Source organism: Pseudomonas sp. SJZ131, assembly GCF_007828705.1.
In the GTDB taxonomy this organism is placed as follows: domain Bacteria; phylum Pseudomonadota; class Gammaproteobacteria; order Pseudomonadales; family Pseudomonadaceae; genus Aquipseudomonas; species Aquipseudomonas prosekii.
Map to the genome: position 1 here is coordinate 636,885 of NZ_VIVC01000004.1, position 57,237 is coordinate 694,121.

At 61.8% G+C, this 57,237-nt stretch carries 50 protein-coding genes and 1 pseudogene (2 of these 51 running past the window's edge); 24 read left to right on the forward strand and 27 right to left on the reverse strand.

The window, feature by feature from the left end:
• From FBY12_RS20700 to gcbA, 3 genes are all read right to left on the reverse strand, one after another.
• Nucleotides 1-1,026, reverse strand: partial view of a protein-disulfide reductase DsbD gene (locus FBY12_RS20700; RefSeq protein WP_145255439.1) — the 5' portion only. 738 nt of this gene lie to the left of the window's left edge; 1,026 of the gene's 1,764 nt are visible here — the first part of the coding sequence; its start codon is at nt 1,024-1,026; the stop codon falls past the left edge of the window.
• A 163-nt stretch (nt 1,027-1,189) separates the two neighbouring features.
• Nucleotides 1,190-3,136, reverse strand: coding sequence for a methyl-accepting chemotaxis protein (locus FBY12_RS20705; protein ID WP_145255442.1), 1,947 nt, complete (start codon nt 3,134-3,136; stop codon nt 1,190-1,192).
• Nucleotides 3,137-3,188: 52 nt separating this feature from the next.
• Nucleotides 3,189-4,859 (reverse strand): diguanylate cyclase GcbA, encoded by a 1,671-nt coding sequence (gene gcbA / locus FBY12_RS20710; protein ID WP_109521921.1) that lies wholly within the window; start codon nt 4,857-4,859, stop codon nt 3,189-3,191.
• A 429-nt stretch (nt 4,860-5,288) separates the two neighbouring features.
• Here gcbA and FBY12_RS20715 point away from each other — a divergent pair, with 429 nt between their 5' ends.
• From FBY12_RS20715 to FBY12_RS20745, 7 genes are all read left to right on the forward strand, one after another.
• A complete protein-coding gene (locus tag FBY12_RS20715; RefSeq protein WP_092273852.1) occupies nt 5,289-6,356 on the forward strand; it encodes a DUF2333 family protein in 1,068 nt (355 codons plus the stop codon).
• Nucleotides 6,357-6,359: 3 nt separating this feature from the next.
• The gene (locus tag FBY12_RS20720; RefSeq protein ID WP_101208427.1) at nt 6,360-6,917 is read left to right on the forward strand and encodes an NUDIX hydrolase; all 558 of its coding nucleotides are present in this window, start codon (nt 6,360-6,362) and stop codon (nt 6,915-6,917) included.
• 297 nt (nt 6,918-7,214) lie between these two features.
• A complete protein-coding gene (locus FBY12_RS20725; protein WP_145255445.1) occupies nt 7,215-7,586 on the forward strand; it encodes a translation initiation factor Sui1 in 372 nt (123 codons plus the stop codon).
• A 223-nt stretch (nt 7,587-7,809) separates the two neighbouring features.
• On the forward strand, nt 7,810-9,723 hold the full coding sequence (speA, locus tag FBY12_RS20730; protein WP_109503697.1) for an arginine decarboxylase: 1,914 nt from the start codon (nt 7,810-7,812) through the stop codon (nt 9,721-9,723).
• A 233-nt stretch (nt 9,724-9,956) separates the two neighbouring features.
• Nucleotides 9,957-11,270 (forward strand): contractile injection system protein, VgrG/Pvc8 family, encoded by a 1,314-nt coding sequence (locus FBY12_RS20735; protein WP_145255448.1) that lies wholly within the window; start codon nt 9,957-9,959, stop codon nt 11,268-11,270.
• Nucleotides 11,267-12,067 (forward strand): DUF4123 domain-containing protein, encoded by an 801-nt coding sequence (locus tag FBY12_RS20740; RefSeq protein WP_145255451.1) that lies wholly within the window; start codon nt 11,267-11,269, stop codon nt 12,065-12,067. Before FBY12_RS20735 ends, FBY12_RS20740 begins: the two co-directional genes overlap by 4 nt.
• A gap of 18 nt (nt 12,068-12,085) precedes the next feature.
• Nucleotides 12,086-12,961, forward strand: coding sequence for an alpha/beta hydrolase (locus FBY12_RS20745; protein ID WP_145255454.1), 876 nt, complete (start codon nt 12,086-12,088; stop codon nt 12,959-12,961).
• Here the strand turns inward: FBY12_RS20745 and FBY12_RS20750 are convergent.
• Nucleotides 12,955-14,304: an MATE family efflux transporter gene (locus FBY12_RS20750; RefSeq protein WP_145255457.1), complete on the reverse strand. Its 1,350-nt coding sequence runs from the start codon at nt 14,302-14,304 to the stop codon at nt 12,955-12,957. The genes FBY12_RS20745 and FBY12_RS20750 overlap by 7 nt on opposite strands.
• A 122-nt stretch (nt 14,305-14,426) precedes the next feature.
• Entirely contained in the window at nt 14,427-14,720 is a 294-nt protein-coding gene (locus tag FBY12_RS20755; RefSeq protein ID WP_121733738.1) for a hypothetical protein, read from the reverse strand.
• 214 nt (nt 14,721-14,934) lie between these two features.
• Here FBY12_RS20755 and FBY12_RS20760 point away from each other — a divergent pair, with 214 nt between their 5' ends.
• The 5 genes from FBY12_RS20760 (at nt 14,935) to FBY12_RS20780 (ending at nt 20,171) form a co-directional block, all read left to right on the forward strand.
• A complete protein-coding gene (locus FBY12_RS20760; RefSeq protein WP_145255460.1) occupies nt 14,935-15,237 on the forward strand; it encodes a nucleotide pyrophosphohydrolase in 303 nt (100 codons plus the stop codon).
• Nucleotides 15,237-15,986 carry a methyltransferase gene (locus tag FBY12_RS20765; protein ID WP_101207739.1) on the forward strand — a complete coding sequence of 250 codons (750 nt, stop codon included), beginning with the start codon at nt 15,237-15,239 and terminating at the stop codon, nt 15,984-15,986. The genes FBY12_RS20760 and FBY12_RS20765 overlap by 1 nt, the downstream gene beginning before the upstream one ends.
• 12 nt (nt 15,987-15,998) lie before the next feature.
• A complete protein-coding gene (locus FBY12_RS20770) occupies nt 15,999-16,625 on the forward strand; it encodes a DUF4136 domain-containing protein (protein ID WP_101207740.1) in 627 nt (208 codons plus the stop codon).
• A 42-nt stretch (nt 16,626-16,667) separates the two neighbouring features.
• The gene (locus tag FBY12_RS20775; RefSeq protein WP_121733736.1) at nt 16,668-17,225 is read left to right on the forward strand and encodes a DUF4136 domain-containing protein; all 558 of its coding nucleotides are present in this window, start codon (nt 16,668-16,670) and stop codon (nt 17,223-17,225) included.
• Between the two features lie 957 nt (nt 17,226-18,182).
• Nucleotides 18,183-20,171: a pilus assembly protein TadG-related protein gene (locus FBY12_RS20780; RefSeq protein WP_145255463.1), complete on the forward strand. Its 1,989-nt coding sequence runs from the start codon at nt 18,183-18,185 to the stop codon at nt 20,169-20,171.
• Nucleotides 20,172-20,181: 10 nt separating this feature from the next.
• Here the strand turns inward: FBY12_RS20780 and FBY12_RS20785 are convergent, their stop codons facing one another.
• Both FBY12_RS20785 and FBY12_RS20790 read right to left on the reverse strand, forming a co-directional pair.
• The gene (locus FBY12_RS20785; protein WP_145255466.1) at nt 20,182-23,007 is read right to left on the reverse strand and encodes an ATP-binding protein; all 2,826 of its coding nucleotides are present in this window, start codon (nt 23,005-23,007) and stop codon (nt 20,182-20,184) included.
• Nucleotides 23,004-23,450 carry a TadE/TadG family type IV pilus assembly protein gene (locus FBY12_RS20790; protein ID WP_145255469.1) on the reverse strand — a complete coding sequence of 149 codons (447 nt, stop codon included), beginning with the start codon at nt 23,448-23,450 and terminating at the stop codon, nt 23,004-23,006. The genes FBY12_RS20785 and FBY12_RS20790 overlap by 4 nt, the downstream gene beginning before the upstream one ends.
• Before the next feature lie 75 nt (nt 23,451-23,525).
• On the opposite strand from FBY12_RS20790, the gene FBY12_RS20795 reads away from it, so the two are divergent.
• Both FBY12_RS20795 and FBY12_RS20800 read left to right on the forward strand, forming a co-directional pair.
• Nucleotides 23,526-23,996: a prepilin peptidase gene (locus FBY12_RS20795; protein WP_145255472.1), complete on the forward strand. Its 471-nt coding sequence runs from the start codon at nt 23,526-23,528 to the stop codon at nt 23,994-23,996.
• Nucleotides 23,997-24,123: 127 nt separating this feature from the next.
• Complete coding sequence (locus tag FBY12_RS20800; RefSeq protein WP_145255475.1) at nt 24,124-24,897, forward strand: response regulator transcription factor; 774 nt, start codon at nt 24,124-24,126, stop codon at nt 24,895-24,897.
• A gap of 173 nt (nt 24,898-25,070) precedes the next feature.
• On the opposite strand, the gene FBY12_RS20805 is transcribed toward FBY12_RS20800, so the two are convergent.
• The 8 genes from FBY12_RS20805 to cpaB are packed head-to-tail and all read right to left on the reverse strand — an operon-like array spanning nt 25,071 to nt 32,515.
• Nucleotides 25,071-25,331, reverse strand: a complete 261-nt coding sequence (locus FBY12_RS20805; RefSeq protein WP_121733731.1) for a DUF3613 domain-containing protein — start codon at nt 25,329-25,331, stop codon at nt 25,071-25,073.
• 9 nt (nt 25,332-25,340) lie between these two features.
• On the reverse strand, nt 25,341-26,057 hold the full coding sequence (locus FBY12_RS20810; RefSeq protein ID WP_145255480.1) for a tetratricopeptide repeat protein: 717 nt from the start codon (nt 26,055-26,057) through the stop codon (nt 25,341-25,343).
• A 25-nt stretch (nt 26,058-26,082) separates the two neighbouring features.
• Nucleotides 26,083-26,967: a type II secretion system F family protein gene (locus FBY12_RS20815; protein WP_145255483.1), complete on the reverse strand. Its 885-nt coding sequence runs from the start codon at nt 26,965-26,967 to the stop codon at nt 26,083-26,085.
• A gap of 1 nt (nt 26,968) precedes the next feature.
• Complete coding sequence (locus tag FBY12_RS20820) at nt 26,969-27,853, reverse strand: type II secretion system F family protein (RefSeq protein WP_121733728.1); 885 nt, start codon at nt 27,851-27,853, stop codon at nt 26,969-26,971.
• 18 nt (nt 27,854-27,871) lie between these two features.
• Entirely contained in the window at nt 27,872-29,140 is a 1,269-nt protein-coding gene (locus FBY12_RS20825) for a CpaF family protein (protein ID WP_145255486.1), read from the reverse strand.
• A complete protein-coding gene (locus FBY12_RS20830) occupies nt 29,137-30,327 on the reverse strand; it encodes a pilus assembly protein (protein WP_145255489.1) in 1,191 nt (396 codons plus the stop codon). Before FBY12_RS20830 ends, FBY12_RS20825 begins: the two co-directional genes overlap by 4 nt.
• Complete coding sequence (locus FBY12_RS20835; RefSeq protein ID WP_145255491.1) at nt 30,324-31,547, reverse strand: type II and III secretion system protein family protein; 1,224 nt, start codon at nt 31,545-31,547, stop codon at nt 30,324-30,326. Before FBY12_RS20835 ends, FBY12_RS20830 begins: the two co-directional genes overlap by 4 nt.
• 20 nt (nt 31,548-31,567) lie before the next feature.
• On the reverse strand, nt 31,568-32,515 hold the full coding sequence (cpaB, locus tag FBY12_RS20840; RefSeq protein WP_145255493.1) for a Flp pilus assembly protein CpaB: 948 nt from the start codon (nt 32,513-32,515) through the stop codon (nt 31,568-31,570).
• A 330-nt stretch (nt 32,516-32,845) separates the two neighbouring features.
• Between cpaB and FBY12_RS20845 the strand changes: the two genes are divergently transcribed.
• Entirely contained in the window at nt 32,846-33,052 is a 207-nt protein-coding gene (locus FBY12_RS20845) for a Flp family type IVb pilin (protein ID WP_121733725.1), read from the forward strand.
• Nucleotides 33,053-33,123: 71 nt separating this feature from the next.
• A complete protein-coding gene (locus FBY12_RS20850) occupies nt 33,124-33,522 on the forward strand; it encodes a response regulator (RefSeq protein ID WP_121733724.1) in 399 nt (132 codons plus the stop codon).
• A 565-nt stretch (nt 33,523-34,087) separates the two neighbouring features.
• Here FBY12_RS20850 and FBY12_RS20855 read toward each other — a convergent pair.
• The 4 genes from FBY12_RS20855 to FBY12_RS20870 form a co-directional block, all read right to left on the reverse strand.
• Complete coding sequence (locus FBY12_RS20855) at nt 34,088-35,755, reverse strand: ShlB/FhaC/HecB family hemolysin secretion/activation protein (RefSeq protein WP_145255496.1); 1,668 nt, start codon at nt 35,753-35,755, stop codon at nt 34,088-34,090.
• Nucleotides 35,756-35,923: 168 nt separating this feature from the next.
• Nucleotides 35,924-37,687: a collagen-like triple helix repeat-containing protein gene (locus FBY12_RS20860; RefSeq protein WP_145255499.1), complete on the reverse strand. Its 1,764-nt coding sequence runs from the start codon at nt 37,685-37,687 to the stop codon at nt 35,924-35,926.
• A 355-nt stretch (nt 37,688-38,042) separates the two neighbouring features.
• Complete coding sequence (locus FBY12_RS20865; protein ID WP_145255502.1) at nt 38,043-38,897, reverse strand: MaoC/PaaZ C-terminal domain-containing protein; 855 nt, start codon at nt 38,895-38,897, stop codon at nt 38,043-38,045.
• 2 nt (nt 38,898-38,899) lie between these two features.
• Nucleotides 38,900-40,252, reverse strand: a complete 1,353-nt coding sequence (locus FBY12_RS20870; RefSeq protein ID WP_145255505.1) for a 3-oxoacyl-ACP reductase — start codon at nt 40,250-40,252, stop codon at nt 38,900-38,902.
• Nucleotides 40,253-40,432: 180 nt separating this feature from the next.
• Between FBY12_RS20870 and FBY12_RS20875 the strand changes: the two genes are divergently transcribed.
• Nucleotides 40,433-41,710: an acetyl-CoA C-acetyltransferase gene (locus FBY12_RS20875; protein WP_145255508.1), complete on the forward strand. Its 1,278-nt coding sequence runs from the start codon at nt 40,433-40,435 to the stop codon at nt 41,708-41,710.
• A 183-nt stretch (nt 41,711-41,893) separates the two neighbouring features.
• Complete coding sequence (locus FBY12_RS20880; protein WP_145255511.1) at nt 41,894-42,685, forward strand: helix-turn-helix transcriptional regulator; 792 nt, start codon at nt 41,894-41,896, stop codon at nt 42,683-42,685.
• An 88-nt stretch (nt 42,686-42,773) separates the two neighbouring features.
• On the opposite strand, the gene FBY12_RS28200 is transcribed toward FBY12_RS20880, so the two are convergent.
• Nucleotides 42,774-43,541 (reverse strand): methyl-accepting chemotaxis protein, encoded by a 768-nt coding sequence (locus FBY12_RS28200; protein WP_371927504.1) that lies wholly within the window; start codon nt 43,539-43,541, stop codon nt 42,774-42,776.
• Between the two features lie 90 nt (nt 43,542-43,631).
• Nucleotides 43,632-44,720: pseudogene (locus FBY12_RS28205) on the reverse strand (cache domain-containing protein); the annotation flags it as partial.
• Nucleotides 44,721-45,201: 481 nt separating this feature from the next.
• Here FBY12_RS28205 and FBY12_RS20890 point away from each other — a divergent pair.
• Nucleotides 45,202-46,095, forward strand: coding sequence for a PA4780 family RIO1-like protein kinase (locus FBY12_RS20890; RefSeq protein ID WP_092273789.1), 894 nt, complete (start codon nt 45,202-45,204; stop codon nt 46,093-46,095).
• Between the two features lie 773 nt (nt 46,096-46,868).
• On the forward strand, nt 46,869-48,083 hold the full coding sequence (locus tag FBY12_RS20895) for an MFS transporter (protein ID WP_145255519.1): 1,215 nt from the start codon (nt 46,869-46,871) through the stop codon (nt 48,081-48,083).
• Here FBY12_RS20895 and cueR read toward each other — a convergent pair.
• From cueR to FBY12_RS20910, 3 genes are all read right to left on the reverse strand, one after another.
• Nucleotides 48,037-48,450 carry a Cu(I)-responsive transcriptional regulator gene (gene cueR / locus FBY12_RS20900; protein WP_090175934.1) on the reverse strand — a complete coding sequence of 138 codons (414 nt, stop codon included), beginning with the start codon at nt 48,448-48,450 and terminating at the stop codon, nt 48,037-48,039. The genes FBY12_RS20895 and cueR overlap by 47 nt on opposite strands.
• Nucleotides 48,450-50,840, reverse strand: coding sequence for a heavy metal translocating P-type ATPase (locus FBY12_RS20905; RefSeq protein ID WP_145255522.1), 2,391 nt, complete (start codon nt 50,838-50,840; stop codon nt 48,450-48,452). Before FBY12_RS20905 ends, cueR begins: the two co-directional genes overlap by 1 nt.
• 120 nt (nt 50,841-50,960) lie before the next feature.
• On the reverse strand, nt 50,961-51,344 hold the full coding sequence (locus FBY12_RS20910) for a hypothetical protein (RefSeq protein ID WP_121733714.1): 384 nt from the start codon (nt 51,342-51,344) through the stop codon (nt 50,961-50,963).
• A gap of 160 nt (nt 51,345-51,504) precedes the next feature.
• Here FBY12_RS20910 and FBY12_RS20915 point away from each other — a divergent pair, with 160 nt between their 5' ends.
• Both FBY12_RS20915 and FBY12_RS20920 read left to right on the forward strand, forming a co-directional pair.
• On the forward strand, nt 51,505-51,702 hold the full coding sequence (locus tag FBY12_RS20915; protein WP_121733713.1) for a heavy-metal-associated domain-containing protein: 198 nt from the start codon (nt 51,505-51,507) through the stop codon (nt 51,700-51,702).
• 307 nt (nt 51,703-52,009) lie between these two features.
• Nucleotides 52,010-53,206 carry a multidrug effflux MFS transporter gene (locus FBY12_RS20920; RefSeq protein WP_145255526.1) on the forward strand — a complete coding sequence of 399 codons (1,197 nt, stop codon included), beginning with the start codon at nt 52,010-52,012 and terminating at the stop codon, nt 53,204-53,206.
• Between the two features lie 8 nt (nt 53,207-53,214).
• Here FBY12_RS20920 and FBY12_RS27690 read toward each other — a convergent pair whose 3' ends face one another.
• The 3 genes from FBY12_RS27690 to FBY12_RS20930 form a co-directional block, all read right to left on the reverse strand.
• Nucleotides 53,215-53,385, reverse strand: a complete 171-nt coding sequence (locus FBY12_RS27690) for a hypothetical protein (protein WP_178111781.1) — start codon at nt 53,383-53,385, stop codon at nt 53,215-53,217.
• A 590-nt stretch (nt 53,386-53,975) separates the two neighbouring features.
• Entirely contained in the window at nt 53,976-54,989 is a 1,014-nt protein-coding gene (locus tag FBY12_RS20925) for a zinc-binding alcohol dehydrogenase family protein (RefSeq protein WP_145255529.1), read from the reverse strand.
• 33 nt (nt 54,990-55,022) lie between these two features.
• Nucleotides 55,023-55,316, reverse strand: a complete 294-nt coding sequence (locus FBY12_RS20930) for a putative quinol monooxygenase (protein WP_092273763.1) — start codon at nt 55,314-55,316, stop codon at nt 55,023-55,025.
• A 119-nt stretch (nt 55,317-55,435) separates the two neighbouring features.
• On the opposite strand from FBY12_RS20930, the gene FBY12_RS20935 reads away from it, so the two are divergent.
• Entirely contained in the window at nt 55,436-56,365 is a 930-nt protein-coding gene (locus FBY12_RS20935) for a LysR family transcriptional regulator (RefSeq protein WP_121733709.1), read from the forward strand.
• 303 nt (nt 56,366-56,668) lie between these two features.
• Nucleotides 56,669-57,237, forward strand: partial view of a helix-turn-helix transcriptional regulator gene (locus tag FBY12_RS20940; RefSeq protein WP_145255533.1) — the 5' portion only. The gene runs 166 nt beyond the window's last position; only the first 569 of its 735 coding nucleotides appear in the window; it begins with the start codon at nt 56,669-56,671; the stop codon falls past the right edge of the window.

Here is a 57,237-nt window from a genome sequence, read left to right on the forward strand (position 1 = left end):
GCCCATGCCCAAGCCGAGTACAAACAACTTCAACCCGCCGCCGAGCGCATCGCCGCTGGCGCTGATGTACAGCAAGGCGCCGGCCAGTGGCGCGGAAACACACGGCGACACCAGCAGGCTCGAGACCACGCCGAGCACTGCCGCGCCCCATAACGAGCCGCCTTCGGTGCGCCCGGCAATCCGGTCGAGGCGGCTGCTGATGAAGTGCGGCAGTTTCAGCTCGAAGACGCCGAACATCGCCAGCGCAAACACCGCAAAAAACGTCGCGAACGGCACCAGAACCCAGGCCGATTGCAGCCGCGCCTGCAGATTGAGCTGCGCGCCGAACATCCCCATCAATGCGCCGAGCAGGGCAAAACACGCGGCCATCGGCAGCACGTAAGCCAGCGACAGATTGAAGCCGCGCAGCCCGCCGATCTGCCCGCGCAACACCACGCTGGAGAGGATCGGCAGCATTGGCAGCACGCAAGGCGTGAAAGTCAGGCCCAGACCGGCGAGGAAAAACAGCGCCAGTTCACGCCAGCTCCAATTGGCTGTCGTAGCAGCACTTGGGTCAGCGGCAGCGGCGCCAGCGCCGTCGATGCGCAAGCGCTCGGTTTCCGGCGGATAACACAGGCCTTTGTCGGCGCAGCCCTGATAGGTCACAACCAGCGTGAAGGCGCGCGGATCGCTGCGCGGCAGTTCGACATCGAGAATCGCGTGGTACACCTCGACGTCGCCGAAGTATTCGTCGTGCTTCTTTTCACCGTTGGGCAATTGCGCGGCGCCGAGCGCGACGTCGGCCGGGTCGGCGCGAAACTGGAAGCGGTGGCGGTAGAGGTAATAACCGTCGGCGGCGACGAAACGCAGCTTGATGGTCTGCGCGGTGCTTTCCACCAGGCTCAACTGAAAGGCTTCGCGCACCGGCAGGAAGTCGGCGCTGTTGTTGATCGAGCCCAACGTCGAACTGGGCCGAGTGTCGAGCAACCCGGCGGCGGAGGCCGGCAGGGCGAGCACTAAAAGCAGCAGGCAAAGCAAACGGCGCATGACAATCTCGCGTGTCGGAAGTGCGGGCATGATAGCGGACAGTCGGCGGGTGTGCAGGGCCGGGAGTGTTGTGGTGATTGTTCTGACGCCATCGCGAGCAAGCTCGCTCCCACAGGGGGGCGCATTCCATTGTGGGAGCAAGCTTGCTCGCGATAGCGATCGATCAGACGCGGAAAGCCTGGACGGCGGTGTGAAGCCGCCCGCCCAGCACCAGCAGATTCTCCCCTTGCTCGCGCCCCTCGCCAATCCGCAGCAGGTTATCCCCGCCCAATTGGTGGATCCGCTCGCTGTGGTCGCGAATCTCGCTGACCGCGCCGCTCTGCTGCGCGGTGACATCGGCGATGCGCACGGCGGTGTCGGCAATGGTCTGGATCGCGCCGACGATTTTATCCAGCGCGCCGTCCGCCGCTTGCGCCTGATTGGCGGTGGCTTCGGCGTGTTCGACCTGAGCGCGCATGCCTTCCACCGATTGCCGCGCGGCGGTTTGCAGGCCGGCGATCAAGGTCTGGATTTCCGCTGTGGCGCCGGCGGTGCGCTGCGCCAACGAGCGCACTTCCTCGGCCACCACCGCAAACCCCCGGCCCATTTCCCCGGCGCGGGCGGCTTCGATCGCAGCGTTGAGCGCGAGCAGATTGGTCTGATCGGCAATCGAGCGAATCACCGTCAGCACACCGCCGATGGTCGCCGACTCCTCGGCCAGGTGTTCGATCATCTGCGCATTGCCCTGCACTTCGCCGACCAGCGCATGCAACCCGGTGAGGCTCAGGCCGATGACCTTCTGCCCTTGTTCGACCGCCAGTCCGGCATTGCGACTGGCGTCGGCGGCCTGGCTCGCATCGCCGGCGACCTGCTGGATGGTCGCTTCCAGTTCACCCAGCGAATCGCGGATCAGCGCAGTATCACCTGCCTGATGTTCGGCGCCGCTGTGCAGGTCGTTGCTCAACTCGGCGAGGGTGCGGCTGCTGCCGGCGACCTGTTCGGCATTCAAGCGAATGGTCCCGACCAGATCCACCAGATAAGCGCGCAAGCGATTGAGCGAGGCTTGGATGTCATGCAATTCGCGATTGGTTTTGCCCAGTTGAATGTCCTGGCTGAAATCGCCCTCGGCCCAGGTCGAGAGCGCGGGCGCGAGATTGGTCAGCGTGCGCGCCAGGCGTCGCTGCAAAGTGTCGATGAGCAGCGCGATCAGCAGGATCAGGCCGATCATCAATCCCTGAATCAAGCGCACTTCGCCCTGAATTTGCCCGTGCTGGGCGCGCACCGCCGGTTCCAGGCCGGCGATGGCTTGCTGCACTGCGGCGATTTTCACATGCGTCGCGGCGCTGAGTTCGGCACGTTTCTGGATTTGCTCACGAGTGCGCGCCAGTTCGGCGGGGTAGCGCGTGAGCAAGCTGTTGAGTTCGCGTTTGAGGCCGACGCCCGCATCTTCGGCGACGGTTTTTTCATTGCTCTCCAGGCCCATCATGTTCGCGAAATCGTCAGTGTTCGATTCGCTGCTGCTGGCTACGCCGAGCAGCGGCAATGCCTCCAGCAACTGCGCTTGTGCGCGAATGTTGGCGACTTCGCGCTCGACGTCGGCGGCCAATTCGCTGCGGCCGCTGCTGACCAGTTTGTCCCGCGCCAGCGACAGTTTGCCCAAATGCTGGGAAGCGTTAAGCAACGGCGCCAGGTACGTCGCGTTAGCGCTGGCGTACTGGCTGAGTTGCTCGAGGTTGGCGCTGAGTTCGCGTTCGGCTTGCAGCAGCAACGCCTGCGGATTACCGGCGAGTTTGCCGGCGGCCAGCAGGTCGGTTTTGCTGAAGGCTTCGAGGCTGGACAGGCTCGGGCGCAAGGTGTCGGCGAGCGCTGGCGGCAGTTGCGCGAGTTCGCCGTTCAATCCTTCGATGGCCTGACTGGCGCTGCTCAGGCGCAGGGCATCGCCGCTCGACAGGTAGTCCTCGACGTTGCGTGCCACTTCATTCTGGAATTGCTGCGACAGCCCGAGGTAACGCTCCATCAACAGATAAGGGCGCTCCAGAGCTTTTTGCGACCACCACAAAGTGGCGCCGAGGGCGACGCACACGGCGACGAGCAGGAGGGTATTGAGGTTGGTCAGGAGCTTCAGGCGCATATCGGATCTACCAACGGCAGAATGGTAAGCGCCTGAATTTATTGCGTTTGTATTACAGGGTTATGACCGAACCAGTGAATTCCGATGAAAAAGTGGCACTTTGCTTTGACGCGTGCGCAGCTTGTACGCGGTTGCGTCCGGCGTGCTTGGCGCGGTACAGCGCTTCGTCCGCCTGGCTGGCCATCATCAGGCTGTCGGAATCTTCGCGCAGCTCAACCACCCCGGCGCTGAACGTGCACCAGAGGTCCTGCGGTTTGGCCGGGTAATGGATTTCGGCGAAGCGCTGACGGATTTCGTCGAGCACCTTGTGCGCCGATTCGACATCGGTATCGGGCATGACGATGGCGAATTCTTCGCCGCCGTAACGGCCGATGAAGTCGGTCTTGCGCAGTCGCTGTTTGAGAAACAGCGCCAGGCTTTTGATCACGCGGTCGCCCATCGGGTGGCCGTGGCTGTCGTTGACTCGTTTGAAGTGGTCGATGTCGAGCATCGCAAAACTCAGCGGCTTGTTTTCGCGGCGGGCGCGGAACGAGCAGTCTTCGAGCAATTGCAGGATGTGCGTGTGGTTGTACAAACCGGTCAGGCTGTCGCGCACCATCCGCGCCTTGAGATTGCGCGCGCGCGCCGCGCGGTTGCGCACGGTGGTAATGAGGTGACGTGGCTTGATCGGTTTGGTGAGGAAGTCGTCGCCGCCCTCGCTCATCGCGTCGAGCTGCTTGTCGAGGTCGTCTTCGGCCGACAGATAGATGATCGGCACGCTGACGTAGCGGTCGTTGTGGCGAATCACCTTGGCCAACTCGGTGCCGGTGCAGGCCGGCATGTACATGTCGAGGATGATCAGGTCGGGCTGGAAATCCGCCAGTTCAGCCATTGCCTGAATCGGCTCGATCAAGGTCCGCGTGACTATTCCTGCGCTGTTGAGCAGGCGCTCGGTGTGCAGGGCCTGGGCGCGGGAGTCGTCGATGATCAGCACTTTATAAGGTTCGTACTGCGCGACGCAGGTCAGAACTTCGATTTTCTCCAGCAGGCTCGACGCTTCGAGGGTGCCGGTGAGAAATTCCTGGCCACCGGCGCGCACTGCGGCGAGGCGGGTCGGGGTGTCGGTTTCGAGCAGGCTGAAGAACAGCAGTGGCAGCGGCTCGTCGAGCCCGACCTGGGCCTCGGCGGCCAATTGCAGGCCGACGCCGGGACCGCTGAAGTCGACATCCATGACGATCGCCGCCGGCAAGCGTTCGACCATCGAGGAGCGAAACGCCGCGACGCTGTCCAGCGATTGCGCGCTGAGCCCGAAGAATTCCAATTGTTTGGCCAGGCGCTCGGCGCGATCGTGATCTTGCAGCAGCACGTAGATCGGCTTGCGCAGTGGCGGCAGAAAAGTCTGGTCGAGTTGATCGCCGTGACGCAGGCCGGTGCGCGACAGGCGCTGCATCAAACGGTTGAGGTCGGTGATCAGGCCGCTGCTCAGGCGCCCGCGATTGGCGTCCACGGCTTCCAGCGACTGGCCGATCAGGCGCGCCAGTTGCGAGTGCTCGGGTTGTTCGAAGCGCTCGGCGAAGCGCAGCAGGCGCAGATTGGCTTCGCTCAGCTCGGACAAATCGGTGGTGGACCACTCGCTGCGTTGCAGGCGCTGCCATATCTCAAGAATCTGACGTGCCTGATGAATTACCCGCTGGGCAAAATGGTGCTTGAGGCGCTCACGGCTGGGGTCTTCTGGCTCGGTCATATCCTGACTACTAGTTAGGGTGCATGCTGAGATCGACTGGTGGCTCTATGCTAGCATCTCTTTTGGATCACATGAGTGTCGCACGTCAATAATCTCGAAAGCGACCTCATTCAGTTCGTGACCGACTGGTCGCCAAGATTCCTTGTAGCAGCTGCCGAAGGCTGCGTCCGGCGGCGAAGCCGTCGTGAAATCAGGCAGCTCGGTGCTCCAGGAAGACCTCGTGCACAGGTTTCACGACTGCTGCGCAGCCGAACGCAGCCTCGCAGGCTCGGCAGCTGCTACAAGACTGTGCTTCATTTATAGTTGGGCGGCCACGGCGCGATTGTATGGCTCGCTGTTTCGCGCGAGATTTAGGCGCGGTAATCAGCGGCACGATGGCGTAGGGTTGTGGTCGAACCGATGAACTCAAGTGATTGAAAGGATATCGCCATGCTGGACTGGAAGAACCGCGCGGGCAGTGCGCCTGAACGTGCCGCTGAACCGAAATCGGCCACCCGCAGCTATGTCAGCGGCCTGTTGTTCAGCCGAGCGCTGCTGACGCTGATTGCCATTTATCTGTTGGTGACGATTGGTTTGGGCTGGTATTGGAGCGAAGAGCCCGACCTGTTCCCGGTGCAGCAAAATGCCCAGGTCGCCGCTGAACGCGACGGTCGGCAGATGGTGGTGGGTTACACCACGGTGGAAACCCTCAAATCGGTGGCCGGCACGTTGCTGAGCAAACCGGGCGGCTACATTTCCAACGATCGTTTCCCGCCGGGCCTGTGGATGGACAACATGCCGAGCTGGGAATATGGCGTGCTGGTCCAGGTCCGCGACTTGACGCGGGCACTGCGCAAAGACTTCGCCCGTTCGCAGTCGCAGTCGGCGGAAGACGCTGATCTGGCGCGCGCTGAGCCGCGTTTCAACTTCGACAACAAGAGCTGGATCCTGCCTTCCAGCGAGTCGGAATATCAGGAAGGGATCAATTCCCTGAGCCGTTATCAGGCTCGCCTGTCGGATCCTGCACAGAAAAACGCACTGTTCTACGCCCGCGCCGACAACCTCAACAACTGGCTCGGCGATGTGGGCACACGTCTGGGTTCGTTGTCGCAACGCCTGTCCGCCAGTGTCGGTCGGGTCAAGCTCAACACTTCGCTGAAAACCGAAGTGATCGTGCCGGGACAGGTGCCGCAGGTTGACGAAGAAATCGTCGAAACCCCATGGATGCAGATCGATAACGTGTTCTACGAAGCGCGCGGTCAGGCCTGGGCCTTGTCGCATTTGCTGCGTGCCATCGAAGTCGACTTCGCCGACGTGTTGGCGAAGAAGAACGCCACGGTCAGCGTGCGCCAGATCATCCGTGAGCTGGAAGCGTCGCAAGAACCGGTGTGGAGCCCGATGATCCTCAATGGCAGCGGCTTCGGCGTGTTGGCCAACCACTCGCTGGTCATGGCCAACTACATTTCGCGGGCCAACGCGGCCGTGATCGATTTGCGTCAACTGCTCAACCAGGGCTGATAGATGGTTGATAACGCCAGAGAGGCCGCCCATCGCGCGGCCTCGGATGCTGAACAGATCGCTTGGGTCGACGAGCACGACAACCTGCTCGGCGGCCTGGTGCGCAGCGACTTGCGCGAGCGCGGGCTGATCGGGCGCGGCACCTACATCATGCTGTTCAACTCGGCCGGTGAACTGTGCGTGCACCGGCGCACGCTGAGCAAAGCCATCTATCCGGGGTTCTGGGATGTGGCGGCGGGCGGCATGGTCCAGGCCGACGAGACTTACGCCGAGTCGGCGGCCCGTGAACTCGAAGAAGAATTGGGCGTGAGCGGCGTTGAACTGACCGCTCATGACCATTTTTACTTCGAGGACAGCGAGAGTCGGCTCTGGTGTTCGGCGTTTTCGGCGGTGTGGGATGGCCCATTGATCCTGCAACCGGAAGAGGTGCTCGAAGCGCGCTTTATTCCCGTCGATCAGGTGCTTGAGGAAATCCAGCAAAAGCCTTATTGCCCGGACTCTCTGGCCGCGCTCAAGCGTTATCTCAAGGCGCAGGAAAATCACGTCGCAAAAGAGGCATGAAATGGCGCCGATTGGCTCTTAGCAAGTCGGCTTTTTGCCGTTACACTGCGCGACCTTTTCAAACTGAACCGGTATTGCTCTTTAACCGGTATTGCTCTTTGTAGGAGCGAAGCTTGCTCGCGAAGGCGGCGGCACATCCACAATGGTTGGGCCTGACACACCGCTTTCGCGAGCAAGCTTCGCTCCTGCCGGGTTTACCGGTTCAGTAGCGCTGCCCCTGCCTGAGTGGGGCTTCGCGGTCGATGGCGCCCTCCCGGGTTGCCGCGGCCAGTCTTTGTCCTCCGAAGAGGATTGCCGGTGGCCAAAAAAGCCGCATCCTTCGCCGCCCTTGGTGGCCTGGTATTTTCCACCGACGCAGGTCGTCATTGCCCCGATTGCAGCAAACCGGTGGACGCCTGTATCTGCAAACAAACCGTGATCCCGGCCGGCGACGGCATTGCCCGCGTGCGTCGCGAAAGCAAGGGCCGTGGCGGCAAAACGGTGACCACCATCACCGGCGTGCCGTTGGCCGAAGAGGCGCTCAAGGAGCTCGCCACCACGCTGAAAAAGCGTTGCGGCACCGGCGGGGCGCTGAAAGACGGAATCATTGAGATCCAGGGCGATCATGTCGAGCTACTCTTGGCCGAGCTGATCAAACACGGTTTCAAAGCGAAGAAGTCCGGCGGCTAGCAGCCTCTGTGAAAACCACCCTCGGCTTGATCCAGCCTCGAATGCACGCGGGACTGGCGTCGCCCACATGGTTTTCACAGAGCCTGTTATGACCGGTTACTAAACTCAGCGCTGAATGTGAGGTCTATGGCCCTTACATGCAGGCTAATCGTCATTTTCACTCTTTAGACTGCGCCGGCCTGAACCCAGGCGACGCTCTATGACTTCTTTATAGGGGACTTCAATGTCCGTACGACGCACACGCAAAGACGATGGCAGCCAATGGACAGTTGCGGACAGCCGCAGTGTTTACGGGATCCGCCATTGGGGGGCCGGATATTTCGCGATCAATGAAGCCGGTCGCGTAGAAGTCCGTCCGAACGGTCCGACCAGTTCGCCTATCGACCTCTTCGAACAAGTCGACCTGCTGCGCAAAAGCGGCTTGTCCTTGCCGTTGCTGGTGCGTTTCCCGGACATCCTGCAAGACCGCGTGCGTCAGCTGACGGGCGCCTTCGATTCGAACATCGAGCGTCTTGAGTACCAGAGCAAATACACCGCGCTGTACCCGATCAAGGTCAACCAGCAGGAAGCGGTGATCGAGAACATCATCGCCACCCAGAACGTTTCCATCGGTCTGGAAGCCGGCTCCAAGCCTGAACTGCTGGCCGTGCTGGCATTGGCGCCGAAGGGCGGCACCATCGTCTGCAACGGTTACAAGGACCGCGAGTTCATCCGTCTGGCGCTGATCGGGCAGAAACTCGGCCATAACGTGTTCATCGTCATCGAGAAAGAATCCGAAGTTGAGCTGGTGATTGAAGAAGCCGCCTCGCTGAAGGTCAAGCCGCAGGTTGGCTTGCGCGTACGCCTGTCGTCGCTGGCATCGTCGAAGTGGGCGGACACCGGCGGCGAGAAATCCAAATTCGGTCTGTCGGCGGCGCAGTTGCTGTCGGTGGTCGAGCGTTTCCGCGCTGCCGGCCTCGACCAGGGCATTCGCCTGCTGCACTTCCACATGGGTTCGCAGATTGCCAACCTGGCTGATTACCAGCATGGCTTCAAGGAAGCGATCCGTTATTACGGCGAATTGCGCAACCTTGGCCTGCCGGTCGATCACATCGACGTCGGTGGCGGTTTGGGCGTCGACTACGACGGTACGCACTCGCGTAATGCCAGTTCGATCAACTACGACATGGACGATTACGCCGGTGTAGTGGTTGGCATGCTCAAGGAATTCTGCGACGCGCAGAGCCTGCCGCACCCGAACATCTTCTCCGAAAGCGGCCGTTCCCTGACCGCGCACCACGCCATGCTGGTGGTGCAAGTCACCGACGTCGAGAAACACAACGACGACGTGCCGAAGATCGAAAACAAGGAAGAACTGCCGGAAACCGTGCAGTGGCTGGTGGACCTGCTGGGCCCGACCGACATTGAAATGGTCACCGAAACCTACTGGCGCGCCACGCACTACATGAGTGACATCGCCGCCCAGTACGCCGATGGCAAGCTGACCCTGGCACAGAAGGCCTTGGCCGAGCAGTGCTATTTCGCCGTGTGCCGTCGTTTGCACAATTCGTTGAAAGCGCGTCAGCGTTCGCACCGCCAAGTGCTCGACGAACTCAACGACAAGCTCGCCGACAAGTACATCTGCAACTTCTCGGTCTTCCAGAGCCTGCCGGACACCTGGGCCATCGGCCAGGTACTGCCGATCCTGCCGCTGCACCGTCTCGACGAAGAGCCGCTGCGCCGCGCGGTATTGCAGGACCTGACCTGCGACTCCGACGGCAAGATCAAGCAATACGTCGACGAGCAAAGCATCGAGACCAGCCTGCCGGTCCACGGTTTGAATGAGGGCGAAGACTACCTGCTAGGTATTTTCCTGGTCGGCGCTTATCAGGAAATCCTCGGCGACATGCACAACCTGTTCGGTGACACCGATTCGGTGAACATCTACCAGAACGACGATGGCAGCGTTTACCACGCCGGTATCGAGACCCACGACACCATCGAAGACATGCTGCGTTACGTGCATTTGTCGCCGGAAGAGTTGATGACTCACTACCGCGACAAGTGCGCCAGCGCGCGCATCACTGCCGGCGAGCGCACGCAGTTCCTCGACGCTCTGCGTCTGGGCCTGACCCGTTCTTCCTACCTCTCTTCCTGAGGTAAGGCAGCGTTTCACCGGGTTGTCTGAATGTGTCCCGCGCTTAGTGGGAAATTTCAGATGACCTGGTGCGACGATTCGTTGTTTTGACGCGAAATAACTGACTTCAACGGCTATTAAAGCGATGTGGTCTTCTTTTCACGTAGGTCATTTCCTAAGTTGTATTTCGGCACTCTACGCGGCCATGTCTCTCAGCGAGAATCCCCAGCCGCCCCTCCAGTAGAGAATCGCCGATGTTCGATCCAGTCAACGAACCGTTATTTCGTCTGGATGTCGCGGGCCTGCCCGACGCCTTTGAGGTCCTGGCCTTTACCGGCAATGAAGCCATCAGCGAACCGTTTGTGTTCGAGGTGGAGTTACTCATCAATGACCCCTCCCTTGACCTCGCCAGCCTGCTGTACCGCGCAGCGTTTTTGCACTTCGACGCTTCGGGAAACGGTATCCACGGCCAATTTCATCAAATCGAACAACGCGAGCATGGCCACGCTTCGCGGCTGTGTCGGGTGCGCATGGGGCCGAAACTGGCGTGCCTGGGCCAGCGCTTCAGCCAACGGATTTTCAGTGCGCGCTCGGTGCCGCAGATACTTGGCCAAGTGCTCAAGGAGCACGGGATTGTCGGCAAGGATTGGCGTCTGCAATTGAGCGCGGAGTATCCGGTGCGGGACTTGTGCACGCAGTATCGCGAGTCGGATCTGCAGTTTTTCCAGCGTCTGTGCGCCGAAGAAGGTCTGCACTACCACTTCGAACATTCCCGGCGCGGGCATTGCCTGATAGTCAGTGACGCTCAGGCGCCTTCGGAAACTGCTGAAGAACTGGTCTTCCACGAACACGGAGACCCGGTGTTGCTCAGCCGATTTGAAGTGCAAATGGGCGTGCAAAAGGTCCCGGTAACTGAGGGCTCTACCGAGTTGGCGACGTTGCGCAGCGGTCAATTGATGCCGCTGTCCACTGAGCCATTCAACCAGCGCAATCGCCTGTGGCGGCTGATCGAAGTTGAACATCGCGGCACCCAGGAACCCGAGTTTTCCTACGCCAATACGATCCGAGCGATTCCCTGCGAGGCGCCGTTGATCACGCCGCAGCGGTTGGCGAAGCCGCGCATGCTCAGCCTGCAAAGGGCTTGGGTGGTGGAGGTCGAAGAACTGCGTCCCGATCCGTCTCGACCGATTGCCGTGCAGTTCGACTGGCTCTATCAGGGCGAGGGCGCCAAATCCGATCACTGTTGGCTGGCGTTGGCGCCCGAATTGCAAAGTGCGGCGTTTGCGTCATGGCCGGCGGGGACTGAAGTGGTGGTCAGCTTCATCGGCGGCGATCCGGATCAACCGCTGATCACCGGCCTGCTCAACAGCCCGTTAGCCATCGACGCAATTGAACCGCCGATGCCGCTGCCCAGCGAGGCGCCCGACGGTTTGCTGGCCTTGCTGCAATCGAGCGAACCCTTGGTGTTGCTGTGTTTGCTGCCCGGCGGCGGCAGTTTTCGGCATTGTCCGGAAACTGTCTGCACCTGCCGGGCCGCTACGCTGTTTGGCCAGAGCGGTGCGGCATGATCGGCGTGCAGACGCCGGCGGCGGCCACGCATTGGTTGCTGCTGGATGTGCCGGGTGCGCCGCGAATGGCGGCGCTGTTGCAGGATCAATTCGTCGGTTTGCGCTGCTTCTGGCTGTTCGAAGGCACCGAGCTGCATCCGCTGCGCGAACAAGGTCCGGCGCTGGTCGAATTGCGCGATCAGGCGCAATTGCTCGAGCGCTGCTACGCCGAGCCGCGTGCGTGGCAAGGTCTGCTGCTGGAAAGTGACGCCTCGGTGGCGCAATTGCTCGCGCACCTGCGGCGCATGCTGATGGTCAGCGTCGGCCTGCACCATCGGGCGTTGCTCAATTATTACAATCCGCACTGCGCGAGCTATTTCTTCGATGCCTGCGATGCCGAGGAATTGACCCGCTGGCTTGGGCCGATCAGCCAGTTACGCTGGTTTGGCGGCACTTGGGCTGATCTCGCGATTGGCAGTCAGGGCTGGCAGCAACTGGTCAATCCGCAATTACCGGTGAGCCCTCTGGCCATCGAGGAAAACCTCAGCGTTCGCCAGCAGGAAAGACTGCAGTGTTGTTTGCTCGAGCAACACACTTGGCATTGGAGTCGATCCACTGGCACTGATTACAACCGCCTGTGGTCCCATGTTCAGGAAGGCCTGGCGCTGGGCTTCAGCGAGCGGCCGGTGCTGGATGACTGGTTGTGGTTGCGCCTGCAATGCCCCGATGCGCTGCCCGAGCAGGCCTTTCTGCCGGGGCTGGGCCAGCGCGAACGACTTGAGCACCTGCGCCGGTTCTGGCAGGGCGATTTTCCCTGATAACGAGGATTCACCCACATGGCGAGCGCAATCCGGCAACTGTTCACGGCTTTGATCGGCGCGACATTATTAACCGCGCTGGCCGCGTGCTCGCCGCTGAAAACCTTGAATGCACTGACCCCCGACGACACGTTCGACAAGACCGAAGGCATCGCTTACGGCAGCGATCCACGGCAAAAACTCGATGTGTATACGCCCAAACAGCACGTAGCGAATGCGCCGGTGGTGGTGTTTTTTTATGGCGGCAGTTGGAACAGCGGCTCGCGCAGCGACTACAGCTTTGTCGGCGAGGCGCTCGCGTCTCGTGGCATCGTCGTGGTGCTGGCGGATTATCGTTTGTATCCGCAGGTGCGTTATCCGCTGTTTCTGGACGACAGCGCCAGCGCGGTGGCCTGGGCTCACGCGCACATTGGCGAGTTTTCCGGCGACCCGAAACGGCTGTTCGTGATGGGCCACAGTTCCGGCGCTTACAACGCGGCGATGCTGGCGCTGGAGCCGAAATTGCTCGGCGCGCAGGGCATGTCGCCGAAGGATTTGAGTGGCTGGATCGGCCTGGCCGGGCCGTATGATTTTCTGCCGATCGAGAATCCACAGGTGCGCCCAGTGTTTTTCTGGCCGAACTCGCCGCCGCAGTCGCAGCCGATCAATCTGGTGCGGCATGGCGCGCCGCCGGCGTTACTGATGGCGGCCACCGAGGACAAATTGGTCGACCCGACGCGCAATACCGCAGGCCTGGCGAGCAAGCTGCGGGCGGCGGGCGTGCCGGTGCAGGATCGTTATTACTCGCGCACCGGCCACGCCACGCTGGTCGCGACGCTGTCGCGGCCGATGCGTGGTTTGGCGCCGGTGCTGGAGGAAATCAGCGTGTTCGTCAAAACCGCGCCGGCTCAGTGAGCGCGGCCGCTGAACCAGCCATCGTTGCGCTGCAGATACCAGGCAATCATGCCGAGCGTCACGCTGCGCAGCACCATGAACAGCAGGAAAGTTATCCACAAGCCGTGGTTGCCCAGACCTTGCAGCGCCCAGGCGAATGGCAGCAGCAACAGCACCGTGAGCAGCATGCCGTTGCGCATTTCCCGGGCGCGGGTGGCGCCGATGAACAAGCCGTCGAGCAGGTAACTCGAGACTGCGATCAGCGGCAGGGCGGCGAGGTACGGCAGGTAAATGAACGCAGTGTCGCGCACGCTCTGAATGTCGGTTTGCATCTCGATAAACAAGTGCCCGGCCAACAGGAACAGCACGGCGAAACCGACGCTGGCGATCAGTGACCAGCCTGCGGCAACTACCAGTGACCGGCGCAACGCTTGCCGATCACGCGCACCGATGGCGTGCCCGCACAGGGCTTCGACCGCATGGGCGAGGCCGTCGAGGGCGTGCGCGGTCAGCAGCAAACCGTTGAGCAGCAGCGCATTCGCCGCCACCGTCGCATCGCCGAGCCGCGCGCCTTGCACGGTGATCAGGAAAAACACCGATTGCAGCGCGAGGCTGCGAATGAAGATGTCGCGGTTCACCGCCAGCAACGGGCGCCAGCTCTGCCACAGCTTCAGCGCTGCCCAGGCAATGTGGCCGGGGTAGGCGCGCAGGGCTTTGCGGGTCATCAGCAGGCCGATCAGTGCGCCAGTCCATTCGGCGATCACCGAGGCGCGAGCCGAACCGACCACGCCCCAATCCAGCCCGAGAACGAACCACAAATTGAGCGCGATGTTGACCAGGTTGGTGCTTAGCAGAATCGCCAGCGGCGCCCGCGCGTTCTGGGTGCCGAGGAACCAGCCGACCAGCGCATAACTGGCCAGCGCGGCGGGGAGGCCGAAAAGTCGGGTGTGGAAAAACTCGCGGGTCAGTTGGTCGAGTTCCGCCGACGGTTGCATGAAGTGCAGCGCGATACCGCTCAACGGCACGCCGAGCGCGCCGAGCACAATCGCCAGACCCAGCGCCAGCAGCAGACCTTGCAGCAGCACTTGGCGCAACGCCGCGCCATCCCCGCGCCCGGCGGCCTGGGCGGCGAAACCGGTGGAGCCCATGCGCAGAAAACCCATGGCCCACGCCAGAAAGGTGTACAGGTTGGCGCCGACCGCGACGGCGCCCAGTTGATGGGCATGCGGCAAGTGGCCGATCACGGTGCTGTCGACCAGCGCCACCAGCGGTACGGAAATATTCGAGAGAATCATCGGCGCCGCGAGTGCCCAGACCTTGCGGTGGGTTTTGCGGTCGCGCCAGTCGGCGATCAGGTTGGACATGCAGGCTCCTTGGTGGAGCGGCATTGTAACGGCAGATATCGATCAGAGAATGCAGATCGTTCCGGCGCAGTGCGCTGGAACGATCAGGTGCAGGGGGAGGGGAAAGGGAAAGGGTGAGAGCGCTAGTGAATGATCCAGCTCAGCAACCACAACCCCAGCAGCAACCAGATGATCCCCATGATGATCGACGCATTCATGAACGCGCGGATGGCTGACCACAGCAGCATCAGCCCGACGATCAACGCGATGATGCTGATGATCGACGTGTCCATCCCCAGCGTGCGCGACAGCCCTTCAACGAAGTTGCCGCCGGCGTTGCTCAGCAGATTGAACAGGCCACTGAGGCCGTCGACGATAAAACGGATGACCGAACCGATTGCCTGGCCGAGCCATTCAAAAAAACTTTCTACCTGCATGTGGGCGTCCTGATGAGAGTGGTGGCACGGTTGCCGCGCCTAGGCTTGGGCCATGGATCGCGGTGCCGAGTTCCCTGAGCCCGGCATCGGCTGAGTATGGCGCAAAGATCCACGCCTTCGCGAGCAAGCTTCGCTCCCACCAGTGCGCCAGCGACTTGCGACACTTGCCTTCACCCGTCATCCCCCCGAAGCTATACGCCTTCAGGAGAGCCCGATGAACCTTGTTGAACTGACCGAACGCCTGCACGCCATCCGTGATCGCAATGACTGGCGGCAATTTCACAGCCCGAAAAACCTCGCCATGGCCGCGAGTGTGGAAATGTCCGAGCTGGTGGAAATCTTCCAGTGGCTCAGCGAAGACCAGTCGCGCCAGTTGCCTGCCGATAAACTCGCCCACGCCGGGCAGGAAGTCGGCGACATCGTGCTTTATCTACTATTGCTGTGCAGCGAGTTGGGGGTGGACATGAACGAAGTGGTGCGCAGCAAACTCGCGGACAGCGAACGGCGGTTCAGCTGATGAGCGACCGTCATTTCGATCAATTGGCGACGCGTTTCGCCGAAAAAATCTACGGCGGGGCCAAAGGCGCGATTCGCCTGGCGGTGCTGCAAGCCGACCTCGCCGAAACCTTGCCCGAGCGCCCGCTGCGTGTCCTCGATATTGGCGCCGGTCTGGGCCACATGTCGCTATGGCTGGCCGAGCGCGGGCATGACGTGACCCTCGCCGAACCCGCCGAGCCGATGCTCGAAGGCGCGCGCCAGCGTTTCGCCGACGCCGGGCAGAGCGCGACGTTTATTCAGGCGCCGTGGCAGGATCTGCTCGGGCAGCTCACCGAACCCTATGACTTGGTGCTGTGTCACGCCGTGCTCGAATGGCTGGCCGAGCCGCATGCGATCCTCCCGGTATTGCACCAGTTGACCAAGCACGACGGCTGGTTATCTCTGGCGTTCTACAACCGCGACGCGCTGATCTACCGCAATCTGCTCAAAGGGCATTTTCGCAAGATGCGCAAAAATGACATGGCCGGCGAGAAGCAGAGCCTGACCCCGCAGCAGCCTCTTGATCCGCGCGAACTTGCGGCGCAACTTGAGGGTTTGTGGCGGGTCGAAACTCAGAGCGGGGTCCGGGTTTTCCACGACTACATGCCGGTGGAGTTCCAGGCCCGCGCCGAATTGGTGGACTTGCTGGAAATGGAGCTGGCCCACCGTCGTCACCCAGGTTTTGCCGGGCTTGGGCGCTATTTGCACTGGATCTGTCGGCCGATCTGATCGGAGAACGAAATGAACGCGCGTTCCGGGTTATTGCTGATGTGTCTGGGGTTAGCCGCCTGTCAGGGCAGTAACCCTTACGTGGCCACGTCGAAACCCTTGCCGCCGGCGCCGCCACAAGCGGCGACCACGTTTGACCGCAGCGCTTATCCCGCGCCACCACGCGATTACGGGCGCTACCGCAGTTGGGCGTGGCTCAACGGGCGCCTGCCGCCGGGCACCGCGTGGGCGGATTCGGCGCAAGTCGCGGAAGCGGTGAGCAATGCGCTGGACCAGCGCGGGTTGCGCCCGCTGCACGATAACCGGCCGGCGGACCTGTTCGTCAGCGCCGCGCTGCACCTGGAAACCCGTTTGCGTCAGGTGCAGGACGACTATGGTTATTACGGTGGCGGTTATGGTGGCGGCTATGGCGGCTACAACCGGTACGGCAGTGGTTACGGCATGTACAACACGGTACCGATCGTGCGCACGTATGAAGAACAGGTCGTCGTGGTGCGGGTTGATCTGTTTGACGCCGGCACCGGCCAACCGGTGTGGAGCGCCAGCGCCGAGACCAGCAATCGCAGCAGTCAGAGCCAGCGCGCGGAGGCGATTCGCGAGGCTGTGGAAAAAGCCATGGCGGCGTATCCTCCCAGTTGAGAATAATTCCCACAGGTTGATGTCTGCCACCGGAGAACCATCATGTTCCGTCCTCTCGCTGTAATGGCTGTCGCCCTGCTGCTCAGTGCCTGCGCTGGCCGCCAGGTCAATCATGACTTCGACGCCAGCCGCGATTTTGCTGCGTATCGCAGTTGGAGCTGGAAGGACCCGGCGCTGCAATACCGTCCCGATGATCCTCGGATCAAAAGTGATCTGACCGAACAGCGGATCCGTCAGGCGGTGTCCGATCAGCTCGATCAACGCGGTTTGCGCCCGGCCGGCGCGGGGCAGAAGGGTGATGTAAATGTGCAGGCCTACTTGATCGTCGAAGATCGTCAGCAGCAGGTGACGACCAATTACGGCGGCGGCTGGGGTGGCCCGTGGAACGGCTATTGGGGCGCGCCGATGTACAACGAAACGCGCAACATCACTTATAAAGTGGCAACCATCCAGGTCGATTTGCTCGACGGCAAGGACGGCAAACTGGTCTGGCGCGGCAGCGACGAGCAAATGCTCAGCAGCTCCCCCAACCCCACCGACCGCGCCAACGCCGTACGCGAAACCGTCGGCCGAATCCTCGCCAACTACCCCCCGCACTGATCACCCACCCTGTAGGAGCGATGCTTGCTCGCGAAAGCGGTGTGTCATTCCCAGATAATTGGCCTGACGCACCGCCATCGCGAGCAAGCTCAGCTCCTACAGGTATTGCGTCGTGCACAAATCCCTCACCCACCACTAGCTGTAGGAGCAAAGCTTGCTCGCGAAAGCGGTGTGTCAGTCCCAGATATTGACCTGACCCGACGCCATCGCGAGCAAGCTTAGCTCCTACAGGAATTGCGTCGTGCACAAATCCCTCACCCACCACTGAACTGTGGGAGCAAAGCTTGCTCGCGATAGCGGTGTGTCATTCCCAAATATTTGCCCGACCCACCGCTTTCGCGAGCAAGCTCAGCTCCTACAGGAATTGCGTCGTGCACAAATCCCTCAACCACCACTGAACTGTAGGAGCAAAGCTTGCTCGCGAAAGCGGTGTGTCATTCCCAGATATTGACCTGACCCGACGCCATCGCGAGCAAGCTCAGCTCCTACAGGAATTGCGTCGTGCACAAATCCCTCACCCACCACTGAGCTGTGGGAGCAAAGCTTGCTCGCGAAAGCGGTGTGTCATTCCCAGATAATTACCTGACCCACCGCTTTCGCGAGCAAGCTCAGCTCCCACACAGATTTCCGCCCACCACAAATCCCTTGTAGGAGTGAGCCTGCTCGCGATGACGTCAATCCAGACACAGCTGTTTCGACTGACCCACCGCTTTCGCGAGCAAGCTCAGCTCCTACAGGGATCTGCGTCGTGCACAAATCCCTCAATCACCTCTGAACTGTAGGAGCAAAGCTTGCTCGCGAAAGCGGTGTGTCATTCCCAGCTAATTGGCCTGACCCACCGCCATCGCGAGCAAGCTCAGCTCCTACAGGGATTCGTGTTGCGCCCACATTCCGCGTCTACACTGCATTGCATCAATGGAGGCAGCACTTGTGGGTGCGCCAGCGAAGGAGTGCGCGATGTTGCGGTTTCGCGGTCCGGCCCGGCAGCGCGGGGCTATCGGTTTGGTGGCGGCGGTGACGCTGGGGCTGGCGCTGCTGTTGATGCTGCTGGTGGTCGACACCGGACGGCTCTATTTGGAGCAGCGCAAATTGCAGCGCGTGGTCGACACTGCCGCGCTGGAGGCCGTCAGTCGCGGCGGCAATTGCCTGGCCGGCCTCAGCGCGGCCAATTTCGCCCGGCAAAGCGCTACGCGCAACGGCTTCCCGGTCGAGACCGGCAACAGCCTCGCCACCACCTGCGGCACGCTCGTCACCGCAGCTAGCGGATTGCGCACCTTCACCCTCGACGCCACCCAGGCTGCCGCGATCAAAGTCGTCGCCAGCCACACCCTCACCAACAGTTTCGCCGGCGGCATCCAGGCGCTGTTCAGCGGCGCGCCGGCCAGCCTCACCACGCAACTGAATGCCTCCGCCGTCGCCGCCAAACCGCTGCCCACCGTCGCCCAACTGAACATCCGCAGCACGCTGCTCAACATCAGCACCGCGCAATCGAACATCCTCAATCCGTTATTCAGCGCATTGCTCGGCGGCAACGTCAGCCTGACGGCGGCAGGCTGGAACGGGCTGCTCAACACCGACGTCAACCTGCTCGGCTATCTCGATCAACTGGCGATCAGACTCAACGTCGCGGCCGGTGACTACACGCAACTGCTCAACACCCAAACCACCGTCACCCAGTTGATCCAGGCCGCCGTCAGCGCCGTGCAACTCAACGGCGCCACCGCCGAGGTATTGGCCGCACTCGGTAACCTGCAAGTCGCGGCGACCGCCAATGCCACGCAGATCAAGCTCGGCGACATCCTGCAATTGCAGACCGGCACACCCGACGCAGGGCTGGACGCCAACGTGCAATTGCTGCAACTGATTCAAGGCGTGGTGCAATTGGCCAACAGCAAAAGTGCGGTGGCCGCGACGTTGCCGGTCAACGTGTTGGGCCTGGCCAATGTCACCGTGCGGGTCAAAGTGATCGAGCCGGCGCAATTCTCCGCGATCGGCAATCCGGCGCTGGCCAAAGCCGATCCGCTGGGGGCCAATCGCATTTACGTGCGCACCGCCCAAGTGCGCACGCTGATCTCGCTCAACCTGCCGGTGCTGACCGGCGTCACCGGTTTGACCAACGCCGTGCTCGGACTGGTCGGCACATTGACCCCAACGCTCAACAGCCTGCTCAGCCTCAACCTCGCGGCCACCATCAATTCCGCGCTGTGCCTGCTCGGCGCCGGTTGCGAGCAACTCGATCCGCGATTACTGCCGACCCCGCAAATCGACATCAGCCTCGATGCCGGCGGCGCCGTCAGCTACGTCACCGATTTCAGTTGCCCGGTCGGCAGCGGCGGGAGCAAAAGCCTGACCGCGCACACCGTCACCTCATTGGCCGACCTCAAGGTCGGCAAAATCGACGCAACCCACGCGTTTTCATCCTCCGCTGCACCGACCGTCACGCCGTTGCCGCTGATCGACTTGGGCATCTGGACCTGCCGCAAAATCCTCGGTATCGGCACCTGCGGCCCGGCGCGTGCCGCTTTTGCCGGCGGCGGCATCGCGATCATGGCGCAGAGCAGCGTCGGCCAGAACAGTCAGGATTTGCTCTACTCCAGCACCACGCCGTTCGCGGCCCCGGCCAACCTCAAACTGGCGCCGAGCATTCAGGCCGTCGCACCGACGACCAACATCGTCGCCAGCCTGGCGAACACCCTCGCGGGGATCAATCTGATCGTCTACAAACCGGTCGGCAGCAACCCGCTGGGGTCAATTATCGCGGGCGTCGGCGGTCTGATCAGCGACGTCAGCAACATCCTCCAACCGCTGATCAGCAATCTGCTGAACCCGCTGCTCGACCCATTGCTGAACAATTTGCTCAAAGGTCTGGGGATCAATCTGATGGACGTCGAGGTCGGCGCCAACATGACCTGCGGCCAGACCGGCAGGGCCTATCTGGTGATTTAGTCGCGCGCATTCAAACTTCGGCAACCACCGGCAACTCAATGCAAAACCGCGCGCCTTCCAGCGAGTTCGCCACGCTCAAGCGTCCGCCCATGTTTTCGACGATGCCGTAACTCACCGACAAGCCCAATCCGGTGCCGACGCCAATCGGTTTCGTGGTGAAGAACGGTTCGAAAATCCGCTCCAGCAACCGCGCATCAATCCCGCCTCCGTTGTCCTCGACCCACAGCCGCACCGACTGCGCGTCACGTTCGGCGGTCAGCGAAATCCACGGCTTGAACCCTCGATCCGCCTCGCGTTTGCTCAACAGCGCATCCCGCGCGTTGACCAGCAGGTTGATCAACACCTGCTCCAGTTGATCGACATGCCCGCGCACGCTCGCCGTAAAGGTGTTTTCGCTGACCCGCAGTTCCACACCTTTGCCGCGCAAACCTTCGGCGAGCAGCGACAGCGTGCCCTCGATGGCATCCAGTGGATTGAACGGCTGCTGCTCGATTTCCGAGCGCCGGCCGAACACGCGCATGTGATCGACCACCCGCGCCGCGCGCTGCACCTGCGCGTCGATGCGCTTGAGTTTGTCGCTGAGGTAATCGACTTGCACATCGCCGTTGTCGAGGCGCTTGAGCACGTTGACGATGGCCATGCGCATCACGTTCAGCGGCTGATTGATTTCATGCGCAAGCCCGGTGGCCATTTCGCCGAGGGTGGCCATTTTTGCGCTCTGGGTCAGTTGCTGCTGCGAGCGGCGCACCTCGGTGTTGTCGCGGCCGACCGCCTGAATTTCCAGCAAACGACCGTGCTCATCGAACACTCCGCGATCCGACCAGACCCACCACGCATGCTCGCGTCCCGGCAGCTGCAAACTGATTTCGGCGGTGCTCACCGGCAGCTCCGGGGTCAGCAAACTCAGGCGCTGCAGAAACGCTTCGCGCTGTTCCTCGGACATCCAGCTGCCGAGGTTGACCCCCGGCAGTTGCGCCGGTTCGACCTCCATATACGTCGCCAGTGGCCGGTTGCCGAAACTCAAGGTCAGGTCCGGGCGGTAACGGCAGATCATCGCCGGCGAGTCTTCGACCAGAATCCGGTAGCGCTCTTCGCTTTGCCTGACCTGCTCGGCGGCGAGGGTGGCTTCGGTGACGTCCAGCCACAGGCCGACGGCTTCCACCGGCAGGCCGAGGTCGTCGCGCAGCAACTTGGCTTCGTCGAGCAACCAGTGGTAATCGCCGCGACTGTCGCGCAGCCGATAGCGGGAGCGCACCGAGCCTTCGCGCAACAAATGGCGGGTGCGCTCGAAGTAGCGGTCGCGGTCCTCGGGGTGCACGCGTTCGATCAGCGCAGCGGCGGCGCAGTCTTCAAGATTCCAGCCCAATAACGGCCCGAGGCTGGCGCTGAAAAACGTCGGTATCAGCGCGCCTTCGACATAGCGCTGGACGTAAATCACCGCTGGCGAACTGGCGATCAGATTGTCCAGGCGCGCATGGGCGGCGGCGGTGTGTTGTTGCTGATTTTTCATGTCGCTGATGTCGAGCATAAAACCCACCAGCCGCCGACTGTCGCCGCTGCCGATAGCCTGACCTTGCAACCGATACCAGAGCGGTTGCTGCTGTTTATCCAGATGCGGTGGATTCAGCTGCGCGTCGCCACGGTGCAGGCGCACGCACAGGCTCAATGGCTCGTCATGCTGCTGCAAGGCGTGCATGCGGCTGCGCAATTCTTCGCGGTCGGCGGGGTGGATTTGTCGCAGCCAGGCATCCAGCGACAGCCGCGTGTCGTCGAGTTGCAGGACGCTGGCGAGGGACGGCGCGAGGTGGATTTCATCGGCGCCGAACACCTCCCACCAACCGGTGCCGAGCAAGGCCTGGAGCAATTCCATGCGTTCCAATTGCAGATGATGTTGCTGCTCGCGCAAGCGGCTGAGCAGCGGCCCGGCGAGTGCGCTGAGCAGCAGCAACCAATCGCGATCACCAAGCTCCGGCGCTTTTTCCTGGGCCGAATAAAACCCGCAGAGCAGCCACGCGGCGACCCCGCGATCATCGCTGTAAGGCACGGCAAAACCATCGGCGTGACCGAACAGCGCCTGCAACCGCGGTTGTTGATCAAACAACGGTTGGTTAGCGATTGGTTGATTAATGCCTGGATGATGGATGCCCGGCTGATTGCCGCTCAGATGCTGCGGCGCGGTGCCGTTGAGGCTGTCGAGCAGGCTGCCGAGCGCCTGCTGGTTGTGCCACAGCGCAGGGGCGTCGTGGGCGGCGAACTGGCGATGGATTTGCCAGCCTTGCGCCTCATCATCCAGCAACGCCAGCGCAACGCAGGGCATGTGCCAGCGTTGGGCAATGGTCTGCAATTGTTCGTCGACGATCGCCGGCAACCGCGCGAGGCTGCACGCGCGCAGGTGCTCGCTGATCTGTGCGGCCATTGCCTGACATTCTTCGCGGCTGCGCGCCTGATGCCGTTCGAGCAGCAAATCGCCGATGTCGATCAACTGCAACAACCAACCCTCGCTTGACGGCTGTACCCAACCGCGCAGGTGCAGGGTCTGGTCGCCGAGGCCGGCGAAGTCGAGGTCGAGCATCTGTCCTTGCCAGTCGTCGGGCAGGCCTTCGAGCACCAGCGTGCTGTGCGCCAGAACAAAGTCGTGCAGCGGCAATGGTTGATCGGCCGCCAGTTGCTGGGCGAGCAAGTGCCGCAGCGACCCGGTCATGTGCAGCACCTGGCCATGGTGATTCAGGTGCAGATGCAGGCCGGCCGGCTGCACTGTCGCGGGTTCGGGCCGTTCGGTGCTCGGGGTGTCAGAGCGCTTGAGCAGGCGCGCGAACAGGTGATCGCCGGAGGTCAAAATTGCAGACTCGACGTGGCGCTGAGGTTGGCCGGCAAATTGGGCACGCTGCCCACGCCCGGCAACACCAGAAACGGAATGACCCGATTGAGTTTGCGCGTGGGGTAATTCACCGAGACCGTCAGCGTGCCGTTGCCTGTGTTGTAGACCGCGCTGGTGTCGGCGCCAATCACCAGATCGAGCGCCGAGGGCATCCACGACAATTGCTGTTGCAGCGTGCTGGTGGCGGTGTTTTGCACCACCGTCGCGTAGCCCGGCGTGTTCGGATCGACCGCCACGCTGCGACGCACGGCTTCGGCGGTGGCGTGGTTGAACGACTGCATCAAGACGAACGGCAGGCTGTAGCTGACCACACCGTAAAACACCGCGAAGAAAATCACGAACACCACGGCGAACTCTATCGCCACGGCGCCTTTTTGCTTGCTGGGGAGGCCTGCTTTCATGAGTGCGTCTACCCTGACAGTCACTGCGTAATGTCAGCATAGAATCATTCAGCCAAAACGGACGGTTTTTACCGGATGCAGAGCTTTGTCTTGATTATCTGGTTAACGCTGTGTGCGGCGCAGGATGCGCGCCATCGGCAGATCAGCAATGTGCTGACCCTCGGCGCGGGCAGTTTGGCGTTGGGCTATTTGCTGTGGACCGGGCGCACCTGGATTGGCGCGGAGGCGGCGCAGGGCGGTTGGGCATTTTTGCTGGCGCTGGCATTGACGTTGCCGGGTTATGCGCTAAAGCGAATGGGCGCCGGCGATGTGAAACTAATGACAGCTTTGGCTTTGGCGACCGACGGTATTCATCTGCTCGGGGCATTTATCGGCGCGGGCGTCGCCAGTTTGCTCTGGCTGCTGCTTGCGCCAAAAGTCTGGCTTTATATGGGTCAACAACTTAACGGGCAAATCCAGCATTTATCGGCGAATTCGTCAAAAAAACTGCCCTATGCGCCGTTTGTATGGCTGGGCATGCTCGCCACGCTGATTTGGATCCATTGATCGCAACGCGTCTATTTCAATGTGTACAGACTGGGAAAGTCCGACTACTTTCAAACTGGAGTACTTGTACAGCAGGTGCTCATTAGTACAGGAATGGTCAGGGTTATGACTTTGCATGGAGTGGCACGTGAACAAGTCAAGGTCTGCAGTAAAGGTCCTGGTGGTCGATGATCAGCCGCTGATTGTCGAGGAATTGTGTGAGTTCCTTGAGAGCAGCGGTTATCGCTGCGTGCCGTGCGAATCCAGTGCGCAGGCGCTTGAGCGATTTGCCGATGACGCGGAGATTGGTCTGGTGTTGTGTGATTTGCACATGCCGGACATGGATGGCATCGAGCTGGTCCAGGCGTTGCAGCAGTTGTGCGGTCGCGAGCGCGCGTTCGAGGCGATCATGTTGACCGGGCGCGCTGACAAGCAGGATGTGATCAAGGCATTGCGCGCCGGGATTGCTGACTACTACCAGAAGCCGATTGATCTCGATGAGATGCTCGAGGGGCTGCGGCGCCAAGAGGCGGCGTTGCAGGAGCGGCAGAAGGATTTGCAGCTGGGCCATTTGAATCGAAAACTGCAGTTTTTGTCTGAGTCGATTGATGACCTTTATCAGGATCTGGACAAGGTTCGGCGTGGGCCAGAGGTGGCGGATGGCGCTGCGGCTGATGCTGATTCGGTAGAAGTGCCGGCGATTTTTGATCAGTTGTCACCACGGCAGTTGGATGTGGCGCGGCTGGTGGGCAAGGGCCAGACCAATTATCAGATTGCCTGCGAGTTGGGCATTACCGAGAACACGGTGAAGTTGTATGTGTCGCAGGTTTTGCGCTTGACGCAGATGCACAATCGCACGCAGCTCGCTTTGGCGTTGTCGCCCGGCGTTGCGGGCTCGCGAGTGCGGGTGACCGCGCATTAAATTGCCCCGGCGTCCGGCCCCTCGCAGGGGCCAGATGCCCTTGACCTTGTAGGAGCGAGGCTTGCCCGCGAAGGCGCCCTGACAGCCAACCCATCTCCTGAAGATTCCCCAACCCCCTGTAGGAACGAGCCTGCTCGCGATGCCTTTCGCCCACTCACAACCCCCGCAACCCCTCACTCATTAACCTTGATTTCCCCCCCAGCATCCGGGTCGTAAAGGTCCGGGATTTCATACTGATATTTCTTCAACCAGCGCTGCATGGCGGCTTCCCGCTCCGCCGCGCTTTGGGTCTGTGGTGTCTTCGAGGCAGCCTGATTGCGGCTTTGCAGCACTAGCCAGCCTTCGGTTTCCTGTTGTTGTGGCGATGACGGGCCGGCGTCGATGGCCAGGGCGGTTATCGGGAACAGTAAGAGGCCCAAGGTTTGCAGTTTCATCTTCTGCTCCTATTTCAGGGTCACCGAGGGTGTTTCTGCGGCGATCGCGACTCGGTCGGTGGCGGTGGTTTTGCCCGGCTGCCGAAGTTTTTCTGCGCGGGCCTGGGCGTCGGTGAATTGTTGCGGTGTCAGGTGTGAGCGGCTGACCACTTCGGCGGCTTGTTGCCAGTTGTTCTGGTAGAGCAACAAAGTCACCAGATTGGCCGCCGCGAGGGTGTCGTTCTGCTTGAGTTCGATGGCGGTGAGGAATTCGAATTGCGCGTCTTCCAGGCGCAGTTGGTTGAGGTAGACCACGCCCAGGTCGTTGCGGATTTTTTCGTTGGTGGGGGCGAGGCGTGCGGCGCGTTGCAGGTGCGATTGCGCTTGGCCGTAGTCGGCGCGGGCGGCGTAGAGTTGGCCGAGGCCTTGTTCGGCGTCGGCCGTGAGGCAACCGCCGAGCAGGCTGCGGTAGAGCGGTTCGGCTTCGCTGCGGCCCAGCAGGCGATAGACCTTGGCTTTGCGCAGGCGCACTTCGCCGAGGTTATCGGGCAGGCTTTGCAGGTTGGCGAGGCTGGCGTGGAGTTTACCGTCGTTGGCCAGATCGTCGGCCAGGTTCAGCGCCAGTTCCTGATCGGAACTGAGCTTGCTGCAACTGGCCGGCGACAGCATCGCTGACCATGGCGCCTGGCCGTCGGTGGCGCAGCCGGTGAGCAGCAGCAGGCCGAATGCAGCGATCAATAGCTTCATTTTGTTCCCTCAAAAAGTGCGTGACTCACGATGCAAACGCTCGGGTCATGGCGGTCAAACCGGGGCCGGCGAGGACAATCAGCAGGGCTGGAAACAGGAACAGCATCATCACCACGGACATCTTCGCCGACATTTTCGAGATGTATTCCTGCAGCCGCGTCAGGCGTCGGTCGTCGAGCAGTTGCTTGAGCGCCAGCAGTGATTTCATCGCCCCGCCGCCCTGATGGATCAGTTGCTGCAAGATCAAACAGGTGTCGCTGAACTCGTCCACCGCCAGCAGCAGCGCGGCTTTGTGCAACTCCTGGCTGAGTTCGAGGCCGGAGTCGACGCGGTTGAGGATCAGCTTCAGTTCGCGGGTCAGTTGCGGCAGGAGTTTTTGCCCTTCGCCGCTGAGCACGCGCAGCGCTTGCTCGACCGCCATGCCCGATTCGAAAAGGATCCGCAGCAGCGGTATGAACGTCGAGATTTCCGTGGCGATGGTTTGCTGTCGGCGAGCGGCGGCGTAGGCGAGCAGGCGTTTGGGCAGCAAATAACCGAAACCGGTCGCCAGCAGCGGCAACAACCAGCCGTTGGCGGCACCGGAGAAAAACACTTCTTTGACCGTCAACCCGAGGCCGAGCATCAGCAGCGGCGTGCCGACCTGAAACGCTGCGTACACCGCGCGGTCATTGGCGCGGCGCCAGCCCAGACGGCTGAGCAGGGTTTGCGTTTCGCTGTCGATGCTCACCGAGCGCTGGCCGAAGCGGCTGTTGCCGAGCACGCGCAACCAATTGCCGAAACGGTTCTCGCGAACCAATTGCCCCTGCAAACGCAGCGTCACCTGGCGCACCCGGCGACGCGCTTGCAGCATGTGATTGGCGACCAGAAACACGGCGCCGAGCAACAACATCAGGCTGGCGAGTAGAACCATCTCAGACACTCCGCAACATGCGCCACAGCGCCAGGCAACCGATCACTTGCAGGACCAGCGCGGCAATCAACATCACTTGCCCGCCCGAGTCGCTCCACATGCCGAGCATGTAGCCGGGATTGGTCAGCATGAAATAGCTCACCAGAATCATCGGCAGCGAGCCGAGCACCCACGCGGTCATCCGCGTTTCACCGGTCATCGCGCGTAGTTGTCGAGCGCCCTGGTCGCGTTCGCGGATCAGTTTGATCAGGTTCTCCAGCAGCTCGCTGGCATTGCCGCCGTAGCGATGATTGACCTTCAGGCCCAAGGCAAACATGCGCAATTCGTCCTGTTCATAAAGCTCGGCAAAGTCGCTGACCGCGTCCGGCAAATTGACCCCGAGCTGCACGTTGCGCTGCACCCGGCCCATCGCCATTTTCAGCGGATCTTCACTGGCGTCGATGCCGCCCATCACCGCGTCAGCCAAGGTTCGCCCGGATTTGAGACTGCGCACGGTGTAGTCGAGCAACTGCGGCAATTGTTCGATCATGCGTTTCACGCGACGCCGATACAGCCACGCAATGTACAGCCGCAACGTGATGGGCGGCGCCAGCAGCAGCGCGAGCAAACCGAGCCAGTCGCCCAGCCAGTAACCGATCAACATCGCCAGCGCCCACAGCAGCAACCAGCGCCCGAGGTGTTGCGTCGGGCGCCCGAGGCCGGCGCGTAAAAACATCCGTTCCAGACCGACCCACTTGACCTTGTCGGCGGCCAGTTGCGGCTGACCGTGGGCCAGGCGATCAAGTACCCGCTCGTGTCCGGTTTTGCGAATCCCGTGCGCGAACAGCCACCCCGACAAGCCGAGCAGCAGCAGGCAAATCACGCTGAGAATCATCGGGACGATCATGCCGAATGCTCCATGCCGTCAGCCCAGGCTCGACTCGTGGCGCAACTTGTCACCCGCCGGGTTGATCGCCTCGCGCACGAAACCGAAACCGCCACGGCGGTCGAGGCGGAACAAGGTGTTGGTGACGTAAACGTCTTCGCGCACGCCGACCACTTCCACCACTTCGCTGACGCAGCGGCGGCCATCGGGCATGCGCGTCAGTTGGATCACCACGTCGAGCGCCGCGCAGATCATCTGCCGCAACGTGCGCTCGGCGATGGCGCGTCCGGTCAGGCCGACCAGGGTTTCCAGACGCAGCAAGGCATCCTGCGCGTTGTTGGCGTGCACGGTGCTCATCGAACCGTCGTGGCCGGTGTTCATCGCGGTGAGGACGTCGAGCACTTCGACGCCGCGAATCTCGCCGAGGATGATCCGGTCCGGGCGCATCCGCAGGGCGTTGCGAATCAGGTCGCTGGCCTTCACTTCGCCGTGGCCCTCGGCATTCGGCGGGCGGGTTTCGAGGCGCACCACGTGCGGGTGGCCGAGTTGCAATTCGGCGACGTCTTCGATCGTCACCAGCCGTTCATGCGGATTGATCAACTGGCTGAGAATGTTCAGCAAGGTGGTTTTGCCAGTCCCGGTGCCGCCGCTGATAAGGATGTTGCAGCGCTTGCCGACGGCGTTCTGCAGGAACTCGAAAATCGCCTGATCGATGGTTTGCATCGCCATCAGGTCGCTGCTTTTGAGCATGTCCTTGCGGAATTTGCGAATCGACAGGCACGGGCCATCGAGGGCAATCGGCGGAATGATCGCGTTGACCCGACTGCCATCCGGCATCCGCGCATCGACCATCGGCGAGGACTCATCGAGGCGTCGGCCAAGCGGTGCGAGGATGCGCTGCATGACCCGCTCGACGTGGTGCGCGTCGATAAACCGCAGGTCGCTGAGGTGCAGCACGCCTTCGCGTTCGATGAACACGCGGTGCGGGCCGTTGACCAGAATTTCGGTCACCGCCGGGTCGCGCAGCAGCACTTCCAACGGACCAAAACCGGTCAGCTCATCGACGATTTCTTCGGCCAATCGCTCCATCTCGTAACGGGAAATCGCCAGGTGCAAACGGGCAATGTATTCGGCGACTTTGTCGGTGACGAATTGCGCGAGCAACTGCCGTGAACCTTCCAGCAGGTTTTTTCCGGATTCTTCGATGGCGTCGATGATGTAGCGGTGCAGCACCAGTTTCAGGCCTTCGTGATCGGTGTTGCCGGACGCGTTGCGCTGTGGCGCGCCGAAGAGTTTTTCGCCGTTCATTGCGTGCCCCTCAAGCGGTCCAGCCAGCCTGCCTTGGGTTTGGCCAGGCCTTCGGAGCGCTTGGCCAGGCGTTCGCCGAGGGTGCGCAGGCTCTGCGTGAGTTTTTCCCGTGGGGCCAATTCGAACAGCGTCACGCCTTGGTTTTTTGCATTCAGGCGCACTTCCGGGCTGCAGGGCAACACGGCGATGACGTCGAGGTTGAAGGTTTTGCCGAGGGTTTCCGCGTCCGGCGCGATGTGGCTCAAATAGCGGTCGACGAGGAGGCGAGCATGGTCAAGCTTCATGCCTTTTTCACGCCACAGATTGAGCACCGCAAGGTTGCGTCGGCAGTCGAGCACGTTCTGGTCGCTGTACCACAGCAACTTGTCGCAATGGCTGACAAAGGTGCGCAGCGCTTCGCTGTCCGGCTGCCCGGCGAGGTTCACGACGATGTGCTGGAAGTGCTGACGCAAGGCGCTGAGCAGCATGTACAACTCGGCGGCGCTGGTGCTTTCCAGCGGCTCGTCGTTGCTCGCGTAGGCAAGAATCCGCAGGCCTGCCTCGGCGCTGGTGAAGGCGCTGTCCATCAGCGTGGCGTCGAGTCGGCGCAAGTGACGCAAGGCGTCGCCGAAGTGAAACGAGCTCTCCAGCCCGAGCAATGCCAGGCTGTCACCACGCGGCAAACCGAGGTCGAGCAGCAAGGTTTGTTGTCCGCTCTTTTGCACCACCAGCGCCAGGTGATTGGCCAACAATGCGCCGTCGCCATTGCTCTGCGTGCCATACAGCACAGTGAGCCCGCCGAGTTGGGTGTTCGGCGCGACCGGCGGCAGGCGTTTGCTCAAACGCCGCACCAGCCCGGCGACTTCGCTGGAACGCGAGCCGTACGCGACGAAATCCCGCGCTCCAGCGCGCATCGCGTTGAGCACCAATTGGTTGTCCATGCCATCGCCGAGGGCGACGATGGCGAGCATCGGTTTGGCTTCCAGCGCGCCTTCGATCAATGCGCTTTGCGCCACCACATGCTCGCGGTCGAGGCCGACGAACACCAGGCTGGCGAAGGTTACGTCGACCAGCGCCAGCAGTTCATCAAGGCTGCCGCCACCGGCGCCAACCACTTGGCCGAGCGGCGCCAGCGCGCCTTGCAGCCATTCCAGATCGGTGCTGTTGCGGGTGATCGCGAGAAAGGTCTGGCTCAGGCTCTGGCTCATTGCGACAGTCCGCTGCGTTTGTCGAAGTTGCCGTTTTCGAGGAAAAACATCCGATAGAAATTCGGGTCGTAGTTGCGCAGTTTTTCCCCCGGCAGCGACGGCAATTGCGCGTCCGCCGACAACGGTTGAACCAGGTGCGGGGTGACGATCATCAGCAGTTCGCGCTCTTCGCGATTGATCTGCGAACTGCGGAAAAACGCGCCCAGCACCGGAATATCACCGAGCCCCGGAAACTTGTTGACCTGCGAACTGTTGCTGGTGCTGATCAGGCCGCTGATGACAAAACTCTCGCCGTCGGCGAGGGAAATGCTGGTGTCGGTGCGCCGGATGGTCAGCGCCGGCACGGTGGTGCCGGCGATGTTCACGGCGTTGCTGAAGTCCAGTTCGCTGACTTCCGGCGCGACTTTCAGGGCGATGCGATTGCGCCCGATGATGGTTGGCGTCAGGGTCAGGCGAATGCCGAATTCCTTGTATTCGATGGAGACGTTATCGCTGCCGGCGCTCGGCACCGGCACCGGAATTTCGCCGCCCGCGAGAAAGCTTGCGCTCTGCCCGCTCAATGCCACCAGACTTGGCCGGGCGAGGGTGTAGGCGAAGCCGCTGCCCTCCAGCGCGTTGATGATCATCATGGTTTTGCCGCCGATCCAGGAGAAGTTGAACAGGCTGTTGTCCACCGGCAAGCGCGGTATCGGCACGCCGTCGATGGGCGGCAACGTGCCCGGCGCCCCGAACAGAAAGTTGCCGCGCGTGCCGATCAATGACGCGGTGGCTTCCTTGAGTTTGGTGCGGCTGACTTCGACGAAGCGGATATCGGTTTGCACTTGCGACGGCAGCGACGGGTCGTCGGATGGCAGCAGGCTGGCGCTGGTCAACGCGGCGGTGGCGCGGCCCTGGACGAACACCATGCTTTGCCGCGGTTCGCTGGCGCAGGCGGTCCAGATCATCAGGCTGGTGGCGCCGGGCGCAATGCCGGTGAGCAAAAACGCCGAGCTGCCATTCGGGTGCACGTCGGCGATTTTCGGATCGCCGATCGCCAGACGGGTGATTGCCACCGGTGATTGCAGGTCCTGTTGCAAGCCTTCACCGATCTCGATTACCGGCGGCAACCGTCCGAGCGCGGCGCAATTGCCGGTCACCGCGAGCGCGGCTTGCATGGGCAGCGGCATCAGCATCAAAGCCCCGAGCAGGGTTTTGAACAGTGGCGAGGTACGACTCTGCATGCCGTGACATCCTTGATCAGTCATGGGGTTTGCTGGCTAATTTGATTGCCGCGAATCACTTCAATCGGTGCTCGCGCCGCTGCGCTATGGCCGCCGCTGGCCGGGGATTTCGGCGCCGCGCCGAGGGCCAGTTGGGTGAATTGGAAGAGCTGGCTGTTGGCGCTGTCGAGTTTGCCCGGCGCGGCGTCGGCGCCGGCCCAGTATTTGGCCAGGCGCTGCTCCTCACTGCTGCGCACCGCCAGCCGCAAGGTGCCGACCTGGGTCGCGAGCATCAGCCGACTCAGCAATTGCTCAGGCACCGCGAGGACCACGGTGCGCGCGGCGATGCGGCGTTGATCCTGTTTGAGTTTGTCGTCGGCGCTGAGCGCGGGTGTGGCCGGTTGACCGTCGTTGGTCAGGCCGTATTGTTCGCCGACGCCAAGCACGCGCATGGCCGGCACGACGATCTGCGCCGACTGCTGCAGGTTGCTGCTGTCCTGACGCAAAAACAGCAACACATCGACGTAATCGCCCGGCGTCAGTTGGCCCGCCGCACCGATCACTTCGTCCACGGCGACGGCGAGGGCGCGCTCATTGCTGCGGATCATCCGCGCCAACGCGCCGCCCGCTTCGAAGCTGTCATCGCTGAGCCAGGTGCCAGCCTTGAGCTGGCGCCAAGGCGTGCGGCCGACCGCTTTCTCAAGCGAGGCGAGGCTGCCGGCGGGAGCGCTGCGAAGTTTTTCGATGGTCAGGTCGGCGGCGGTCAGCGAGGTAAACGGCGGTACATCGCGCGTCAGCACCACGACCGGTTGACGGGTCTGGTCTTCAGCGCTGGCGACGGTTTTTTCCACGGTGGTTGTGGCCGTCGGCGCGACCACTGGCGCCGCGACCGGAGCCGGCTGGCGGCTGAGCACAAATCCCCAATAACCGACAAAAATCGCCCCGAGCAAAAGCAAGCCTGCAAGGCCCATGGTGACGCGACTGTTCATGACGGCTCTCCCTTTCCCGCTGCGCTGACATCTCGCATTTCCTGACGAGGCGTTTTCGCAATCAGGCAGCTATGAACATGAAACTATTTCGCTATTTGGACGCTAGTCGATCTGAAACAAAACGCCATTAGCCACCGCTAAATATCTGACTTAAGTATGAGAAATGACCGATTAATCGCTGTTTTGCCTGCGCAAATTGCGACTAATCCTTTGTGATTAATCCGTTCTTACAGTTGTTGCCGGGGGCTTTGTTGACAATGCTCAAGTGGCACAGGGAAATCCCGTTGCAGCACCGTTTCGTCGGCGCCAGAGGCGCGAAGGAGTAGACGCATGATTCTCGAATATCTGTTGCTCAGAGCCCGGTTGTTTTTCAAGGACACTGAAGGCGCATCGGCCATCGAGTACGCGATTGTGGTTGCCATGGTGGCGGTGGTGGCGGTGGTGTTTATCGCGCCGGTGGGTGCCGAGGTGCGGACGATTTTCAACAGTATCCTGGAGGCCTTGGGCGGCGATGCGGTGGATGCGCCAACGCCTTGATCGGCGTGAACATCGCGCTTGGTCAATGAGCCGCTACACTCGGTTGCACATTCCGTTTTCAGGTGCCGCTTATGAATCCTTCTTCGCCGCCACGCCAACAGTTACTCCTGGTTGACGACGAAGAGGATGCATTGCTGGAACTGGCCGAGTTGCTGGAGGGCGAGGGCTTTGTCTGCTTCACCGCGACGTCGGTGAAACTCGCCCTGCATCACCTCACGCGCAATCCCGATATCGCCCTGGTGATCACCGATCTGCGCATGCCGGAAGAGAGCGGCATGTCGCTGATCAAACGCCTGCGCGAACACACCTCACGCCAGCACCTGCCGGTCATCGTCACCTCCGGGCATGCCGACATGGAAGACGTCAGCGACATGCTGCGCTTGCAGGTGCTGGATCTGTTTCGCAAACCGATCTATCACGTTCGGCTGCTTGAGACGCTGAATAATCTGTTTCCTCTGGGAACTGGGTGAACCTGTGGTTTTGCGGTGAATGATGAACCGCTATCGCGAGCAGGCTCACTCCTACAAAGGGCTGTTGTCAGTTCACAACATCTGCGGCCACCACCAAACCCCTGTAGGAGTGAGCCTGCTCGCGATGGCGTCGGCACATCCAACATCCCAGTCACCTGACACACCGCCATCGCGAGCAAGCTCAGCTCCCACAGGATTGATGGTTGCTCACGAGACCTGCGCCCACCACAAATCCCCTGTAGGAGCTGAGCTTGCTCGCGATGAGGCCAGTACATCCCACATCCCTGTCACCTGACACACCGCCATCGCGAGCAAGCTCGGCTCCCACAGGATTGATGGTTGCTCACGAGACCTGCGCCCACCACTAATCCCCTGTAGGAGCTGAGCTTGCTCGCGATGGGGCCGGTACATTCAATATCCCAGTCACCTGACACACCGCCATCGCGAGCAAGCTCAGCTCCCACAAGATTGATGGTTGCTCACGAGACCTGCGCCCACCACTAATCCCCTGTGGGAGCTGAGCTTGCTCGCGATGGCGGCCTCGCCGCCGCCGCTATCTCTCCTGCTACAGCTGATAACTGAAGCTCACGCTATACCGCGGTCGTCGGTTGAAGGTGTCCAGCGCTGCATCGGACATCGGTTTCGCCGCTTCCAGCGCGACGTTGTAATACTTGGCGTCACCGAACCTCAGCCCCAGCGCCGCCGAGGACAGATTATTGCCCTGCACCGGCAACTGGTTGAACCAGGTTTTCGCCCGATCGAACACCACGTACGGCTGCAACACCCGCACCCAACTGCCGTCGCGATTGAAGCTGTAATTCACCTCATACGCCACGCCCCAACCCTTGTCGCCGGACGCCTGATCATCGGGATAACCGCGACCAAAATTCTGTCCGCCAAACACCGCGCGTTCGCTATCAGGCAAGGTGTCGTCGCTCCAGTACAGCGCGCCTGAGAGCACGCCTTGCCAGTTGTCGAAAAACTTGTCGCTCTGCACGCCGGATAAACGCAATCGCAGAAAATCCAGGTCCTGATCGGCATTGGTTTTCGCGCCCATGCCATCGATGCCTTGATACACGCCGCCGCTGAGAATCCGCAGTTGCCGGGCATTCGCCTTGCGCCAATCACTCTCGAACGCGAGCGCGCGAATGTCGGTGCGCACCTCGACACTTCGCGGGTCATCGACCACGTCGTAGCGGGTTTTATCGTTGACCGCATACAGCCGCGCGCCGGCGCTGAGGGTTTGCGTCGGCGAGGCAATCAGCGCATGGCTGAAGCCGATCGAATAACGATCATTCTCCCGATGCGGCTCCAGTTGCAGGCCGTTGGCGAGCAGCACATTGGTGCCCGGTTCGGCGCGGTAGCGGGAGGCGGACAGACTCAGTTGCGTGCCTTCGGCATTGAGAAACTGCGCGTAGTCGAGCCGGTAGTAATGCTCTTTGTCCTCGCCCGGCGGAAACAGGCCGCTGAGGCTCAATTGTTCGCCCATCGACGTCTGCGCGTTGCTACTAACCCCGAGCAAAGCCTGGGTGCCGCCGCGACTTTTTTCAGTGGCGCTCAAGCTGCTGGTGAACGGTTTGCGGCTGGCCTGCACCGCCAGATACGCGGCGCCATCGGTAGTGCCGGGCGGCGGCACTTGCGCCTGCAACGTCACGCCGGGAATCCGGCTCATCAGTGTGGTGTAACGCTCGAATGTCTTGCGCGTCAGCGGTCGTTCGGCTTGCAGTTTGCTCACCAGTTTATCCAGCAGACCCTTGACCCGACCGATGTCGCCCTGCAACTGATAATCCTTGATGTAACCCTCCACCAGCACCACGCGGGCGACGCCGTTATTGAACGACTGCTGCGGCAGAAATCCGTAGGACAGCAAGTAGCCGTCCTGCTGATAACGACGGGTGATTGCGCGAGTCGCTTCGATCCATTCGGCGAGGCTGGTCTCGTGGCCGAGCAGCGGTTGAAAATTCGCCGCCAGTTCTTTGAGCGGGTAAATCGTCCCGCCCTCGATCTGCACGTTGTTGATCGTGACCTTGGTGCCCATGGTCAACGGCTGAGCCTGCGCGGCGCCAGGATCCGGCACTTGCAGCGGCGCCGCTTGCGGGCGATAAGCGTCCGCCGGCAGGTTCGGCACAGGAAGATTACGCGTGGTTTCGTTGCTGTTGAGAAAGCTCGGGAGGGTGTCGGCGAGGGCGAAGGAACTGACGCTGATTAACACGAGGGAAGCCATAACGCGCATAGGACACTCCATGGTCATATCGCAACATCCTTCGATTCGTCAGCTGCCTGAACCAGAACCGCAGGATGTCCTGCTCCAAAAGAAAAAGCGGAAGACTCGAGTCGAATCTTCCGCCTCCAACCAAGCGTAGGCGCTGTAGATTGGGCCGTCGAATCGGCCAGGTGCAATTCAGTTTTTATTGCCGCCCAAACCACCGAGCAAACCGCCGAGTCCACCCGTGGCGCCTGTGCCCGACCCGCCGCTCGCGGCGCCGCCATTGAGGAGTCCGCCCACCGCGCCCACCGTCGCGCCGACCGTGGTGACGGTGTTGCCCACCGCCGCAACCACCGGGCTCGGCGCCGCTGCCGCAACGTTGCTGCCGACACTGCTGACCGCGCCGCCCACCTGCGTCAGCAAGCCATTCACCGGTGCGCCGAGGCCGGTGGCCGCGCCGACTTGTTGAGTCACCGCAGTGACGCCGCTGGTGACCGGATTGAGCGCCGTGCCGACTGCGCCGCCGACGCTGGCGAGCGCTGCGGTCGGCGCCAGGTCTGGCGCACTTGAGCCGCCGAGCGCGCCGCCCACCGAGGCCACCACGCCGCCCACTGCGCCGAGGTTGACGCCACCCGCGCTGACCACCGCGTTAGTGTTGCCAGCGTCCAGACCCGCGCCGACGTTCGCCACTGCACCGCCGACGGTTTGCAGCAGTCCCGAGTTGCCGAGGCCGCCGGGGCCAGTGCTCGCCAACAGACCGCCGGCCGTGTCCGTGGTGGTGGCAACGTTGGTCAGCGCTGTGCCCGCGAGTGTGGTCACTGGGTTGCCGTTGCCGGCCGCCGTCACTTTGCCGCCCAGATCAGCCACTGCCGTGCTGACGTTGCTGACCAGCGTGTTCACCGGATTGCCCAGGCCAGTGGCGCTGCCGACTTTGCTGGCGAGGCCTTCGGTCAATGTCACGACCGGCACCAGCACTTTGTTGCCGACGTCATTGGAAAGCGTCCCCAGCGGGCCGGTGCCGGTGGCGACGTTCAAAGTGTCGCCGAGCATGCTGACTTTTTCGCCGACGCCGCCGAGCACCGGTGTGACTTTGCTGACCACACCGCCGACCAGTGGAATGGCGCCGGTAGCGGTGGCCAGTTTGGCGCTGAGGTCGGTGACGCCGTTGCCGGCATCGGATACCACGTTGCCGACGATGGCAGTGGTTTTGGTCATGGCCAGCGGGTCGGTGCCGAGTTGGCCGAGGCCGGTGTCGAGCCCGCCACCGATGCTGTTGACGACATTGCCGGTGGTGGTCAGGGCGCTTTGCACCACGCCGCCAACCACCGGCACGGAGGTGACCGAACCGCCAATCCCGCTGACGCCGCTGCCGACGCCGCTGATGGTTTTGCCGAGGTCGGAGACCACGGTGCTGGTGATCAGCGGGGTGACGGTTGTGCCAGGGCCATCGGTGCCGCCAGTTCCTCCGGTTCCTCCGGTGCCGCCAGTGCCGCCAGTGCCTCCGGTTCCGCCGGTTCCGCCGGTCCCGGCAGTGCCGTCCGTGCCACCGCCAGTTCCACCAGTCCCGCCGGTCCCAGCGGTGCCATCCGTGCCACCGCCAGTCCCACCCGTGCCGCCGGTTCCAGCGGTGCCATCCGTGCCACCGCCAGTTCCACCCGTGCCGCCGGTTCCAGCGGTGCCATCCGTGCCGCCAGTTCCACCCGTTCCGCCAGTCCCATCGGTCCCGCCAGTTCCCGCCGTTCCGTCAGTTCCGCCCGCCGCGCCACCGGTGCCGCCGGTGCCGTCAGTTGCACCGCTTCCGGCGCCGCTGCCACCGGCACCGGCGGTATCCGTCGCGCCAGCGGAGGAACTGCCGGACGTGCTGCGATGACCGCCACCGCCGCTGCTGCAACCGGTCAGTCCGAGAGAAAGGATCAATGCCACTGCTATTGCCGATTTGCACCACACCTGGGTTTTCATGAGAGTGATTCCTTGCACCTGAAACAACGTTCGCTGTCTTCGATGGCTGGCCGGTTCTGTCGCCGGCAATACCTTCGTCCGTTGCGTGTATCTCAATCCCGGCGGTGCTTTGTGGCCATTCTCGAATTGGTATTAAGCCTTTTATGTCACGCAGGCGAATGCGCCCTAAGGACTAATACCCAGGGTATAAATCGGCGGACTGGTTTTAGTGAAAGTCGTTGTAAATCAACGGGCGGAGTTTTCTACAGGGCAGGGCGATGGTGGGGAGAAAACCTTGGATATAGTCGCAATTGCAGGGGCGTTTTGATCGCTGATCGTTCCCATGCGGGAGCGTGGGAACGATCATCAGCGACCATCAGGTCAGCGGTTGCCAGTGGCCAGTCATGTGCTCCAAATCCCCGGCGCCCATCAAGCGCAAATCGCCACTCGACGCCGCCGCACTCGCCAGCAACGTCACCTCGCTGGGCAAGCGCACCGGTTTGTGAAACTGCACGGCGATTTCGACATTCGCCGTCGGCAGCTGCTCGGCCAGCGCCGCCAGCGTGCGCGCCTTGTTCCACAAACCGTGGGCAATCGCCGTGGGAAAACCGAACAGCTTGGCACTCGCGGCGCTGAGGTGGATCGGGTTGTAATCCCCCGATACCTTGGCGTATTGCCGACCAATGTCTGCCGGCGCCTTCCAGTGCGCCACTTCAATCAGCTCCAGCGTCGCGGCCACTTCATCCTCGACCGGCTCGCCCTCAAGTTTGACCCCGCGACACAGCATCCGGCTTTCTGCCTCCCACAACGTGCCCAACTGATCGTCCAGCGTGGTGATCAGGTCGAACGTCGCACCTTTGGCGTGCGCTTGCAGGTTCTGCACCTGAACGCTGACCCGCGCACGGCTCACCGCGCCCATCGGTCGCAACACCCGAATGCGATTGCTCAGGTGAATCAGCCCCAACAACGGGAACGGAAACTCCTTGGCCGTGAGCAATTGCATCTGCAAGGCAAACGCCAGAATGTGCGGATAGGTCGGCGGCAGCAGTCCATCGTCGGCGAAACCGCAGACTTTGCGATAGGCCGCCAGGCGTTGTTGATCAACGTCGACCCAGCAGCGCAAACCCTTGTCGGGCAGCGTGGTGCCGGTGATTTTTCGCCGGGTCGCCGCGTGTACGTACAACGCGGACAGGCTCGGTTCGCGGTCGAGAGTTTGCCAGTCGATCGTCATCGCTACGCTCCCAAAACACTTTGTCCACACACCCGCAGCGCCTGCCCGGTAAACGCGCCGGTGCCCGGTTGCGCGAGCCACGCCACGGCTTCGGCGACGTCTTGCGGCAAGCCGCCCTGGCCCAGCGAACTCATGCGGCGCCCGGCTTCGCGCAGGGCGAACGGAATGTGCGCGGTCATCTGCGTTTCGATAAACCCCGGCGCCACGGCGTTGATGCTGATCCCACGTTCGTGCAGCAACGGCGCCCAGGACTCGGCCAAACCGATCAATCCGGCCTTGCTCGCGGCGTAATTGGTTTGCCCGCGATTGCCGGCAATGCCGCTGATCGAGGCGAGCAGAATCACCCGGCCGTTATCGCGCAAGGTCCCGCCGTCGAGCAACGCTTTGGTCAGCACTTGCGGCGCATTGAGGTTGACTGCGAGCACCGCATCCCAGAATTCCGGGGTCATGTTGGCCAGGGTTTTGTCGCGGGTGATGCCGGCGTTGTGCACGACGATATCGATGCCGTCCGGCAGGTGTTCGATCAACTGCGCGGCGGCGTCGTCGGCGCAAATATCCAGGGTGACGCTGCGCCCGTCGAGGCGTGCGGCGAGCGCTTCGAGGTCGGCTTTGGCCTGCGGCACATCCAGCAGAATCACCTCGGCGCCATCGCGGGCGAGGGTTTCGGCGATGGACGCGCCGATCCCGCGTGCGGCCCCAGTGACCAGCGCTTTGCGCCCGGACAATGGCCGCGTCCAGTCTTCAACCGGCGTCGCGCACGCGCTCAGGCGAATCACCTGACCGGAAACAAACGCGCTTTTCGGCGAGAGGAAAAACCGCAGCGGCCCTTCCAGTTGATCCTCGGCACCGTCGCCGACGTAGATCAACTGCAACGTGCCGCCGCCGCGCAATTCCTTGGCCAGCGAACGGCTGAAACCTTCCAGTGCGCGCTGGGCGCTGGCGGCAAACGGGTCGCTGAGATGTTGCGGATCACGTCCGAGAATCACCAGATGCGCGCTGTGATCGAGGTTTTTCATCAGCGGCTGGAAAAATTCGCGCAGTTGCTTGAGGTGTTCGGTTTGCAGCAGTTGGCTGGCATCAAACACCACGGCTTTGATTTTCGGGCCGTGGCCGGGAATCCACGCGGTGGCCAGGGACGGCTCGGTGCCGTAGCTGTAAATCGCGTCGGTCAGGCGATTGGCGAAGGCGCCGACTTTTTCCGCCAGCGGTCCGCCGCCAAGCAGCAGTGCGCCCTCGACGGGCCGCAGGCGCCCGGCTTGCCAGCGCTCCAGTCGAACCGGCGACGGCAAGCCGAGGGCCCCGACCAAACGATGGCCGACGGACGAATTGGCGAAGTCGATATAACGGTCTGACATGGAACGCTCTCCGATAGCTGGGGTTCAAAGTGTGGACCATGAATGGCGATCAGTCGTTCGATCCACGAGATAAGGCCTACGCTTGATCACCAAAGATTGATGTGTGGCAGGCCTTTCGGCTCCCACTAGGGTTTGGTTATAGGGTTTGGTTGATTTTCGGATTTTCACAAGGAGCTTTTCATGACTCAGCTGCGCCGCGTCGCGATTATTGGCGGTAACCGGATTCCTTTCGCCCGCTCCAACGGGCCCTACGCCACCGCCAGTAACCAGGCGATGCTCACCGCAGCGCTCGAAGGTTTGATCGAACGCTACAACCTGCATGGCCTGCGCATTGGCGAAGTGGCGGCGGGCGCGGTGCTCAAGCATTCGCGTGATTTCAACTTGACCCGCGAGTGCGTGCTCGGCTCGCGGCTGTCGCCGACCACCCCGGCCTACGACATCCAGCAAGCGTGCGGCACCGGGCTGGAAGCGGCGTTGCTGGTGGCGAATAAAATCGCCCTCGGGCAGATCGATTGCGGTATCGCCGGCGGCGTCGACACCACGTCCGATGCGCCAATCGGCATCAATGAAGGTCTGCGGCGGATTCTCCTGCAGGCCAATCGCGCGAAAACCACGGGCGACAAACTCAAGACTTTTCTGCAATTGCGCCCCGGCCATTTGATCCCCGAATTCCCGCGCAACGGCGAGCCGCGCACCGGGCTGTCGATGGGCGAGCATTGCGAGTTGATGGCGCAGACCTGGAATATCCCGCGCGACGAGCAGGATCAACTGGCGCTGGAAAGCCATCAGAAACTCGCCGCGTCCTACGCCGAAGGCTGGCACAACGATCTGACCACGCCGTTTCTCGGCCTCACGCGCGACAACAATTTGCGCCCGGACCTGACGCTGGAGAAACTCGCTGCGCTGAAACCTGCGTTCGAGAAAAGTGCCAAAGGCACGCTGACGGCGGGCAACTCGACGCCGCTCACCGATGGCGCATCGCTGGTGTTGTTGGGCAGCGAGGAATGGGCGAAGGAACGCGGCTTGCCGATCCTCGCGTATCTGCGCGACGGCGAGGCGGCGGCGGTGGATTTCGTCAACGGCGCCGAGGGTTTGCTGATGGCGCCGGTGTATGCGGTGCCGCGCTTGCTGGCGCGCAACGGCCTGACTTTGCAGGACTTCGACTACTACGAAATCCACGAAGCCTTCGCCGCTCAGGTGCTTTGCACGTTGAAGGCCTGGGAAGACCCGGAATATTGCAAAACCCGCCTCGGCCTCGACGCGCCGCTGGGCTCGATTGACCGCAGCCGCCTCAACGTCAAAGGCAGTTCGCTGGCCGCCGGGCATCCATTCGCGGCAACGGGTGGGCGCATCGTCGCCAACCTGGCGAAGCTGCTCGACGCGGCGGGCAAGGGCCGTGGCTTGATTTCGATCTGCGCGGCGGGTGGCCAAGGCGTCACCGCAATCATCGAGCGCTAAGCCACAGCGCAAAACCAATCTGTAGGAGTGAGCCTGCTCGCGATAAGCCCGTATCAGTCGACATCCATGCTGACTGACACAGCTCATCGCGAGCAGTCTCACTCCCACATGGGACATTTGTAAGATTTGATGAGTTGGCCTAAGGTCGGCGTTATCTGCCGTCCTGCGACATAAGGCCTGTCAATGACGTCCAACGGACAAATCGCCCTCGAACGCTCGATCCCGGCAATCACAGTGTTGCCGCGTCCATTATTCGCGCGGGTCGAAAGCCTGAATGCTGGCTCATGGACGCCGCCGCATCGCCACGATTGGGTGCAGTTTTCCTACGCCATCAGCGGCGTGCTCGGCGTGCACACCGCCGAAGGCAGTTTCTTCGCGCCGCCGCAGTGGGGCATCTGGATTCCGGCGGATCTGGAGCATCAAGTCGTCACCTCGATGCGCGCCGAAATGCGCAGCCTGTATGTGCGCCGGGAAGATTGCGCGTGGGCCGACGGGCGTTGTCGGGTGCTCGAAGTGACGCCGCTGGCCCGCGAGCTGATCAAGAGTTTTTGCCAGTTGCCGGCGGAGTATCCGCAGGGCGACAGCCAGGAAGCGCGGCTGGTCAATGTGCTGCTGGATCAATTGGCGAATTTGCCTGAAGTGGCGTTTTCCCTGCCGTTGCCCCGGCATGAACGGTTGCTCGGGTTGTGCAACGAACTGATTGAAAATCCCGATCAGCAGGTGACCTTGCAGGCGTGGGCGGGGCGTCTGGGCACGTCGGAGAAAACCCTGATGCGCTTGTTCCAGCGTGAAACCGGATTGAGTTTTCGTGGTTGGCGCCAGCGTATGCGGCTGTTGTCATCGCTGAGTTTGCTGGAGGAGGGCGACAGCGTGACCAACGCCGCGCTGGCGTGCGGATACGACTCGACATCCGCGTTTATTGCGGCGTTTCGCGGATTGTTCGGGTTTACCCCAGGGGAATTGTTTCGGAATTGAGGCAGCCTTCGCGGGCAAGCCTCGCTCCTGCAGGTTTACGGTGATCGTTGCCGCGCTCTGCGTGGCAACGATCAAGCGCCGTTTATTTTCAGGTCCGGAACCGTCGAACCAACCCATCCAGCTCGCTCGACAACCCGGCCAGGCTCTGCGAATCCAGACGCGCCGAGTTCCCCAGTTCGGCGACCAATTGCGCATCGCCATGAATCTGGCTGATGTGTCGGTTGATGTCCTCTGCGACTTGATGCTGCTCTTCCGCCGCCGTCGCAATCTGCGTGTTCATGTCGCGAATCACATCCACCGACTCACGAATCAGCCCGAAGCTGCTGCGCGCCTCACCGATCCGCGTTACCGATTGTTGCGACACTTGCAGACTTGCGTGCATTTGCTGCGTGACCTGACTGGTGCGCTTGGCGAGGTTGCCGAGCAAACCGTCAATTTCCGCTGTCGAGTCGGCAGTACGTTTCGCCAATGCGCGCACTTCATCCGCCACCACCGCAAAGCCGCGACCCTGCTCACCGGCGCGGGCCGCCTCAATGGCCGCGTTCAGCGCCAGCAAGTTGGTCTGTTCGGCAATCGAGCGAATGGTCCCCAGAATCGACTGAATGTCATTGCTGTCGCGTTCCAGTTGCTGCATCGACTGCGCCGATGATTCGATTTCCTGACTCAGACGATCAACGCTGCTCACCGCCGCATCAATCTGCTGCTGACCTTCGCGCGCCTGGCGCTGACCGCTGTCGGCCGACTCGGCAGCCTGGCTGCACGAACGCGCGACTTCGTTGGCGGTGGCGACCATTTCGTGGAACGCCGTGGACACCATGTCCACTGCTTCACGCTGGCGCCCGGCCGCTTCGGCCATGTCGCTGGAAACCTGGGTCGAGCTCTGCGAGGTGGCGAGAATCCTGTTCGCCGCGCCACCGATGCTTTGGATCAGGTTACGAATCGCCGACAGAAACTGGTTGAACCAGTTGGCCAGTTGCGCGGTTTCGTCGCTGCCACGGATTTCGAGGTTTTTGGTCAAGTCGCCTTCGCCCTGGGCGATGCCTTCCAGACCGCTGGCGACGCTGCGGATCGGCCGCACGATAAGGCTGGCGAAACTGGCGCCGACAATTGCGAAGAACACCGCGAGCACCGCCGCGATGATCGCGATCAGCCAGGTCAGTTGCGTGGCCGAACTCATCACGTCGTTCTGCTTGATCAGGCCGATAAAGGTCCAGCCCAGTTGCTCCGACGGCCAGACGTTGGCCATGTAGCGCTCGCCGTCGAGCTCGACTTCGACCAGACCTTTGCCGGCCTTGGCCAGTTGCGCATAACCTTCGCCGAGGCTGCCGAGTGCCTTGAAGTTGTGCTCCGGCATCTTCGGATCGACCAGAATCGTCCCGTTGTTTTCCAGCAACATCAGGTAACCGGTTTCGCCGAGTTTGATCTGTTTGACGATTTCCGTGAGCTGCTTGAGCGTCACGTCGATGCTGACCACGCCACCGTTGGCGCCCAATTTGTTGTCGATGGTGCGCACGGTGCTGACGTAAGTCGCGTCGTCCTGCGCCCAGTAATACGCTTCGGTACGGAACGGTTTGCCCGGTTTCGCTTGCGCGGCTTTGTACCAGGGACGCTGGCGCGGGTCGTAATTGTTGAGCTTGGCGTCGTCCGGCCACGACACATAGCCGCCGGCGGCTGTGCCGACGATTGCGTAGGCGTAGGACGGATGGCTGTTGCCCAGATCCTGCAGAACGGCGAAAACGCTTTTGTCCATCTCGCCTTGAGGAATGCTCTCGGCGTTGGCCGCCATGTAGGTCTTGAGGCTGTCGTCGGTGTTTTTGATCAGCGGTTGCGTCGCCAGGTAGTTGACGTTCTGGCTGATGCCGTCGAAAAACAATTGCATCGCATTGCTGACCTGACGAATTTCGCGGCCGCTGCTGTCGACAAAATTGTCCTTGGCATCGCTGCGCAAGTTCATCACCACGAGGGTGGCGACCAGCACCACGGGCAAGCAGGCGATGACAGCAAACGCCCAGGTCAACTTCTGTTTAATGTTCATCCGCGCTCCAGATTTTCTTGTAGGCCCACGCAGTGCAGATGACTCGCGGATTATTGGCAGGCGAAAACGGTGTTACACACTGTGCTCGAAGCGTTGGCTTCGACTCGGATCCCTGAGCGCGGCATGGTCTTTTTTTTGTCGGAGACGATTGTCGGATAAATCCTTTTCTCACTGAGGATTTCGGCTGCGATCGCCGTAAATTAAGCGCTTTGGCGAAAAAACCTACGAACGGTTCGGACGAAGATGTCAGTCTCTGTCGCCAATGCCTGCACACAGCGGCGCCAACAAATGGCGGCGTGTCGGCTATGATTTGCCTCGGTCGTGACCGCGCAGGGTTTGTCGGGCAAAACCGGCACATTGTGTGCTTCAGATTGTTGTTGGGAACGTTCATAGGTCGGCAACCCCTCCCCGAGGCGCGAGGATTGCCGTATAACGAATGACTTTCGCGTGTTTGGTAATAAAGGACCCACAATAAAAGCTGATGAAGACTCCAAAACGCATTGAACCCCTGATCGAGGACGGTCTGGTCGACGAGGTGCTGCGCCCACTCATGAGTGGTAAAGAAGCAGCTGTTTATGTGGTGCGCTGCGGTAACGAGCTACGCTGCGCGAAGGTCTACAAGGAGGCGAATAAACGTAGTTTCCGCCAGGCGGCCGAGTACCAGGAAGGCCGCAAAGTGCGCAACAGCCGACAGGCGCGTGCGATGGCCAAGGGCTCCAAGTTCGGCAAGAAAGAAACCGAGGACGCCTGGCAGAACGCCGAAGTGGCGGCCCTGTTTCGTCTGGCCGGCGCCGGTGTGCGAGTGCCCAAGCCGTATGACTTCCTCGAAGGCGTACTGCTGATGGAACTGGTCGCCGACGAATATGGCGATGCCGCGCCGCGTCTGAACGACGTGGTGCTGGAACCGGATCAGGCCCGCGAATATCACGCGTTTTTGATTACCCAGATCGTGCTGATGTTGTGTACCGGTCTGGTGCACGGTGACCTGTCGGAGTTCAACGTGCTGTTGACCCCGACCGGCCCGGTGATCATCGACCTGCCGCAAGCGGTGGATGCGGCGGGTAACAACCACGCGTTCACCATGCTCGAACGGGACGTTGGCAACATGGCTTCGTACTTCGGACGTTTTGCCCCGGAGTTGAAGAAGACCAAGTACGCCAAGGAAATGTGGGCGCTGTACGAAGCCGGCACCTTGCACCCGGCGAGCATCCTCACGGGTGAGTTCGACGAGCCGGAAGAACTGGCGGACGTCGGCGGCGTGATTCGCGAAATCGAGGCCGCACGCCTCGACGAAGAGCGCAAACAAGCGGTACGCGCGGCTGACGACGCGCCACCGAGCAAAACCGAAGAACCGCCGCCACCCTGGATGCAGTGATCGGTTAAACAAAAACCCGGCTCCGGCCGGGTTTTTTGTCGACGCCCCAAAAAAACCTGTGCACCGAAGATCCCTGTGGGAGCGAGCCTGCTCGCGATAGCGGTGGGTCAGTTAATTACATGTTGAATGTGCCGAAGCTATCGCGAGCAGGCTCACTCCCACAGTGGATTAGGGTGTATGCAAAAGTGATGTCCACCGCGAACCCCCTGTAGGAGCGAGCCTGCTCGCGATGCGGTGGGTCAGTTGGTTAGATGTTGGATATGCCGAAGCTATCGCGAGCAAGCTCGCTCCCACAGTGGATCAGTGTGAATGCAAGAGTGATGACCACCGCAGGCCCCCTGTAGGAGTGAGCCTGCTAGCGATGCGGTGGGTCAGTTAATTACATGTTGAATGTGCCGACGCAATCGCGAGCAGGCTCACTCCCACAGTGGATCAGGGTGTATGCAAAAGTGATGTCCACCGCCAAACCCTGTAGGAGCGAGCCTGCTCGCGATGCGGTGGGTCAGTTGATGCGATGTTGGATATGCCGACGCTATCGCGAGCAGGCTCACTCCCACAGTTGATGTGGGTGTATGCAGGAATGTAGTCCACCGCAGGACCCCTGTGGGAGCGAGCTTGCTCGCGATAGCGGTGGGTCGGTTGATGAGATGCCGGATATGCCGACGCTTTCGCGAGCAGGCTCGCTCCTACAATGGATGCTGGGTGTTCCCAGCAATGCTGTCCTCGCACATACTGATGCCCCTCGAAATACCCCCCACACTCAAGGACTGAATGTGAATTCCAGCCGCAACACCCACCTCATCATCACTGCCCGGCTGATTTCCGATTTCGGCGCGTTCCTCAACATGGTTGCCTTGGCGACTTACGTCTATGTGCTGAGCAACAATGCGATCAGCGTGGCGATTTTCCTCGCCAGCCGCGTTGCCGGTGGCATCCTTGCCAGTCTGATCGGCACACCGTTTTACCGCCGGGTTTGCGGGCGTCTGCCGCTGATTGCCTTTGATCTGCTGCGCGCCAGTGTCCTCGGCCTGCTGCTGATCCTGCCCGTCTCGCAGCAAGCATTGATGCTGCCAGTGATCGCATTCGGCCTGGGCCTGGGCAATTCGATGTTCGCCATAGGCCTCAACAGCCAACTGCCAAACCTGATCGACAGCCAACATCTGCTCAAAGCCAATGCCTGGATTACCTCAGCGGCGTCAATTGCGATGGTCGCGGGCAGCCTGGTGGCGGGGTTGGTGGTGGCCGCGTTTGGCTTTGAAGCAGTGTTTGCGCTCAATGCGATCACCTATTTGCTGGCCGCGCTGTTGATCGTGCCGCTACGTTTTCGCCCCGCCGCAGCGCCAGCCAAACCGACCAATCAGCGCGGCGAGTGGTCGGCGCTGCACCAGGGTTTGCGCTCGGCGCCGGTGCTGGCGGCGATGCTTGCGGTGTCGATGGCTGACACCCTCGGCAGCGCCGCGCACAACGTCGGGTTTCCGATTATTTCCAAACTGCTGACGCCTGAATCGGCCAGCACCACGCTGGGGTTGATGCTCGCCGTCTGGGCCAGCGGCAAACTGCTTGGCGCGCGGATCGCCAGTCGCCTGACAGGCTCGGACAACATCCACCTGCAACGGCGCTTCTTTTACGGCGTGCTGCTGATGTCCTGCGGTTTCATCATGATGTTCCAGCAGCAGACGCTGTACGGCTTGCTGCTGTTTTCGTTGCCGGCGGGGCTAGGCGATGGCTTTTCCGAGGTCGGCCTGATGTCGCGTCTGCAACGCGAACCGGATCACCTGCGCCTGCCGATTTTCAGTTTCCTGACCCTGCTGCAAATGACCGGGCTCGGCATCGGCATGCTGATCGCCGCGCCGTTTTACGCGTGGTGGACGCCCGGCGCGGTGGTGCTGTTGTTCCACGGCATTCCGCTGGGCACCTTGCTGGTGGTGAAAATTTTGTCGCTCAGGCGCGCGCAGGTTCGGCGCAGCAGCCCGACGCCAGTTCCTTGAGGATCGGGCAGTCCGGGCGGTGGTCGCCCTGGCAGTGTTCGACCAGGTCCTGCAAGGTGTCGCGCAACTGGCCAAGTTCGCGGATCTTCTGGTTCAACTCGTCGATATGCTGACGCGCCAGGGCCTTCACATCGGCGCTGGCGCGTTGGCGGTCCTGCCAGAGGGTCAGCAACTTGCCGACCTCTTCCAGAGAAAACCCCAGATCCCGCGAACGCTTGATAAACGCCAGCGTATGCAAGTCGTCATCGCCGTACACCCGATAACCGCTGTCGGTGCGATGGGCAGCCTTGAGCAGCCCGATCGACTCGTAATAACGGATCATCTTCGCGCTCAGGCCACTGTGGCGGGCTGCTTGGCCGATGTTCATCAGTTGTCCTCCAGGTCCTTGGGTTTCCAGGTTTTCAACAGTAGCGCATTGCTCACCACGCTGACGCTCGACAGCGCCATCGCCGCGCCCGCCAGCACCGGGTTGAGGAAACCGAATGCCGCTAGCGGAATGCCGATCAGGTTATAGACGAACGCCCAAAACAGATTCTGGCGGATTTTCGCGTAAGTCTTGCGGCTGATCTCCAGCGCCGCCGGCACCAGCCGTGGGTCGCCGCGCATCAGCGTGATGCCGGCCGCGTGCATTGCCACGTCGGTGCCGCCGCCCATGGCGATGCCGATGTCGGCGGCGGCCAGCGCCGGGGCGTCATTGATGCCGTCGCCCACCATGGCCACCACGCCGGTTTTCTTCAGATCGGCGACGGTCGCGGCTTTGTCGGCCGGCAACACTTCGGCGTGCACGTCGGTGATGCCCAGCGCCTCGGCAACGACTTTGGCGCTGCCACGGTTATCGCCGGTCAGCAGGTGGCTGCTGATGTGGCGCGCGGTGAGTTGCTGCACCGCTTGCAGCGCACCGGGTTTGAGCGTGTCGCCGAAAGCGAACAGCCCGAGCACGCGCGGTTCGGGACTTTGCTCGATGAGCCACGACAGCGTCCGACCTTCGGTTTCCCAAGCACTGGCGGCGTCGGCCAAGGGACCTGCGCTCAGCGCGGTTTCTTCGAGCAGCCGCCGATTGCCCAGCGCCAGGCGCCGACCCGCAAGCGTGCCGGCAATACCGCGGCCGGTCAGTGCTTGGCTGTCGCTGACATCGGCGACGTGCAAGTTGCGTTCGGCGCAAGCATCGAGAACTGCCTTGGCCAACGGGTGTTCGCTGCCGCGTTGCAGCGCGCCGGCGATTTGCAGCAGCGCCGCTTCGTCACCGTCCAGCGCAGTCAAATGCGCGATACGCGGCGCGCCCGAGGTCAGGGTGCCGGTTTTGTCGAACACCACAGCGCTGACTTCATGGGCGCGCTCCAGTGCTTCGGCGTCCTTGATCAAAATGCCATAACGCGCCGCGACTCCCGTGCCGGCCATGATTGCGGTCGGCGTGGCCAAGCCCAGGGCGCAAGGGCAGGCGATCACCAGCACCGCGACCGCGTTGATCAGCGCGGTTTCAATCGGCGCGCCGTACAGCCACCAGCCGAGCAACGTCGCCAGCGCAATCAGCAACACCGTTGGCACGAACACCTGGCTGACTTTATCCACCAGTTTCTGAATCGGCGCTTTCGCCGCTTGGGCGTCTTCGACCAGACGAATGATCCGCGCCAATACGGTTTCCGCGCCGAGCGCCAAAGTGCGTACCAGCAAACGGCCTTCACCGTTGATCGCGCCGCCGGTAACGTTGTCGCCGGGTTGTTTCGGCACTGGCAGGCTTTCGCCGCTGATCAGCGCTTCGTCGGCGTGGCTCTGGCCTTCGACCACTTCACCGTCGACCGGGAAACGCTCGCCGGGTTTGACCATGACCAGATCGTTGAGGCGCAGGGCGCTGATCGCCACGTCCTGCTCGCGACCGTCGATGACTTGAATTGCGCGTTCCGGGCGTAACGCTTCGAGGGCACGAATGGCGCTGGCAGTCTGGCGTTTGGCGCGGCTTTCAAGGTATTTGCCCAACAGCACCAGCGCGATTACTACCGCCGACGCTTCGAAATACAGGTGCGGCATGCGCCCGGCGGCGGTCGCCCATTCGTACAGGCTCAAGCCATAACCGGCGCTGGTGCCGAGGGCGACGAGCAAATCCATGTTGCCGGCACCGGCGCGCACGGCTTTCCAAGCAGCGACGTAGAACCGCGCGCCGAAGATAAATTGCACCGGTGTGGCCAGCGCAAATTGCGCCCAGGCCGGCAGCATCCAGTGAATGCCGAACGGTTGCAGGAGCATTGGCAACACCAGCGGCAAGGCGAGGGCGATGGCCATGATCAGCACCAGTCGCTCGCGGTGCAGGCGCTGTTGTTGGTTGTCGGTGTGCGGCTGGTCGATTTCAAACAGGCTGGCCGAGTAACCAGCCTGGGTGACGGCGGCGATGAGGATCTGCGGGTCGATGTCGCCGAGCAGTTCGAGGTGCGCACGTTCGTTGGCGAGGTTGACGCTGACGCTGCGCACGCCCGGCACTTTGCGCAATGCGCGCTCGACGCGGCCAACGCACGACGCGCAGGTCATGCCGTCAATGCTCAGTTCCAGATTGTGCTGCGGCACGCTGTAACCGGCTTGCTCAACCGCGTTCATCAATGCTGGCAGGCTGTCGTTGGGAGCCTGGATGCGTGCCTGTTCGGTGGCGAGATTGACGCTGACGGCGCTGGCGCCGATGACTTTGCTCAACGCGCGCTCGACACGGCCGGCGCAACTGGCGCAGGTCATGCCGGCAATCGGCAGGTCGAAAGTGCTGGATTCGGACATCGTTCACGCTCCCTGTAGAAAGTGCCGACAGGATCAACCTTGCCATGCGGGCAAGGTCAAGCGCCAATTTGGCTATCACCAAAATCCAACTGCAGAATCGCGCTGACAGGGGTTTCGAGGTCAGTATTCGAGGGCCGCGGGTTTCAGGTACATGCCTTCCAGTGACATGGCGATGCGGTACTTCAGCACATCGCCGGCCTTCAGCGTGATGATTTGCGAGCCCGGCGCCAACATCCCCGCTTTGCACTCTGGCGTCTGCCCCGGCAATAGCTTCAGGCGCAAAGACACCGGGCCCGGTGGCAAGTTGAACGAGGTGCTCTGTTCCTGAAACAGGCGCGCCGCCAGTTGGTCCTGGAGGTACACGCCGATTTCGCAGGAGGTCGCCACTTCCAGGCGCTCGCGGGAAATGATCAGGACGCCGTAATCTTCGCCGGCGGCGTTGGCCGAGGGCAGGGCGGCGAAAAGGCTGAGGAAGCCAAACAGGCTGAGAGCTGACCAGCGCATGGCTGAATCTCCTGAAGTCGAGTCATTAATGCACGCAGCTTGGCCGAGCGCGCCGCCGAATGCCAGCCCGGCAGATATTTGCAGAACTTGACCTTGCCACGGTGGCAGGGTCGAGACTGCCCGCACTGTTCATCCGAAGCCTCACTAAAGGAGTCATCCCATGCAAGTGTTCAACGTTCAAGGTATGTCCTGCGGCCACTGCGTCAAAGCCATCACTCAGGCACTGCAAGCGAAGGATCCGGCGGCGAGCGTCCGGGTTGACCTGGCGGCTAAAGAAGTCGGCGTCGAAAGCGCGCTGTCCAGCGACCAGGTCATCGCCGCCATCACCGAAGAAGGCTACGACGCCAAAATCGCCTGACCCCCACCGCCCTGCTCTTGTAGGAGCAGAGCTTGCTCGCGAAGGGGCCAGCCAATCCAACATCCATGGCGCCTGACACACAATTGCCCCTGCTCTTGTGGGAGCAGAGCTTGCTCGCGAAGAGGCCCGCGCATTCAACATTGATGTCAGCCGGAATACTGCTTTCGCGGGCAAGCCTCGCTCCTACAGGGCTACGGCCCTGCGTTTGTTCATCGGTTTTTAATAGTTAGCGACCTATCGGAATGTTCAACACGTCCATGCGCGGCTAGACTGTCGGGCTGCCGACTCACGCCCAACTGGATGCCTGATGAACTTTCGTACCATTTTAATTCTGGGTTGCCTGACCGCTTTTGGTCCGCTGGCGATCGATTTCTATCTGCCGGCGTTCCCGGCGATGGCGCTGGCGTTCGGCACTGACGAAAAACATGTGCAAATGACCCTCGCCGCGTATTTCCTCGGCTTGTCGATCGGTCAGTTGCTTTACGGCCCGGTGGCGGATCGGTTCGGGCGGCGTATTCCGCTGCTCACCGGGGTCGGCCTGTTCACCGCGGCTTCGCTGGCCTGCGCATTTGCGCCGAACCTCGAATGGCTGATCGGCGCACGTTTCGTTCAGGCGCTGGGCGGCTGCGCGGGGATGGTCATCTCGCGGGCGGTGGTCAGCGATAAATGCGATGCGGTGGGCTCGGCAAAAGTCTTTTCGCAACTGATGCTGGTGATGGGCCTGGCGCCGATCCTCGCGCCGATGCTCGGCGGATTGCTGGTCAACACCACCGGCTGGCAGTCGATCTTCCTTGTGCTCACTGGTTTCAGCGCCCTGGCTGCGGTGGCCGTGGCGCTCGGCTTGCCGGAGAGCCTGCCGGACTCGGTGCCGCGCCAACCGTTGTCCGGCGCCTTGCGCCAATACGGCCGCTTGATCGCTGACCCGATCTACCTCGGCCACGCGCTGACGGGCGGTCTCGCCGTCGCCGGGATGTTTGCCTACATCGCAGGTTCACCTTTCGTTTTCATCAAACTCTACGGCGTCCCGGCGGAGCATTTCGGCTGGTTGTTCGGCACTAATGCGGCAGGCTTCATTCTGGTGGCGCAGGTCAACGCGCGGCTGCTGGCCAAGCGCGGCCCGGCGTTTCTGCTGGCGCGCACCGTATGGATTTACCTGGCGGCGGGCCTGTCGTTGCTGGCGGTCAGCTCGCTGCACACGGAACAACTGTGGCCATTGCTGATCCCGTTGTTTGTCTGCATCGCCAGCCTCGGTTGCATCCTGCCGAACGCCTCGGCTTGCGCGATGAACGGGCAGGGCGCCCGGGCCGGCAGTGCGTCAGCGTTGCTCGGTTGCCTGCAATTCAGCGTCGCCGCCGGAGCGGCAACTTTGGTCGGGTTGTTGCACGACGGCACGGCCATGCCGATGGCGATGGTCATCAGTCTGTGCGGGATTCTGGTGGTGAGCGCGGCGATGCTCACCCGTCGTTTGCAAAATGCCCGGGCGTTGGCCCAAGCCAAGGCTTGACCGCGAACTCAGCCAGCGGCGCGCTGCTGGCGATCAGGGAATTGATGCGGGGCTTGCAGGCGCGCTTCGAGGGTGCGGGCGAATGCCCGGGCCTCGGCTTCGCTGCGGAACGTGACGGCATGTTGGTCGAGACGGACCTGCCACTGGGATGTTGCCACTTCTTTTATCAGGATCTTCATTGCTGACCTCCTTCAGTAAAAGACTGTGTCGCAGAGGCCTCGATTGTAGACCCGAACAAGTGCGCAATTGTGACAACGGGCAAGCATCTGACTGACGGTGTAGGACTTGTAGGATTGGTTGCGCTGCTTTCGTGGGAGCAAAGCTTGCTCGCGATGGCGGTCCTGAAGACGCCTTCGCGGGCAAGCCTTGCTCCTACAGGTTCGGCGTTTGAACACCTTCGCGGGCAAATGCGGGACTGCTTTTGTGGGAGCAGAGCTTGCTCGCGATGGCGATCCTGAGGACGCCTTCGCGGGCAAGCCTTGCTCCTACAGGTTCGGCGTTTGGACGCCTTCGCGGGCAAATGCTGGACTGCTTTTGTGGGAGCAAAGCTTGCTCGCGATGGCGGTCCTGAAGACGCCTTCGCGGGCAAGCCTCGCTCCTACAGGTTCGGCGTTTGAACACCTTCGCGGGCAAATGCGGGACTGCTTTCGTGGGAGCAAAGCTTGCTCGCGATGGCGGTCCTGAGGACACCTTCGCGGGCAAGCCTCGCTCCTACAGGTTCGGCGTTTGGACGCCTTCGCGGGCAAGCCTTGCTCCTGCAGGTGAGCGATCAGAAGCCTTCGAGGACGATTTTGCCTTTGGCCTTGCCGCTTTCCAGCAGTTCATGCGCGCGCCGCAGATTAGCCGCGTTGATCACGCCGAAATGCTCGCCCACCGTGGTTTTCAAGGTCCCGGCATCGATCAGTTCAGCCACCCGGTTGAGCAAATTGTGCTGCTCGATCATGTCCGCAGTTTCAAACAGCGAGCGCGTGTACATGAACTCCCAGTGCAGCGACAGGCTCTTGCGCTTGAGTTTGGTCACGTCCAGCGACTTCGGATCGTCGATCAACGCCAGTTTGCCCTGTGGCGCCAACGCCTCGACCAGTTGATCCAGATGCGCTTCAGTCTGGGTCAGGCTGGCGACGTGGGTCACGTGCTGAATATCGGCGCGTTTGAGCTCTTCGCTCAGCGGCTGGCTGTGATCGATCACCAGATCGGCGCCCAACTCACGCACCCAGCTCTGGGTCTGTTCACGGGACGCGGTGCCAATCACCTTCAACCCGGAGAGCTGGCTGGCCAATTGCGTGAGGATCGAACCGACACCGCCCGCCGCGCCGACGATCAACAAACTCTGACCTTCATCGGTTTTGCCTTCGCGCACTTGCAGGCGCTCGAACAACAATTCCCACGCAGTAATCGCGGTCAGCGGCAACGCGGCGGCTTCGGCGAAACCGAGGGTTTTCGGCATGTGGCCGACAATGCGCTCGTCGACAACGTGCAATTCGCTGTTGCCGCCAGCGCGGGCGATGGAGCCGGCGTAGAACACTTTGTCGCCCGCCTTGAACAGCGTCACTTCGCTGCCGACCGCTTTGACCACACCGGCAACATCCCAGCCAAGCACTTTCGCCGCGCCATTTTCCGGCGCGACGTTCTGGCGGACTTTAGTGTCGACCGGGTTGACCGAAATCGCTTTGACCTCCACCAGCAAATCGCGCGGGCCGGCAACCGGTTCTGGCAGTTCGATGTCCTGCAAGGACTTGGCGTCGCTGATCGGCAGCGAGGCGTAATAGGCAATGGCTTTCATGGGAAAACTCCGCAAGGGTAATAAAGGAAGGAATCAGCTCAAGGTGCGCAGGCGCTTGAGCTCGAAGTGTTCGAGGAAGTCACCGGCCTTGGCGCGGAAGTTCTGCACGTGGGCGCTGGCATCATGCGCCTGCAGAGCTTCGTCGCTGCTCCACTGCTCGATCATGTAAAAGGCCAGCGGGTTGGCGAGGTCCTGATGCAAATCGTATTGACCGCAACCGGCCTCGACGCGGGTCGGTGCCAGCAACGCTCGCAGGTGTTGTTCGAGGGCATCTTGCTGACCCGGTTTGGCGATGAGCGTGGCGATAGCGGTGAACGGCTGGGACATGGTCGACTCCTGACGCTGCTTGATGGGCGATGGGGCAGATAATTAGCTATTTCCCGGCAAGATAAAACCCGCTAAAAGAGCAGTCTCTTTCAATATTTTTTTGATAATCGGGGCTGAAGATGCTGCGTTTCGACGATTTGCAGTTGTTTGTCAGGGCCGCTGATCTGGGCAGTCTGTCGGCGGCGGCGCGGGTGATGGACATGTCGGCTGCCGTGGCCAGCGCGGCGCTCAAGCGTATCGAACAGCAACTCGGCGCTCGTTTGCTGGCCCGTTCCACGCGCAGTTTGCGCCTGACCGCCGAGGGCGAGGGTTTCCTCGAATATGCCCGCGCGGCGCTGAGCAATCTGGATGAGGGCCGGCGGTTGCTCGCCAGCGGCCAGGACCAGGTCAGCGGCATTCTGCAATTGTCGGCGCCGTCGGACTTCGGGCGTAACTTGCTGTTGCCGTGGCTGGATGAATTTCAGCGCGAACACCCGAAACTCACCGTGCGTCTGCTGTTGGGCGATCGCATTGCCGACCTGTTCCGGCAGCCGGTGGACATCGCCCTGCGTTACGGCGAGCCGGAAGACTCAAGCCTGGTGGCGCTGCCGATCGCCGCAGAAAATCGCCGCGTGCTCTGTGCGTCGCCCGCGTACCTCGCGCAGCACGGCGAACCGCGTCATCTGGAACAACTGGCGCAGCACAATTGCCTGTTGTTCATGCTCGGCAGCCGGGTGCACGACCGCTGGAGTTTCCACGACGGCAAACGCGAAGTCGGCTTGACCGTCAGCGGCGACCGTTTCAGCGACGACGCCGATGTGGTGCGCCTGTGGGCGCTCGCGGGAGCCGGGATCGCTTACAAATCCTGGCTCGACGTGGCCGCCGATGTGCTCGCCGGGCGCCTCAAAGTGCTGCTGCCGGAATTGCTTTGCGAGCGCGCACCGCTGAATTTGCTGTGCGCCCATCGCGCACAATTGAGTAAGCCGGTGAACCTTTTACGCGAGATGCTTGCCAGCCGATGCGCGCAATTGAGTAGTCAATTTCCGCGATTCTCGGCGGTTGATCATTAGTCGCAGGCAAATAGCGAAATTTCCGTCAGGAACTATCACCTCTTGCCGGCTCCCAAGGGCAGGAACCGACGGCCAACGCGCTTATACTAGCGCCCGCCTGAAGCCTGTAACGCCGAACCGGCCTGCCCGCGTTCACCATCAGCCGTGCCTGCCATGAGGTCGCCCGAGGTTGCCCGATACAGCGTGCTGCCGGGCGGTTTGCCGGGCCCGGTTTATGGCAGTTATCGCGTCTTGGCCGACGAACCATTACTGGTCAATATGTCCGTGAGCAGTAGACGAAACGATTCCACAGGGAGTGAATACATGGAACATGCACCTTGCATCAGCCAGATCGCCACGTTGCTGGCTGACCCCAAGCGCAGCGCAATGATGTGGGCCTTGATGGATGGCTCGGCGCGGCAGACCGAGGAGCTGGCCCTGATGGCCGGGCTGTCGCCCTCTTCGGCCAGTGCACACTTGGCGCGCCTGGCGGCCGGCGGTCTGTTGAAGGTCGAAGAGCGCGGGCGCAAACGCTTTTTCCGCCTCGCTGCGCCGGAAATCGGCGCTGCAGTAGAAGCCCTCGCCAGCGCCAGCATCGCCAGCCAGCCACGGCAAATTCCCGAAACCCTCAAACGCGCCAATCCCATGCTTAAACGCCCGGTGGCACCGGCGTCGCTGTTGCAGGCGCGTTTATGTGATGACCATCTCGGCGGCACGCTGGCGGCGGATTTGTATCAGCGTCTGCTCGATGCCGGGTGGATCGAGCAGTTCGATCAGCGCGTCGTCGTCACCCACAAGGGCGCCACGCAACTGGCCAGCCGTGGGGTGTTCGTCCAGGCGCTGGCGCACCGCAACGCGCAAATCGCCTGCGCCTGTCCCGACTGGAGCGAACG

Bases quoted from the DNA above. Each gene is read 5' to 3' on its own strand.
- speA (WP_109503697.1), top strand. From the start codon at position 7,810: ATGTCCGTACGACGCACACGCAAAGACGATGGCAGCCAATGGACAGTT.
- FBY12_RS20795 (WP_145255472.1), top strand. From the start codon at position 23,526: ATGCAGAGCTTTGTCTTGATTATCTGGTTAACGCTGTGTGCGGCGCAG.
- FBY12_RS20920 (WP_145255526.1), top strand. From the start codon at position 52,010: ATGAACTTTCGTACCATTTTAATTCTGGGTTGCCTGACCGCTTTTGGT.
- FBY12_RS20855 (WP_145255496.1), bottom strand. From the start codon at position 35,755: ATGCGCGTTATGGCTTCCCTCGTGTTAATCAGCGTCAGTTCCTTCGCC.
- FBY12_RS20815 (WP_145255483.1), bottom strand. From the start codon at position 26,967: ATGGTTCTACTCGCCAGCCTGATGTTGTTGCTCGGCGCCGTGTTTCTG.
- FBY12_RS20810 (WP_145255480.1), bottom strand. From the start codon at position 26,057: ATGAAGCTATTGATCGCTGCATTCGGCCTGCTGCTGCTCACCGGCTGC.
- FBY12_RS20720 (WP_101208427.1), top strand. From the start codon at position 6,360: ATGGTTGATAACGCCAGAGAGGCCGCCCATCGCGCGGCCTCGGATGCT.
- FBY12_RS20865 (WP_145255502.1), bottom strand. From the start codon at position 38,897: ATGACGATCGACTGGCAAACTCTCGACCGCGAACCGAGCCTGTCCGCG.
- FBY12_RS20775 (WP_121733736.1), top strand. From the start codon at position 16,668: ATGTTCCGTCCTCTCGCTGTAATGGCTGTCGCCCTGCTGCTCAGTGCC.
- FBY12_RS20910 (WP_121733714.1), bottom strand. From the start codon at position 51,344: ATGCGCTGGTCAGCTCTCAGCCTGTTTGGCTTCCTCAGCCTTTTCGCC.
- FBY12_RS20735 (WP_145255448.1), top strand. From the start codon at position 9,957: ATGTTCGATCCAGTCAACGAACCGTTATTTCGTCTGGATGTCGCGGGC.
- FBY12_RS20915 (WP_121733713.1), top strand. From the start codon at position 51,505: ATGCAAGTGTTCAACGTTCAAGGTATGTCCTGCGGCCACTGCGTCAAA.
- FBY12_RS20740 (WP_145255451.1), top strand. From the start codon at position 11,267: ATGATCGGCGTGCAGACGCCGGCGGCGGCCACGCATTGGTTGCTGCTG.
- FBY12_RS20805 (WP_121733731.1), bottom strand. From the start codon at position 25,331: ATGAAACTGCAAACCTTGGGCCTCTTACTGTTCCCGATAACCGCCCTG.
- FBY12_RS20890 (WP_092273789.1), top strand. From the start codon at position 45,202: ATGAAGACTCCAAAACGCATTGAACCCCTGATCGAGGACGGTCTGGTC.
- FBY12_RS20760 (WP_145255460.1), top strand. From the start codon at position 14,935: ATGAACCTTGTTGAACTGACCGAACGCCTGCACGCCATCCGTGATCGC.
- FBY12_RS20905 (WP_145255522.1), bottom strand. From the start codon at position 50,840: ATGTCCGAATCCAGCACTTTCGACCTGCCGATTGCCGGCATGACCTGC.
- FBY12_RS20750 (WP_145255457.1), bottom strand. From the start codon at position 14,304: ATGTCCAACCTGATCGCCGACTGGCGCGACCGCAAAACCCACCGCAAG.
- FBY12_RS20755 (WP_121733738.1), bottom strand. From the start codon at position 14,720: ATGCAGGTAGAAAGTTTTTTTGAATGGCTCGGCCAGGCAATCGGTTCG.
- cueR (WP_090175934.1), bottom strand. From the start codon at position 48,450: ATGAACATCGGCCAAGCAGCCCGCCACAGTGGCCTGAGCGCGAAGATG.
- FBY12_RS20745 (WP_145255454.1), top strand. From the start codon at position 12,086: ATGGCGAGCGCAATCCGGCAACTGTTCACGGCTTTGATCGGCGCGACA.
- FBY12_RS20780 (WP_145255463.1), top strand. From the start codon at position 18,183: ATGTTGCGGTTTCGCGGTCCGGCCCGGCAGCGCGGGGCTATCGGTTTG.
- FBY12_RS20870 (WP_145255505.1), bottom strand. From the start codon at position 40,252: ATGTCAGACCGTTATATCGACTTCGCCAATTCGTCCGTCGGCCATCGT.
- FBY12_RS20715 (WP_092273852.1), top strand. From the start codon at position 5,289: ATGCTGGACTGGAAGAACCGCGCGGGCAGTGCGCCTGAACGTGCCGCT.
- gcbA (WP_109521921.1), bottom strand. From the start codon at position 4,859: ATGACCGAGCCAGAAGACCCCAGCCGTGAGCGCCTCAAGCACCATTTT.
- cpaB (WP_145255493.1), bottom strand. From the start codon at position 32,515: ATGAACAGTCGCGTCACCATGGGCCTTGCAGGCTTGCTTTTGCTCGGG.
- FBY12_RS20930 (WP_092273763.1), bottom strand. From the start codon at position 55,316: ATGTCCCAGCCGTTCACCGCTATCGCCACGCTCATCGCCAAACCGGGT.
- FBY12_RS20835 (WP_145255491.1), bottom strand. From the start codon at position 31,547: ATGCAGAGTCGTACCTCGCCACTGTTCAAAACCCTGCTCGGGGCTTTG.
- FBY12_RS20935 (WP_121733709.1), top strand. From the start codon at position 55,436: ATGCTGCGTTTCGACGATTTGCAGTTGTTTGTCAGGGCCGCTGATCTG.
- FBY12_RS28200 (WP_371927504.1), bottom strand. From the start codon at position 43,541: ATGGCCGAAGCGGCCGGGCGCCAGCGTGAAGCAGTGGACATGGTGTCC.
- FBY12_RS20860 (WP_145255499.1), bottom strand. From the start codon at position 37,687: ATGAAAACCCAGGTGTGGTGCAAATCGGCAATAGCAGTGGCATTGATC.
- FBY12_RS20880 (WP_145255511.1), top strand. From the start codon at position 41,894: ATGACGTCCAACGGACAAATCGCCCTCGAACGCTCGATCCCGGCAATC.
- FBY12_RS20925 (WP_145255529.1), bottom strand. From the start codon at position 54,989: ATGAAAGCCATTGCCTATTACGCCTCGCTGCCGATCAGCGACGCCAAG.
- FBY12_RS20850 (WP_121733724.1), top strand. From the start codon at position 33,124: ATGAATCCTTCTTCGCCGCCACGCCAACAGTTACTCCTGGTTGACGAC.
- FBY12_RS20845 (WP_121733725.1), top strand. From the start codon at position 32,846: ATGATTCTCGAATATCTGTTGCTCAGAGCCCGGTTGTTTTTCAAGGAC.
- FBY12_RS20770 (WP_101207740.1), top strand. From the start codon at position 15,999: ATGAACGCGCGTTCCGGGTTATTGCTGATGTGTCTGGGGTTAGCCGCC.
- FBY12_RS20825 (WP_145255486.1), bottom strand. From the start codon at position 29,140: ATGAACGGCGAAAAACTCTTCGGCGCGCCACAGCGCAACGCGTCCGGC.
- FBY12_RS27690 (WP_178111781.1), bottom strand. From the start codon at position 53,385: ATGAAGATCCTGATAAAAGAAGTGGCAACATCCCAGTGGCAGGTCCGT.
- FBY12_RS20790 (WP_145255469.1), bottom strand. From the start codon at position 23,450: ATGAAAGCAGGCCTCCCCAGCAAGCAAAAAGGCGCCGTGGCGATAGAG.
- FBY12_RS20705 (WP_145255442.1), bottom strand. From the start codon at position 3,136: ATGCGCCTGAAGCTCCTGACCAACCTCAATACCCTCCTGCTCGTCGCC.
- FBY12_RS20820 (WP_121733728.1), bottom strand. From the start codon at position 27,853: ATGATCGTCCCGATGATTCTCAGCGTGATTTGCCTGCTGCTGCTCGGC.
- FBY12_RS20830 (WP_145255489.1), bottom strand. From the start codon at position 30,327: ATGAGCCAGAGCCTGAGCCAGACCTTTCTCGCGATCACCCGCAACAGC.
- FBY12_RS20875 (WP_145255508.1), top strand. From the start codon at position 40,433: ATGACTCAGCTGCGCCGCGTCGCGATTATTGGCGGTAACCGGATTCCT.
- FBY12_RS20765 (WP_101207739.1), top strand. From the start codon at position 15,237: ATGAGCGACCGTCATTTCGATCAATTGGCGACGCGTTTCGCCGAAAAA.